Source organism: Pseudomonas sp. S2_E01 (genome assembly GCF_054668365.1).
In genome coordinates this window covers 5540883-5597213 of record NZ_CP162762.1, presented here as the reverse complement: position 1 = coordinate 5597213, position 56331 = coordinate 5540883, and the positions used below count along the sequence as shown (strand labels likewise).

Here is a 56331-nt window from a genome sequence, read left to right as displayed (position 1 = left end):
TGCGCCTGGTGCCGGGAGTGGACCGCGCTCGCGCGTTGGCGGCGCTCAAGGAGGTCGGCGCCGAACACGTCATCGACAGCCCGGTGCAAAGCGTCTCTGGGGGCGAAATGCAGCGCGTGTTGCTGGCCCGGGCGCTGTTGCGCGAACCCGAGTTGCTGGTGCTCGACGAGCCGGTGCAAGGCGTCGATGTAGCGGGGCAGGCGGAGTTGTACAGCCTGATTACCCGTCTGCGCGATCGTCACGGTTGCGGTGTGCTGATGGTGTCCCACGATCTGCATCTGGTCATGAGCACCACCGACCAGGTGGTGTGCCTCAATCGCCATGTCTGCTGCTCTGGCCATCCTGAGCACGTCAGCGGTGACCCGGCGTTCGTCGAGTTGTTTGGCAAGAACGCCGCGAGCCTGGCGATTTATCACCACCACCACGATCACGCCCACGACCTGCATGGCTCGGTGGTCAAACCCCACGTTCACGGAGATCACTGCAAGCATGGCTGATTTTCTGCTCTATGCCCTGCTCGCAGGTTTGGCCCTGGCGCTGGTGGCGGGGCCACTGGGATCGTTCGTCGTGTGGCGGCGCATGGCTTATTTTGGCGACACCTTGTCCCACGCGGCATTGCTCGGCGTGGCATTGGGCTTTTTGCTGGATGTCAGCCCGACGGTCGCGGTCACTGTCGGCTGCCTGCTGTTAGCGGTGTTACTGGTAACGTTGCAACAGCGCCAGCCACTGGCTTCTGACACGCTGTTGGGAATTCTCGCACCGAGCACTCTCTCTCTCGGTTTGGTCGTACTAAGCTTCATGCACGAAGTGCGGATCGACCTGATGGCTTATCTGTTCGGCGATCTTCTGGCGATCAGTCCCAGCGATCTGGCGTGGATTCTTGGCGGCAGCGCGGCGGTGCTGGTGTTGCTGGTGACGATGTGGCGGCCATTGTTGGCGATCACGGTGCACGAAGAACTGGCGCGAGTGGAAGGATTGCCGGTGCCGGCGCTGCGCATGACCCTGATGCTGCTGATCGCCGTGGTGATCGCAGTGGCGATGAAAATCGTCGGTGTGTTGCTGATTACGTCATTGCTGATCATCCCCGCAGCTGCGGCACAACGTCACGCCCGCTCGCCCGAGCAGATGGCGTTGGGCGCAAGCCTGCTGGGCATGCTCGCGGTGTGTGGCGGGTTGGCGTTGTCCTGGTTCAAGGACACCCCGGCGGGCCCTTCCATCGTGGTGACGGCGGCCGCACTGTTTCTGCTGAGTTTTGTCCTGCCCCGTCGAGGGGTGTAGACTTGCTCGTTTTTTGCGCAAATAGAGAGTCGCAGGAATGAAGCCGTTCGCCTCCCGTTATCTGCTCCTTGTCGCGTTTTCGCTGCTACTGGGCGCATGCCAAAGCACCCCGCCGGCGGCCACCCAGGCCACTGATGCGCGGGCTACGGCCATCGCACAGCTCGAGCAAAGCCTTGCCAGCAGCGAACTGGCGACCGCCGAAGGCCAACTGGCGGCCTTGCAGGCCGAGACGCCCAATGATCAATCCCTGGAACAGTACCAGCGGCAGTTGGCTGAAGCCTACCTGCGTCGCAGTCAGATCGTGCTGCAAAAAGGTGACGTGAACGCCGCCGCCACGGCACTCAGCCGGGCTCGGGCGCTGATGCCCAAGGCGCCAGCGCTGACCGGTGGGGTCAACAATGCCATCGTCAATGCGCGCAAGGCTGAGTTGGATAAAGCAGAAGCGGCGCTCAGGGCTGCTGAAGCCAAGCCCGCCGCCAAGGTGATCGATCCAACGGCAGAGAGCACGACCGTGGCGCTGAACCTCAGCGATATGGGCAAGCTTCGTCGCCAACTGGACGCGATCGCCGCTGATGTGGTGAATTATGACTGCGATGTGAGCATTCAGGCGCCCCGCACCGATGACTACCCGTGGCTGGCCACCTTGCTGACCAAGCGGGTGAAGAAGCTTGACGCGGATTTTGACCTGAACCTGCAAAAGCAAATTTTACGCAGCGTACCGGCGCAGGTTGTCCTGAGTCCGCGTAAACCCTGACAGCATCGCGAGCAAGCTCGCTCCTACAGGGTTTGTGATCAACCTGTAGGAGCGGGCTCGCCCGCGATCGCATCAGCCCGGTTGATACAAATCCTAAGCCGGAACCCCCTTGGCCTTCGGCTCCCGCTCCCAGACCCGGTGCTGCCCAATCGCCGCAATGAACGCTTTGGCCAGCGTGGCAGCCGTCCCTACGATCAACCCAACATCCGCCTCCAGCTTCAACACATCCAGCAACTGCTTCGCCTCGCCGTGCAGGGCAATCGCTTTCAAGTGTTTGTAAGCCTCAAGTACGTAATGCAATGCCACCCCATCCCCGCTCAACGCCTTGATCGATGCCGCGCCTCCGGGCACGAAGACGGCGTCGAAGGCAATGGACGGCATCCCTTCCATGGAAGCATCCACCGGCAACGTTGTGCCATCGGCGGTCTTCACGGGAGCGGAGGTCGGCCCAAGCAGTTTGGCGTGCGCACCTTCGGCTTTCAGTGCTGCCTTCATCGCATCGATTGCAGCCCCATCGACACCATTGGCCGCCAGGATCGCGATTTTGCGGCTTTTGATATTCTCGGGCAGCAAATTCGCCTGGCTGAGTGCTGGCGAGCGCTCCAGGGATGATTTCGGCACGTCGACGGTCCCGGCGGTGGGCGCTGGTAAACCGAGGTTCTGCGCAACCCGTTTAGCCAGTTCCAGGTCGATGTTGGCCAGAATCTCATTAACCTCCCGAGCCCGGATGAACTCACGCTCCACTTTGCCCAGCTCGAAGCTGTACGCGGCAATGATGTGTTCTTGCTCGTGCTTGCTCATGCTGTGGAAGAACAGGCGCGCCTGGGAGAAGTGGTCGCCAAACGACTCGCTGCGTTGACGGATCTTGTTGGCATCGATGCGCTCCGGATAGGACTCGAATCCACCGTCCTGTGCGGCTGGAGGCGTTTCTTTTGGCCAGCCGCCATCAATGGAGTTCGGTTCGTACGCCGCACGTCCCTTGTCGATGGTGCTGCGGTGCTGGGCATCGCGCTGGCCGTTATGGACGGGCGCTACCGGGCGGTTGATCGGGATTTCGTGAAAGTTCGGCCCGCCGAGGCGGCTGATCTGCGTGTCGGTGTAGGAAAACAACCGGCCTTGCAGCAGTGGGTCGTTGGAAAAGTCGATGCCCGGAACGATATGCCCTGGGCAGAACGCCACCTGCTCGACTTCAGCGAAAAAATTGTCCGGGTTACGGTTGAGCACCATCTTGCCCAACGGTGTGATCGGGACCACTTCCTCGGGAATGATCTTGGTCGGGTCGAGAATGTCGAACTCGAAAGCGTGTTCGTTTTCTTCTTCGACCACTTGGACACCCAGTTCCCACTCGGGATAGTCGCCCATCTCGATGGCTTCCCAAAGATCGCGACGATGGTAGTCAGTGTCCTTGCCGGCGAGCTTCTGCGCCTCATCCCACACCAGCGAGCAGGTGCCAGCCGTTGGACGCCAGTGGAACTTGACGAAACGTGACTTGCCCTCGGCGTTGATCAGGCGAAAGGTGTGTACGCCGAAGCCCTGCATGCTGCGCAGGCTTTTGGGAATGGCCCGGTCGGACATGGCCCAGATCACCATGTGGGCCGACTCGGGCACCAGGGAAACGAAATCCCAGAAAGTGTCGTGTGCTGAGCCGCCAGTCGGTATCTCGTTGTGGGGTTCGGGTTTTACCGCATGCACGAAGTCGGGAAACTTGATCGCATCCTGAATGAAAAACACCGGCATGTTGTTGCCCACCAGGTCGAAGTTGCCCTCGTCGGTGAAGAACTTTACGGCGAAACCGCGCACGTCGCGCACGGTGTCGCCTGACCCGCGGGGACCTTGTACCGTGGAAAAACGCACGAATACCGGAGTTTTTTTGCCCGGGTCCTGCAGAAATCCGGCTTTGGTCAGCGCCGCATGGTTTTCGTAGGTCTGAAAATAACCGTGGGCGCCGGTGCCTCGGGCATGGACGATACGCTCCGGGATGCGTTCATGGTCAAAGTGCGTGATTTTCTCACGCATGATGAAGTCTTCCAGCAATGACGGTCCGCGAGCGCCTGCCTTCAAGGTGTTTTGGTTGTCCGAAATCTTCACGCCCTGGTTGGTTCGCAGCGCCTGATCGGTGGCATCGCTGCGGAAGGTTTCCAGGCTGTCGAGCTTGGCATTGGTATTACTGCGATCCGGGGTGTCGGTCCCGGCCATCGCGCTATTCGGGGCGGCAGGCTTCTTGGTACTCATCAGTCGAAACTCCTCGTCGAACGTGGAAATATCCCTTCCAGGCACGGCACCTGGTGGTTGTCGAGTTGCTTTAAACAGTGACTGATGAAGGTTTGAGGCGTTCCTTTTATATGACTCTCGGTGGTGTTATTGCCAAATCAAAGGTTGCATGCGCAATAAATGCTAATAACCTCTATACGGACAGGCTAAAATGCGCGCCCGGCTAACCGCTGACCCCATTCCAACGCGCCCCACAAGGTTCGCTACGTGATCGAGTTTCAAAACGTCCATAAAACCTACCGCGTCGCCGGTAAGGATATCCCCGCCCTGCACCCGACCAATCTGACGATTGAGAACGGTCAGGTATTCGGCTTGATCGGTCATTCCGGAGCGGGAAAAAGTACCCTGCTGCGTCTGATCAATCGCCTGGAGAATTCCTCTGGCGGCAAGATCATCGTCGACGGCGAAGAAATCACCGCGCTTGATGCCAATGGCTTGCGCCGTTTCCGCCAGCAGGTCGGCATGATTTTTCAGCACTTCAACCTGCTGGCCTCCAAGACGGTTGCCGATAACGTCGCGCTGCCGCTGACCCTGGCCGGTGAGCTGTCACGTGGCGAGATCGACCAGCGGGTCGCCGAGCTACTGGCGCGGGTGGGGTTGTCCGACCATGCGAAAAAATACCCGGCGCAGTTGTCCGGTGGCCAGAAGCAGCGCGTTGGCATCGCGCGCGCCCTGGCGACCAAGCCGAAAATCCTCCTGTGCGATGAAGCCACCAGCGCCCTGGACCCGCAGACCACGGCCTCGGTCCTGCAATTGCTTGCCGAAATCAACCGTGAGCTGAAACTGACCATCGTGTTGATCACCCACGAGATGGATGTGATCCGTCGCGTTTGCGATCAGGTGGGAGTAATGGATGACGGCGTCATCGTCGAACAGGGTTCGGTGGCAGACGTGTTCCTGCACCCCAAGCACCCGACCACCCGGCGCTTCGTGCAGGAAGACGAGCAGGTCGACGAAGGCGAGCAGCGCGACGACTTCGCCCATGTACCGGGCCGTATCGTGCGTCTGACCTTCCAGGGCGAAGCAACCTACGCGCCATTGCTGGGCACCGTCGCTCGCGAAACTGGCGTGGACTACAGCATCCTGGCCGGTCGTATCGACCGCATCAAGGACATTCCCTACGGGCAACTCACCCTGGCCGTCACCGGCGGCGACATGGAGGCGGCGTTTGCCCGCTTCACGGCGGCTGACGTTCACATGGAGGTGCTGCGCTAATGGAAGCCCTGACAAATTTCTTCGCCAATATCGACTGGTTCGAAATCTGGTTGGCCACCGGCGACACCCTGCTGATGCTTGGCGGTTCGCTGCTGTTTACCGTGTTGCTGGGGTTGCCGTTGGGCGTTCTGCTGTTCCTGTGCAGCCCGCGCCAGTTGCTCGAGGCCAAAGGCGTTTACGCGATGTTGTCGCTGGTGGTGAACATCCTGCGTTCGTTGCCCTTCATCATCCTGTTGATCGTGATGATTCCGTTCACGGTGTTGATCACCGGCACGTCGCTGGGTGTCGCCGGTGCTATTCCGCCACTGGTGGTGGGCGCCACGCCGTTCTTCGCGCGTTTGGTAGAAACCGCCCTGCGTGAAGTGGATCGCGGCATCATCGAGGCAACCCAGTCCATGGGCGCGACGACGCGCCAGATCATCACCAATGCCCTGCTGCCCGAAGCTCGACCTGGCATCTTCGCGGCAATTACGGTGACAGCGATTACACTGGTTTCCTACACCGCGATGGCGGGTGTGGTGGGCGCTGGCGGCCTTGGCGACCTGGCGATCCGTTTCGGTTACCAGCGCTTCCAGACCGACGTGATGGTGGTCACCGTGGTGTTGCTGTTGGTTCTGGTTCAAGTGTTGCAAACGGTTGGCGATAAGTTGGTTGTGCATTTTTCCCGCAAGTAAGCGGGTCTCAAGGAGTTAGCTGAATGAAAAATCTACTCGTCGCGTTCGCTGCCGTTGCAGCCTTTTCCGCTCACGCGGACACCCTGACGGTGGCGGCCACTCCGGTTCCGCACGCGGAAATCCTCGAGTTCGTGAAGCCAGCCCTGGCCAAGGAAGGCGTGGACCTGAAGGTCAAGGTCTTCACCGATTACATCCAGCCGAACGTGCAGGTCGCGGAGAAGCGCCTGGACGCCAACTTCTTCCAACACCAGCCGTACCTCGATGAGTTCAACAAGGCCAAGGGCACTCACCTGGTGTCCGTGGCGGGCGTGCACCTGGAGCCGTTGGGCGCGTACTCCAGCAAATACAAGAAACTCGATGAGCTGCCAAGCACCGCCACCGTGGTCATTCCCAACGACGCCACCAACGGTGGCCGCGCATTGCTGCTGCTGGCCAAGGCAGGCGTGATCACCTTGAAGGACTCGAACAACATCCTGTCGACCGTCAAGGACATCACTGCCAACCCGAAGAACCTCAAGTTCCGTGAGCTGGAAGCCGCGACGATCCCACGCGTGTTGACCCAAGTTGACCTGGCGCTGATCAACACCAACTACGCGCTGGAAGCCAAACTCGACCCATCCAAGGATGCGCTGTTCATCGAAGGCAGCGACTCGCCGTACGTGAATATCCTGGTCGCCCGCCCGGACGACAAGGACAGCGAAGACATGAAGAAGCTGGTCGCCGCGCTGCACAGCCCGGAAGTGAAAGCCTTCATTCTCGAGAAGTACAAGGGCGCCGTGGTGCCTGCGTTCTGATTCGCGAGTCATGACAAAAAAGGGGCGCATTGAATGCGCCCCTTTTTTTGCCTGCAATTTCGCCCCCTGTAGGAGCGAGCATGCTCGCGATGGAGGACCAGACAACGCGGGGCGTCAGGCCGTCAGCGTTATCGTTGAAGCCCATCGCGAGCAAGCTCGCTCCTACAGGGAGAGATGTTGACTATTTACGTTGAAGCATCACCGGCAACTGCGCCACCAGCTTCTGGTTGTTCAACGGCGCACGGATGAAGCCGCGTTGCTTGCCGTCCGGGCCGATCACCGCGAGGTTGCCGCTGTGGTCCACGGTGTAGTTGGGCTTGCTGGTGTCGGCCGGGATGAACGGGATGCTCACGGCATTGGCCAGCTTCTGGATGTCGTCCACCGAGGCGGGCGTCAGGCCCTGGAATTGCGGGTCGAAGTAGCCCAGGTACTGCTTGAGCTGCTTGGGCGTGTCGCGGTTCGGGTCGACGCTCACCAGGATAATCTGCAGGTTATTCACGGCCTCTGGGGGCAGCTCGCTCTTGATCTGACGCAGTTGGGCGAGAGTGGTTGGGCAGATGTCCGGGCAGAAGGTGTAGCCCAGAAACAGCAGTGACCACTTGCCTTGCAGTTGATTGACCGCGACCGGTTTACCGTCCTGGTCTGTCATCGTCACGTCCGGCAGCGTGCGGCTTTGGGGCAACAGGATGATCCCGGCGTCGATCAACGCGGTGGGGTCACCCTGGCCTTTACCGGACAGCACTTTGTTGATGGTCAGGCCCAGGACCAGCGCGATCAGGGCGACAAGGATAAAGACGGTTTTCTGAGTTCGAGTCATAAGTTCAACAATAGGTAGTGGTCTACGAGCAGCGCGATAAACAGCAGGAATAAGTAGTAGATAGAGTACTTGAACGTGTTGATCGCCGCGTGTGGTCGAGTGCCACGGTACAACACCACGGCCCATTGCAGGAACCTCGCGCCCAGGCCCAGCGCGCAAATCAGGTACAGCGTGCCGCTCATGTGGATCACATAGGGCAACAGGCTGACGGCCAGCAGCGCGAAGGTGTAGAGAAGGATGTGGACCTTGGTGTAGTGCTCGCCGTGGGTGACCGGCAGCATCGGGATGTCGGCCTTGGCGTATTCCTCCTTGCGGTGAATGGCCAGGGCCCAGAAGTGCGGCGGGGTCCAGGCGAAGATGATCAGCACCAGCAACAAGGGTTCAGCGCTGACGTGACCGGTGGCAGCGGTCCAGCCCAGCAGCGGTGGGGCGGCACCTGCCAGGCCACCGATGACGATGTTCTGCGGCGTCGCGCGTTTGAGGAAACCGGTGTAGACCACGGCGTACCCCAGCAAGGACGCAAGGGTCAGCCAAGCGGTCAGCGGGTTGGTGAAGGCCAGCAGCAGTGCTTGGCCCAGCAAAGCCAGAATCAAGGCGAAGGTCAGCGCCGCCGTGGGGGAGACGCGGCCTTCGGCCAATGGTCGCTTGTGGGTGCGGGCCATTACCGCATCGATCCGCCGATCCACCACGTGGTTGACCGCCGCCGCCCCGCCGGCACACAAGGCGATGCCCAGGTTGCCAAATACCAGCACGGTCCATGGCACCCCGGCACGGGTCGCGAGAAACATGCCGACCAGCGAGGTGATAAGCATCAGCACCACCACCTTGGGCTTGGTCAGTTCCAGATAGTCACGCCAGATCGCCTGGCCGTGACGCGCGCTGGTCAGAGTCGCCATGGCATCTCTCCTTTTATTGTGATGGGCCTGGCCGAGGGCTTGCGGGGGCTGAACCGCCAACGTCCCAGGGAGGGTTGCCGGACGCGAACCAGGCTGGTTCGTGCGTGGTAATTAACCAACACCAGAGTCAACAGCAACGCTGCACCTCCGGCGTTATGGGCGACGGCCACCGGCAGCGGCAGGTGAAATAGCACGTTGCTGATGCCGAGGGTGATTTGCGTGGCGAGCGCGATCAGGACCAGGCCGGCCAGGCGCGTCATGCCGACGACTTTCAACTGCCACGCCAGCCCCAGCAGCACCAGCGTGACCAACAATGCACCGATTCGGTGAGTCAGGTGAATGGCGGTACGGGCGTCGCTGTCCAGTTGCCCGCCAAGATAATTCGGGCCGATGTGCTGGGTCAGGTGAAAGCCGTTGGCGAAGTCCGCAGGTGGCAACCATTGCCCGTGGCAGGTCGGGAAATCGATACAGGCCACGGCGGCGTAGTTGGAGCTGACCCAGCCACCCAGGGCAATTTGCAGGATCACCAGCAGCAACCCGGCGGTCGCCCAATATTGCAGACGCCGGGGCACCGTTAATGCCGGCAGCACGCCGGACAATCGCAGGGTCAGCAGGAACAGCAGGCTCAATGTCGCGAAACCGCCGAGCAAGTGCCCGGTGACCACTTGCGGCCACAACTTGAGCGTCACCGTCCACATGCCGAACGCGGCCTGCGCAAGCACCACGGCCAACAGAAACAACGGCAGCTTCACCGGCTGCCCCGGATGACGCCGATGTACCCAGGCTCGACCGGCCAGCACCGAAATCAACAGCCCCAATGTGCCAGCGAAATAGCGGTGGACCATTTCATTCCAGCCCTTGTGGGCTTCGACAGGTGAGTCAGGAAAATGCAGCTCCGCATGGGCCAGTTGGGCTTCGCTTTTGGGCACGCTGATAAAGCCATAGCAGCCAGGCCAGTCCGGGCAGCCGAGGCCGGCGTGGGTCAGGCGGGTGTAGGCGCCGAGCAGCACCACGATCAACGCCAGCAGGGTGGCAAACAGCGCGAGGCGAAATCCAGGTTTGGCCATGACGATGCCCTTATCCGATGTTCGACAGTTTCAGCAGATGCCGCAGGTCGTTGAGCAGGTCTTTGCCCTTCACCGTCGGGTCGTAGCGCAGCACCAGATTGCCATGCGGGTCGATGATCCACAGCTGGGGCATGGTCTGCTCGTGGGTGGATTTGCTGAATGTGGTCAGGTCCATGGGGTAGCGTTGAAGTTGCGGGTATTCGCGGGTCAGCTTGGCGTCGTAATCGCTGTTCAACGGTTGCGCAACCGCCAGTGCGTGGCTGGCACGCGAGGCATCACGGCCAAGGCCGATCTGGATCTGCCGCGCCAGATACACCAGTTGCTGGCAATCCACGGAGCAATCCTTGGGCGCCGTTACCAGCAACTGCCAACGCTCGTCCTGCACCTGCACCCCAAGGTCGGCGCGTGTCTGGCCGTTTCCGATCAATTCGCCGTGATAGCTGCGGCCCTCGGGCACCCAGAACTGTAATTTGTACATGCCGGTGGCGAGGATCATCGGACCGATCACCCCCAACAGGATCAGCAACAACTGCAAGCGACCCTTGCGCCGGTTAACCGGTCTTTTTGCCTCAGACATGCTGGGTGGATTCATGGCCGCTCCCATGGTGTTTCTCCTTTGCGTTGTGCCAGCCGAGGTAAATGAACAGGCCGAGCAGGGCGATCGCCATGGCAAACCACTGCACGGCGTAGGCGATATGTTTTTCCGGGCCAAGAGCGACCACCGGCCAATCGACCCGGTAGGCCGCTGGGCCGCCTTCTTCGCGTAGTTCGTAGGCAAAGCCTTCACGATCCAGGGCAGTCCAGAGTTTGGCGGGATCGACAACGGTTACCAGCTCTGGCCAGGTGGTGCTGGTCGGATCGGCGTGTAACTGAAACGTCGCGCCGGGCGGAACATAGACCCAGGCATCAAGCGTCAGCGACTGGGTCGGCGTGGTGAATTGCGGCGGCGTGCGCCGGTCCGGCCAGGGTAACCAGCCACGATTGACCAGCAGCCACAATCCGGTGGCCTGGTCCCGGAACGGTTGCAGCAATTCCACGCCAACCTTGCCATCGCGTTGGCGGTTATCCAGCAGCAGGCTATGGGCGGCATCGAATTGGCCTTGCAGGCGCACGCGACGAAAGGCCGGGTCTTGCGTATGTTGCAGCTCAGTGCTGGCCATGGGCTGCGCGGCACGACGCTCGGCATAGGTGCTCAGCAGCGCGGTTTTTTCCGCGCCACGGCCCAATTGCCAGAAGCCGAGCGACACCAGTAGCGGCAGCAGCAATGCAACCACCAGTGTCGGTACGACGCCTGGCCGGAAGCGCTTCATGGCGTCGCCAGAAAGTAGCTGGTCACGAAAGCTATACTCAAATGCATCGCCTTCCCCCGGAGTTTCCCCATGCTCAAGGCAGCTATCGTCCTGATGCTGATTGCCACGGTTGTCAGCCTGTTCAGCGGCCTGTTTTTTCTGGTCAAGGACGACAGCAGCTCAAAGCGCCTCGTCATTGCCTTGAGTGTTCGTGTGGCCCTGGCCGCCATCACCGTCGGCTTGATCGCCTGGGGCTTTTTCAGCGGCCAGTTGGTGTCCCACGTTTCGTGGTAGCTACGATCTGCAAGCTGCAAGCGCTTCAACCTTGAGGCTTGCAGCTCGAAGCCTGCAGCTGCTGTCAGAGCACATAAACGAAAACGAACAGACCGATCCACACCACGTCCACAAAGTGCCAATACCAGCTCGCCGCCTCGAAGCCGAACTGATGTTCGTTATCGAAGTGCCCGCGCAGGATGCGCATCAGCATCACGAACAGGATGATGGTGCCAATGGTCACGTGGGCGCCGTGGAAACCGGTGAGCATGAAAAAGGTCGCGCCGTAGATGCCCGAACCCAGGGTCAGGCCCAGCTCGTTGTAAGCGTGCATGTATTCTTCGGCCTGGAAACCGAGGAACGCGCAGCCCAGTAGCACGGTGATCGCCAGCCAAAGTTTCAGCGCGCCGCGATGGCCCTTTTTCAAGGCATGGTGGGCGATGGTCACGGTGACGCTGGAGCTGACCAGAAGCACGGTATTGAGCAGCGGCAGGCCCCAGGGGCTGATGACTTCCTTGGGCGGTGGAAAAAGTTTGGAGTCCGGGTTGTTCAGCAGTGGCCAGGTGAACTCGAAGCCTGGCCACAGCATATGGGCGAGGCCTTTGGTGCCTTCGCCGCCCAGGGCAGGGCCAGACACGTGGCGCACGTAGAAAAGCGCGCCAAAGAAGGCGATGAAGAACATGACCTCGGAGAATATGAACCAACTCATGCCCCAGCGAAACGAACGGTCCATCTGCGCGCTGTACAAGCCCGCGCGACCTTCCTTGATCACCGCTCCGAACCAGCCGAACAACATGTAGGCCAGCAGCAGGCCGCCGACGAAAAAGATCAGCGGGCCGTGGGACTCCGGACGCGCAGCCTTCAGGTCGTTGAACCAGGTCGCCAGGCCGAACACGGTGACGAACATGCCCACCGTGGCAATGATCGGCCATTTGCTCTGGGCCGGTACGTAATAGTGCTCATGAGTTGCCATTTATTGTTCTCCTTATCGGGCACGCTCAACCGCCAGTGTTTACGGCAACCGGTGGATGTCGGGCGGTGATATCGAACAGCGTGTAGGACAGCGTCAGGTGCTTCACATCCTTGGGCATGTCACGGTCAACGATGAAACGTACCGGCATCTCGATCCGTTGACCGGGCTGCAGCACTTGCTGGGTAAAGCAGAAACATTCGGTCTTGTGGAAATACGCTGCCGCCGTACTGGGCGCAATGCTCGGCACGGCCTGGGCGCTCATCGGGCGGTCGGTCGGGTTGTGCGCGATGAAGATCATTTCATTCACCGTGCCCGGGTTGGTCGTCAGCTCATCCTGTTTGGGGTAGAAATCCCAGGACATGTCGGCGGAATTGGTCGACAGGAACTGCACACGCACCTGCCGCGAGGCGTCGACTATCTGCTCACCCTCGTACTGCCCCGCAGTTTTGCCGTTGATGCCGAACACTTTGCACATCACGTCGTAGATCGGCACCAGGGCAAACCCGAAGACGAACATCGCCACCACTACCAACAACAGGCGGGTGACCAGTTTTTTCATCGAAATCGAGTCAGCCATGGTCAGAAATCCCTGTAGGAGCGGGCTTGCCCGCGATGGCGGCGTATCTGGCACACCGCGTCAGCTTCATCGCAGGCAAGCCAGCTCCCACAGGGGTTAGTGTCAGGCAGTCAATGTTCATTTCACTTCCGGCGGCGTGGTGAAGGTGTGATACGGCGCCGGTGACGGAATGTTCCACTCCAGCCCCTCGGCGCCATCCCACGGTTTGGCCGGTGCTGGCGGGCCGCCGCGAATGGTCTTGATCACGATGAAGAGGAAGAACAGTTGTGTGGTGCCGAACATGAACGCGCCGATCGATGACACCATGTTGAAGTCGGCGAACTGCAGGTTGTAGTCCGGAATCCGTCGCGGCATGCCGGCGAGCCCGACGAAGTGCATCGGGAAGAACGCCATGTTCATGCCGATGAACGAGAGCCAGAAATGCAGCTTGCCGAGGGTTTCGTCGTACATGTGGCCGGTCCACTTCGGCATCCAGTAATAGGCGGAGGCGAAGATCCCGAAGATCGCCCCCGGCACCAGCACATAGTGGAAGTGCGCAACCACGAAGTAGGTGTCCTGGTACTGGAAGTCCGCCGGTGCGATCGCCAGCATCAACCCGGAGAAGCCTCCGATGGAGAACAGGATCACGAACGCCACCGCGAACAGCATCGGCGTCTCGAAAGTCAGCGAGCCTTGCCACATGGTGCTGGCCCAGTTGAACACCTTCACCCCGGTCGGCACTGCAATCAGCAGCGTGGCGTACATGAAGAACAATTCGCCCACCAACGGGATGCCGACCACGAACATGTGGTGCGCCCAAACGATGAAGGACAGGAAGGCGATGCTCGCCGTTGCGTAGACCATCGAGGTGTAGCCAAACAGCGGTTTGCGCGAGAAGGTCGGGATGATCGAGCTGACGGCGCCGAACGCCGGCAGGATCATGATGTACACCTCGGGGTGACCGAAGAACCAGAACACATGCTGGAACAACACCGGGTCACCGCCACCGGCGGCACTGAAGAAGCTGGTGCCGAAGTGGATGTCCATCAGCATCATGGTCACGCACCCGGCAAGCACCGGCATCACCGCGATCAGCAAGAACGCGGTGATCAGCCAGGTCCAGACGAACAGCGGCATTTTCATCAGCGTCATGCCGGGGGCGCGCAGGTTGAGGATGGTGGCGATCACGTTGATCGCGCCCATGATCGAACTGATCCCCATCAAGTGGATGGCGAAGATGAAGAAGGTCACGCTTTGCGGCGCATAGGTCGTCGACAGCGGAGCGTAGAACGTCCAGCCAAAGTTCGGTCCGCCGCCAGGCATGAACAATGTCGACACCAGCAGCAGGAACGCCGCTGGCAACAGCCAGAAGCTGAAGTTGTTCATCCGTGGCAGGGCCATGTCCGGAGCGCCGATCATCAGCGGCACCATCCAGTTGGCGAGGCCGACGAAGGCCGGCATCACCGCACCGAAGACCATCACCAGACCGTGCATGGTCGTCATCTGGTTGAAGAATTCCGGCTGGACGATTTGTAACCCTGGCTGGAACAGCTCGGCGCGAATCACCATCGCGAACGAGCCGCCCAGCAGGAACATGGAAAACGCGAACCACAGGTACAAGGTGCCAATGTCTTTGTGGTTGGTGGTCAGTACCCAGCGCATCAGGCCTTTGGCGGGGCCGTGGGCGTGGTCGGCATGACCATGGTCATCGATGACGGCGCTCATGGTTTGGCTCCTGCAAACAGTTGGGCTGGGCAGGTCGGGGCGCGTTGCCCCGACCGGTTGCTTACATGCGCAATGGACCGTGTCATTTGCTTTCCGCCTGTTTCAGCTCCAGCACTTCTTTAGGAGTGACCATGTCGCCCTTGTTGTTACCCCAGACGTTACGTTCATAGGTCACGACCGCCGCGATATCGACTTCCGAGAGCTGCTTGCCAAACGCCGCCATCGCGGTGCCAGGCTTGCCGTGGTAGACGATGCTCAAGTGGCCGTCTTTCGGTCCGGTGGCGATTTTCGACCCCTTGAGTGGCGGGAACATCGGCGGCAGGCCCTGGCCCTCGGCCTGGTGACAGGCCACGCAAGTGGTGTGATAGACCTTGTCGCCACGCTCCTTGAGCTCTTCGAGGGTCCATTCCTTGGAGGTCAGCTCTTTGAGTTGCGCCGCTTCTGCCTTGCGCTCGCCCAGCCATTTCTCGTAATCGGCCTTTTCCTTGACCTCGACCACAATTGGCATGAAACCGTGATCCTTGCCGCACAGCTCGGCGCACTGCCCGCGATAGATGCCAGGCTTGTCGATGCGGGTCCAGGCCTCGTTGACGAACCCGGGAATCGCATCGCGCTTGACCGCGAAGGCCGGCACCCACCAGGAGTGGATGACGTCGGCAGAGGTCACCAGGAAGCGCACCTTGGCACCGATCGGCAACACCAGCGGCTTGTCGACCTCCAGCAGGTAGTGTTCGCCCTTGGCTTCCTTGTTGTGGATCTGGTCGGCGGGCGTGGCCAGGTTGCTGAAGAACTCGACATCCTGGCCCAGGTATTTGTAGTGCCACTTCCACTGATAGCCGGTGACCTGGATATCGATATCCGGCTCACTGGCGTCGTACATCTTGATCAGGGTGGCCGTCGCGGGGATCGCCATCGCCACCAGGATCAGGAACGGCACGATGGTCCAGAGAATTTCGACGGTGGTGCTTTCATGAAATTTTGCGGCCACCTGCCCGGTCGAGCGGCGGTGGAGGATCATCGACCAGAACATGGCGCCGAAGACGATGATGCCGATCGCTACACAGATCCAGAAAATGGTCATGTGCAGGTCAAACACAGCGTGACTGATTTCAGTCGCTCCAGGCGCCATATTCACAGTCCATGCGGCGTGTGCCGGACTGAAAATCGACCACAACAGGAGGCCCATCCAGACTTGTGGATGTCGCATCATTGCGGGTTCCCCTTATCGTTCTTGTTATCCCGCCGGCTTTCACCTGCGGCAAGGGAGCGGCTGCATCAGACTACGAACTTGAATCGCCGGGCCTTGCTGCGTGGGCAGTCGGGCGTCATCAGCTAACTCCATTCAAACCCGAGTATAGACAGCGAGTGGGACCTCGCAATGTCAGGGCGTAAATCATCTGAAACAGCTGGGACTTGCGTTGAAGGTCCCGAATGGAGAAGGATGCAGACGAGTGGTGGCAAATGGTTATAACTTTGCTGTCTCAACGATGAAACAATTATGACAAATGCGTCTTAAGCGTTTCGGTCACCCAGCTAAGTTATGTCTTCCCTATTTCATTGCCTTCGTTTCCTGGAGTATTCATGAACACCGCCGCATTGCGCGAGCAGATCCAAAAAGCCCAACAACACGAAGCCGATACCGGTCTGCTGATGCGTCAGCTGGAAAGCAAACTGCCTCAACTGCATCCTTCGATCCAATTGCCGGAAGCGGATGCCCACGGCGTGCTGACGCGTTTTGTCGCTGCCTACATCGATGAAGTGCCGGATCTGTTGGATGCAGCCAATGAAGTCGCCAGGGAAGCCGGTATCGAGTCACAGATCAAACCGGTACTGAAAATTGCCGAGCAGTACTTCCTCCAACCTCCCAATATCATGGCGGGGCATGTCGGGCTGGACAGTCTGCTGGATGAAGCCTATCTGGCGCATCGGTTCGTCGAAGAGGTCAACGACCTGTACATCAAGCATTTTGGCCAGCCATTGATCCCCTTGGACATGACGGTTGCCAATCTCATTGCCCACCAATTGATCGGTGAGGCCTTTGCCAACCAGTTGGACGAAGTGGTGCACCACGCGGTCGTGAGCATGCTCGACGACGAGAGCTTCGCGCTGGAGTCGGTAGAGGTCTACCGAGAAAAACTCAGCAGCCCGGACACCGGCGCTGCCTGGAAGCGCTGGCCGTGCATGTCGCGCCGACTGGGTGTGGGGCTTGAGTTGGAGGCGTGAGCCTTTACCCCTAACCCCTGTAGGAGCGAGCATGCTCGCTCCTACAGGTTATTTATACGGCCGAACCTATTCCGGTATTCGTCCGCACACGCCCTTCCAGCCTGCGCTTCAACCCCCGCGACTCAATCACCAACTTCGAACCCTTGGCCGCATTGGCCCGTCCCCATTCTTCCAGCAGTTCCAGGCACGAGTGATCGATGTAGCTCAGGTTGTTGAGCGGAACATGCACTCTCGAGCCATCGGGGATGGTCCCTAGCACCTGCGTGAGGGCCGGTACCTTGAGAAAGGTCGCGGCGCCGACCAGGCGCAATTCCATCTCTCCATCCCTGGGCAGGTCGATCAGGCTAATCTTCAACCGCGAAGCCTTCAGCGCCAGCTTCACCAGGGTCAGGCCAAAACCGATCAGCACGCCGGTCAACAAGTCAGTAAAGATGATCGCCAAGGCAGTGGCCGCGTAGGTGAACATCGGCATCCGGCCATAGCGTCCCAAACCCTTGAAGACCTTCAAGTCCACCAACTTGAAGCCAGTGTAGACCAGCACACCTGCCAGGCTCGCCACCGGAATGCTCTGAAGCACGCTGGACAACAGCAACACGAACGCGAGCAACCAAAGGCCATGGAAGATCGTTGAAAAACGGGTTGAGGCGCCTGCCTGGACGTTGGCCGAACTGCGCACGATTACACCCGTCATCGGTAATGCGCCCAACAGGCCGCAGAGCATATTGCCGACGCCCTGGGCACTGAGTTCGCGGTCGAAGTCCGAGCGCTGGCCGCTGTGCATGCGGTCCACCGCCGCGGCGGACAGCAGGGTCTCGGCGCTGGCGATGAACGCGACGGCAAGGGCTGCGATCAGCAGCGTCGGGTCCGCAAGGTTGAGCAAGTCCGCCGGTTTCAGCCAGTCGATGGCCTCTGCCAGATTGGCTGGGACCTCCACCCGTTTGACATGCAACGCCAGCAGCAGGCTGGCGCCCGTGGCCAAGCCGACGCCGAGCAAGGCGCCGGGAATGAAGCGCAGGGAATGCGGACGGAATTTTTCCCACAACCACATCACGGCAATGGTCGAAAGACCCAGCAATCCCGCTTGCCAGCCAACCGACGGCAACGCTTGAATCAGCGCTGCTGGAAAAGCTGCCAGGTTATCCAGCCCAGAGGCTTTGGGCGCTGCGTCGAGCATCACGTGCACCTGTGACAACACGATCAGCACGCCAATCCCGGCGAGCATGCCGTACACCACCGCTGGGGCCGTGACTCGAAACCAGCACCCCAGCTTCAGTCGGCCGGCCACCAGTTGCAGCAAACCGGCCAGCAACAGAATGGGTCCGAGCATGGCGATGCCATGCTGGCGCACCAACTCAAACACCAGCACGGCCAAACCTGCGGCCGGCCCACTGACTTGCAACGGCGAGCCTGCGAGCCAGCCCACGACCAGTCCGCCGATGATGCCAGTGATAAGGCCTTTGGCCGGCGGTAATCCCGAGGCGATGGCGATGCCCATGCACAAGGGCAGGGCGACCAGAAACACAACCACCGAAGCCAATAGCTCCCGTGGCAGAACAGCTTTGAGTTGCGCTGCACGCATGGTGATTCTCCCGAAGTTTTCTTCAGGCATGGCGAGGCCGGACCGCTGAAACAGCGGCCGGCATCAAACCACACAGATTTTTAGGAGGATTTAGAAGCGCGCTTTGGGCGTCGCCACCGGAATCGGTCGGCTGCCGTCGAGCGGCAGGAAGTCGCCCTGGTCCGCATCGTAGGCTTTGATCTTGCTGGTTTCGATGTCGTAGACCCAGCCATGAATGAACAGCTGACCGTTCGCCATGCGCGAGGCTACCGAGGGGTGGGTACGCAAGTGCTGCAATTGGGCGATGACGTTTTCCTCGGTGAGGACATGCATCGTCTCGTTTTCATCGGCGCAGTTACAGTTGTCGTGCACCATGGTTTTCGCCACTTCGGCATGTTGCAGCCAGGCTTTTACCGTGGGCATCTTTTCCAGGCTGGCGGGGTTTAGTACTGCGCGCATGGCGCCGCAATCGGAATGGCCGCAAATGATGATGTGCTGCACACCCAGCGCCAGTACCGCGTATTCGATGGCGGTGGAAACACCGCCATTCATCTGGCCGTAAGGCGGGACGACGTTACCGACGTTGCGGGTGACGAACAGATCACCCGGCGAACTGTGGGTGATCAGTTCAGGCACGATGCGCGAGTCGGCGCAGGTAATGAACATCGCCCGGGGTTTTTGCGCCGTGGCGAGTTTTTTGAACAGTTCTTCCTGCTGCGGAAAAACCTCGTGATGAAAATGCAAAAAACCGTCAATGATGTGTTGCAGCGCTGCATCGGCGCTTTCTGCCTCGGGTGAGGCCGAAACCGACGCAGCCAACGGCTGTTTATCCTTGTCACTCATGAAGTCTTCCTCATTGGCGGAGTCAGGGGGATTTTCCCGTTTTGTCCGGCGTGAAGCCAGTGGCTGTTTAAAAAACGTCCAGGTGAGAAATCTCGACCCGTCAGTCACTCGATGAACAAGGTAGTCGTTGAAACTTAACTCAAACTGAATCAAAGGCTCTGGGACGCGTGTTCCAGATCACGCCAAGCGTGACCGGACTGAATCTTTCATACATTCCCACTCATGAACCATAGGCCTATTGTCCTTAAATCAGCGACATCTGGCGACCCGGCGGACAAAAGGCATCGCAGTCCAGATTGAAACCATCACGACGGTTGAGCCCCAGACGTTTGATCGTCTTGGCAAAACGTTGCGCCAGCAGGTCGGCAAACGGGCCCTCCCCCCGCATCCGACTGCCAAATCGACTGTCGTAGAGCTCTCCGCCCCGGCTCTGGCGGATCAGACTCAACACATGGGCAGCCCGCTGGGGGTAATGGGCCGCCAGCCACTCCTCGAACAATGGCGCCACTTCCAGAGGCAGGCGCAACATCATGTACGCCGCACTTTGCGCTCCCGCCGCGTCTGCGTCGGTCAGCAGGTTTTCAAGCTCGCTGTCGTTGATCATCGGAATCATCGGCGAGCACAGTACGCCCACTGGAATCCCGGCCTCGCGCATCACGCGAATAGCCCGAAGGCGAGCCTTGGGAGCGGCGGCACGGGGTTCGAGGATGCGTTTGAGCTCATCGTCCAGGGTCGTGAGGCTGATCATCACCGCCACCAATCGCTGCTCGGCGAGTTCAGCCAACAAATCGAGGTCGCGCAGGATCAACGAGCCCTTGGTGATGATGGTCACCGGGTGCCTGTACCGCAGCAGTACCTCCAGGGTTTTGCGGGTGATCTTGTGCTCGCGTTCGATCGGCTGATAAGGATCGGTGTTGGAGCCCAGGTTAATCGGAGCGCACTGGTAGCCGCGCTTGCTCAACTGTTCTTCGAGCACCTCGGCCGCGTTGGTCTTGGCAATCAACCGGGTTTCGAAATCCAGCCCGGGCGACATATCCCAATAGGCATGACTGGGCCGCGCATAGCAGTAAATGCATCCGTGCTCGCAGCCACGGTAGGGATTGATGGAGCGGTCGAAGGGCAGGTCAGGCGAGTTGTTACGGGTGATGATGGTTTTCGCTTTCTCGATTTGCACCTCGGTGCCCTGAGTGACCGGTGCTTCTTGAAACCAGCCGTCGTCGTGCGTCACCGAGCGGTTCGGGGCGAATCGGTTGTGCGGGTTGGTGGCGGTGCCGCGACCGCGGGGTGGTAAAGGCGTGTTCATCGGGCAGCACTCAAAAACTGTATGTCTATACAGTATCGAAGGTCGTGCGAATCAGCCAGTGCCGTTTGGCACTTCACATTGCCGATGTGTGTTGTCCTCTTGGTTATGGAGAGATCGTTGCAACTCTGGGAAACATAAAGCGAATAGCTCGAAAGTTACCTTGATCAGTAATATCCAGCTCGCACGAGGTGTCGTGTATTCACTTATTAAATGGAACTTAAAGAATGTCGTTTTTTAATCAACGCGGTATCTTTTTACAACTATTGGCCCCCAGTGCGACCAATCCTCGGGAAGCACAAGTCTCTATGCAACTTGCTCGCAAGGAGTCGATTTGGAATCCAGAAATAGAGCAGGTGAAGGAGACCCTTGAAGATAACGTCTACGTGACGGCGGTCTCCGACGATGGCGGCCGCTCCTTCGATATCAAGAATTTGAAGAGCGATATCGACGGTGACGGCGATATCGATAATGACGACAGGCAAAAATTGTTGGCCCTGGCCGCTGCTTATTCGGCAATCGTCAACCCTTGATAGTTTTATCGAACGAGCCTGCATGAAATTCATGTAGGCTCGTTTTTGAAGTAAGCACGCCAAAGTTTTACTGTTCACAATCTTTTGACAGGACGCTCACGGTCCTTTGACCGTTTACGGCTCAACATCGGCGCCATCATCCTTTCATGGTCGTCAAGTATGTCTTCACGTTCAATTTGCGCGATGTGCCTGTCGCTGGTTGCCTTGTTCAACCTGACGTTCGCGGTCGCTGACGACTCGGTCGTGTCCCACCCCTCGGATTGGGCCCAACCGGTCGAGGCCCGGTACAACCTTTTCCAGATGTCCCCGACTCTTTATCGCAGCGCGCTACCCGACAGTACTGCGGTGCCGCTATTGGAAAAGCTCGGCATTGCGACTGTGATCAACTTCCTGCCGGAGTCCGATTCCAGTTGGCTGGCCAAGCCCGGTATCGAACGTGTTCAGTTGCCTTATCGTACCAATCATGTGGACGATGCCGATGTCATCAAGGCTCTGCGCACGATCCAGACGGCCGAAGCCAAAGGGCCAGTGCTGATGCACTGCAAACATGGTTCCGATCGCACTGGCCTGATGGCCGCCATGTATCGGGTGGTCGTGCAAGGTTGGAGCAAGGAAGATGCCCTGAGCGAAATGACCGAGGGCGGCTTTGGTGACAACAAGCACTTCAAGGACAGTATCCGTTACATGATGCAGGCCGACGTGGAAAAACTGCGCACGGCGCTGGCCAACGGGGATTGCAGCACCAGTCCGTTTGCCGCGTGCTCCATGAAAAACTGGTTCAAGTCAGCCCACGTCGAATGAGTGGCGCCCGCCACCGCAATGCGCGGTGGCGGCGATGCCGGGCATCAGTGCTGCTCGTCAGGCTTTTTCTTCAGTTTCGGGTTCGGGAAAAACTGCACCGCCTGAACCTTGGCGTCTGGCACCTTCAGCGCTGAAACGTTGACCCGCGTCCCTAACTCCTTCGGCACCGACAGCCCTTGTTCATTTAGGGTATCGGTATAACCGCAGGCCACACACTCGCGATGCGGGACGCTGTCCTCGCTCCACATCATGAGCTTATCCGGCTCGCTGCACGCCGGGCAGACCGCCCCGGCGATGAAGCGTTTTTTTGTCTTCACAGGCACCTCACTCATGCTGCCGCTTCCTCACTGAGGCCGCTGTGGCGCAACAGTGCGTCAATCGAAGGCGCGCGGCCACGGAAGTCGACGAACAGCACCATCGGCTCCTGGGAACCACCGCGTGCCAGGATCGCCTCACGGAACGCGCGACCGGTTTCGGCGTTGAGTACGCCGTCTTCTTCAAATTTGGAGAAGGCGTCGGCTGACAGCACTTCAGCCCATTTGTAGCTGTAGTAGCCGGCTGCGTAACCGCCGGCGAAAATGTGCGCGAAGCTGTTGGGGAAGCGGTTGTACGCGGGTGGGCGCATGACCGACACCTCGTCTCGCACGCCTTCGAGCACCTGCAATACACTGCGGCCATCGCCGTGGGTCGCGTGCAGTTCGAAGTCGAACAACGAGAATTCCAGCTGGCGCACCATCATCAGACCGGATTGGAAATTCTTCGCGGCGAGCATCTTGCCCAGCAGGTCTTGTGGCAGGGGCTCGCCGGTTTCGAAGTGACCGGAAATCAGCGCCAGGCCTTCCGGCTCCCAGCACCAGTTTTCCATGAACTGACTCGGCAGTTCGACCGCATCCCACGCCACGCCATTGATGCCGGACACACCGGCGTGTTCTACGCGGGTCAGCAGGTGGTGAAGGCCGTGACCGAACTCGTGGAACAGCGTGGTGACTTCATCATGGGTCAACAGCGCTGGCTTGCCGCTGTCGGCCGGGGTGAAGTTGCACACCAGGTTGGCTACGGGGCTTTGCAGTGCACCTTGTGCCGTGCGGCGACGGTCGCGGGCGCCGTCCATCCAGGCACCACCACGCTTGTTGGCGCGCGCGTAGAGATCAAAGAAGAAGCGACCGACATGCTGGCCGTTTTCCTTGATTTCAAACAGGCGCACATCCGGGTGCCAGGTGTCGAAACCTTTTTGCTCCGTGATCTCGATGCCGTACAGGCGCTGGACGATGGCAAACAGGCCGCTCAGCACTTTGTCGATCGGGAAGTAGGCGCGCAGAGCTTCCTGGGCCACGCTGTAGCGCTGTTCGCGCAGTTTTTCACCGTAGAAACCGCTGTCCCAGCTTCGCAGGTCCGGGCAACCCTGCTCGGCGGCGTAGGCCTTGAGCTGTTGCAGGTCCTGTGAGGCAAAGGGTTTGCTGCGCTTGGCCAGGTCGCGCAGGAAACTCAGCACCTGATCACTGGACTCGGCCATTTTGGTGGCCAGGCTCAACTCGGAGAAGCTGGCGAACCCGAGCAGTTTGGCCAGCTCCTGTCGCAGATCGAGGATCTCTTCCATGACAGGGCCATTGTCGTTCTGGCCGGCATTCGGGCCTTGGTCCGACGCGCGGGTGCAGTACGCCGCGTAGACTTCTTCACGCAGGGCACGGTCTTGGGCGTACGTCATCACGGCGTAGTAGCTGGGGAATTCCAGGGTGATCAGGAAACCTTCCAGTCCTTTTGCCTGGGCGGCTGCGGCCATCTGTGCCTTGGCCGAATCGGTCAGGCCGGCGAGGGCGGCTTCGTCGATCACGTGTTTGGTCCAGGCTTGCGTGGCGTCGAGCAACTGGTTGGAGAAGCGGCTGCCCAGTTCCGAGAGCTTGCTCTGCACTTCGGCATAACGCTTCTGCTCGGCTTCCGGCAGGTCGATACCCGACAGGCGGAAGTCACGCAGGGAATGTTCCAGGATAGTTTTTTGCGCCACGTCGAAACCGGCGGCCTCGGGACTGTTGGCCAGGGCCTGGAAGGCTTCGAACAATTCGCGGTTCTGGCCCAGCTCAGTGGAGTAGGCACTCAGGGCCGGCAGGCACGATTCATACGCTTCACGCAGTTCGGCGCTGTTACACACGGCATTGAGGTGGCTGACCGGGCTCCACGCTGCGCCCAGGCGATCGTTGAGTTCATCCATCGCCAGTACCAGGCCGGCCCAGGTCGGTTGTTTGCCCTGGGTCTTGAGGATCTCGATAATAGCGGCGCGGTTGTCAGCCAGGATCTGTTCAATGGCCGGTTGCACGTGTTCGGCACGGATGGCGGAAAACGGCGGCAGGTCGTAGGACTGCAAAAGAGGGTTGTTCACGCTCACGGTTGACACCTTGGCTGGAAGAAACATGCAGCCATCTTAATTACAATCGACGCTCACCGCAGCTATCAGCGACAGAGAGAAACACTATCGTGAACCTTCGCAAGTACCAGAACCACACGCCGTTGCTCGGCAGGGGCGCTTTTGTCGACCGTTCAGCGGTGGTGATCGGCGACGTCGAAATCGGCGATGACAGCTCGGTTTGGCCGCTCACGGTGATTCGTGGCGACATGCACCGCATCCGCATCGGTGCACGCACCAGCGTGCAGGACGGCTGTGTGCTGCACATCACCCACGCAGGGCCTTTCAACCCGGAGGGTTTCCCGTGCCTGATCGGCGATGACGTGACCATCGCCCACAAGGTCATGCTGCATGGCTGCACCGTCGGCAGTCGCGTGTTGATCGGCATGGGCAGTATTGTCATGGACGGTGCGGTGGTCGCCGATGATGTGATCATCGGCGCCGGCAGCCTGGTGCCGCCGGGCAAGCGCCTGGAAAGTGGTTTCCTCTATGTTGGCAGCCCGGTGAAGCAGGTACGGCCGTTGACGGACAAGGAGCGGGCCTTTTTCACCTACAGCGCGGCGAACTACGTGAAACTCAAGGACCTGCATCTGGCCGAAGGCTACGACCAGGCCTGACCCCCGACGCTCCAATTCAGGATTCGAAATGCATTACCAAACCGTTTTGTTCGACCTCGATGGCACCCTGACCGATCCGCGTGAGGGGATCACCCGGTCGATCCAGTTCGCATTGGGCAAACTGGGGATCGACGAGCCCGACCTGAGCAAGCTCGAGCACTTCATCGGTCCGCCTTTGTTGCAGGCGTTCATGCAGTTCTATGACTTCGACGAAGCCAAGGCCTGGGAGGCGGTGAATTTTTATCGCGAGCGTTTCAAGGTTACCGGGCTTTACGAGAATCGCGTCTTCGAGGGCGTCACATCGTTGCTGGAAACCCTGAGCGGGCAAGGGCGGCAGTTGTACATCGCCACGTCCAAGCCGTGGATCTTTGCTCGGGAAATTGCCCGTCATTTCGATTTTGCCCGGCACTTCAAGGTGATCTACGGCAGCGAACTGGACGGCACCCGCACCAATAAAGTCGAGCTCATCGCCCACCTGATGGCGGAAGAAGACCTGGACCCGGCCAACACCCTGATGATTGGCGACCGCAAGCACGACCTGATGGGTGCGAACAGCAACGGCCTGGATGCGGCAGCGGTGGGGTATGGGTTTGGCAGTCGCGAAGAGCTGAGCGCCGAGGCGCCGGCTTATCATTTCCAAACGCTGGACGAGATGCACCAGGCGTTTTTGCGGCGTTAGCAAGAAAGCTATCGCGGGCAAGCGCGCTCCCACAATGTATTTTGTAAACAATGCAAATCCCTGTGGGAGCGCGCTTGCCCGCGATAGGGCCCTACAAGCCGCCAGATTTGTCTGCCTCCGCCAAAGCCCTCAATGCCGCCTTCCGCTCCTCGATCGGCAACACCGCCAACTTCTCCACCGCGGCATAGAAAGCCACCCAATCGCCATTTTGTTGCCTGAACAACTCCGCAAACGCCGGCACCCACTGGTCATACAAACCAAACGGCAATAACCGTGCATTGTTCATCGGCGCGTTTATCCACGCGTCATAACGTTTATCCCCGGCCCACTGACTATCCCGCAACGTACGGTACTGGCTGCGCAGCCGTTCGAATTCCGCGGCCTTGCGCTGGCGCATCTCCCCGGCGGCCAACGTCTGCGCGTACAACCGTTCAAGCCTTGAGCGCGTCTGCAGGACCAGTTCGATGAATTGATCCCGTTGCTGCCCCTGATGCCCCTTGTCCGGCGGCAAACCGCGATAGGCGCGCCACTGCCGCGTGCCTTGCTGTTCCACAAATGTGGCGAAGGACTCGTTGAACTCCGTGTCGTCCTTCACATAAACACGCTGGTGCGCCAGCTCATGGAAGATCAGCGTCGCCAGCCGCTCGTCACCCCAACCCGTCATCGAGCTGACGATCGGATCGTTGAACCAACCGAGCGTCGAATAAGCCTCGACGCCGCCGATCGACACGTCCATACCTTGCTCTCGCAGCAAAGCCGCCTGGCCTCGGGCCGCACTCTGGGTGTAGTAACCGCGGTAGGCGACGCAGCCGGCGATGGGGAAACAATGGTTTTGCGGCGACAGAGAAAACTCCGCCGTGGCGAACACGTTCCAGACGACGAACGGTCGACCAATATCGGCGTACAGGCGGTAGCTCTGGTTATCCGGCAGATGCAGTTGCTGGCTGGCGAATGTTCGTGCCCTCTGCGACTCGGCCAGTCGCGCGCGCAAAATCGGGTCGCGGGACGGGTCGGCAATGACCTGCGAAACCGGCTCCCGGGCGCGCAGCAATTGCAGCTGACCATTGGCCAGTTGGCCGTAGTAACTGACGCTGGTGCAGCCATTGATTAATAAAAGCAGCGTACCTGGAAACAAAACGCGCAAAACGCGATCAAGTAACCCAAGGCTTGGAAGCGGCCTGATCAAAATAAAATCATCCCTGGAAAGTCTGCCCGCAAGACTATCCCGCCTGACTGGAGCTCCGCTATGCGCAAGATGATGCTGACGGGAAGCCTGTTGATGCTGACAGGTTGTGCAGGTTTCGGTTTACCCCACCATGACCCCTCGCAAGCGTGGATCGATCTTGATTCGCCACAGCAAGACACCGCGCTCCAGGCGCTGGAGGTCGATGCCAAGGCTTCCACGGACAAACGCTATTTCGAGGTTCAGCCTGGCAGCCATGAGCTGACGGTGCGTTATCAGTTTGCGGTGGAGCCGAGCAACATTGGGCCGGGCGCCGAAACACTTTGGCGCGATTGCCAGATGAACGTGAAATTCAACGGCTTCAATGCCGGTGAGAAATATCAGTTGCAAGCCGGCAATATCGGCTTCCGGCCGTGGGCCAAACTCTATGATCAACAGCGAAACGTGATTGGCCAGGGCACACCGGCAGGCTGCCAGCGGACCTGATCGGCGCTATGCTGAATGTCTAATCCTCGGGACATTCATCATGCGCAGGTTGTTGCTATTGCTCGTGGCTGGCGCCATCGCTGGCTGCCAGAGCCCTTTACCGGCGGTCAATCCGCAGATGGCCTGGGTGGATTTTGCGACGCCCACTCCCGGTGGCAAGCTGATGATGGCTGAACGCCTGGATCACCAGCGCTTGCGCGACGGGCGTTTTTTCCAGGTCACCCCCGGCAGCCATGAACTGCGTGTGCGCTTCGATTTCGAGGTCTTTGGCGGTGGTGGCAGCCTGATGACCGGCCCCGTGGAGCGGTTGTGCTACCTGACCATCCGCTACGACCATTTCGAAGCGGGCCAACGCTACGTGTTGGAAGGCCGCTCCCTGGCGTTCACGCCCAGCGCCCGGCTGTACAACGCCAAGCGTGAGATCGTGGCCGAAGACCGCGAAGTCAACTGCATCATCTAAGCGAATCAGCGGTCGTTCTTCTGGTAGATGATGGCTTTGGTGCCGTTATCGCAAGTGCCGACGACCATGGCGACGTCATGCTTTTCGGCTTCTTCCTTCGACACGATTTCCAGCGTGTAGGAGGGCACGGCATTCGCCTGGATTTTCACCTCGATTTCGTTCTTCAATTCTTCGCAGTCCTTGGGCGCGGCCAATGCCGAAGTTGCCAGCGCAGTGCAAATAACCGCCAGGGCAAAACGTTTCATCGATGAAGCTCCTTTAAGGCAGCACGCAGGGGTTTGCGTTTTCGTTGCTGTCATTTATTCGACCACAAACGCGCCGTTCGGGTTTTGTTTCTGCGTAAAAAAATCGCAGCCGGGGCAGGCTGCGATTCGTCTGTCGCGGCGAGGTGAAATCAGCTGACCAGCGTGGCCTCCAGCGTGATCTTTGCATTCAGCACTTTGGACACTGGGCAACCTTCCTTGGCTTTGTTGCTTAGCTCTTCGAATTGCGCCTGGGTGGCACCGGGGATTTTGGCTTTCATGATCAACTTCACGGCGGTGATCGCAAAGCCACCCTCCACCTGGTCAAGCACCACTTCGGCGTTGGTGTCGATGCTGTCGGCCTTGAGGCCGGCGTCGCCGAGAATCATTGAAAAAGCCATGGAGAAGCAGCCTGCGTGGGCCGCGCCAATCAGTTCTTCCGGGTTAGTGCCCTTGCCGCCCTCAAAACGCGCCTTGAAGCCGTATGGCGCTTCTCTCAAAACGCCGGTTTCCGTGGAAATGGAGCCGATGCCGGTTTTCAGATCACCTTCCCAATGCGCCGATGCCTTCTTGGTAATAGCCATGTCTGCCTCCTCAGAATCCGGCGCGAAGTGCCGCGCCTTGGTGGTTTTACTTGCCAAGGTTCTGAGGATAGACGGTGATGCAAAGTTCACCCTATCTGTTAAATCCGACTAAATTCGTAGGAAATTTCCACGCGCCTCTTGAAACTCGGGTATATGCCCTCATTGCATGAAGCACGCTATGCATTCGGCAGGTTTTCGTTCGTCATAAAAAACCTGCGCCAATTGGAGAAGCAGGATTATGAAACGACTGTCCGATATCAAGTTTTCGACCCTGGATCTGGTGCCTGTGCGCGAGAACGGCAGCGCGGCTCAATCGCTGCGCAATTCCCTGGACTTGGCGCAGCATGTCGAGAAATTTGGCTACACCCGGTTCTGGGTCGCCGAACACCACAACATGGACGGGATCGCCAGTTCAGCGACTTCGGTGTTGCTCGGTTACCTGGCCGGTGGTACTTCAACGATTCGGGTGGGCTCGGGTGGGGTGATGTTACCCAACCATGCGCCGCTGGTGATTGCGGAGCAGTTCGGCACCCTCGAAAGCCTGTATCCAGGTCGCATTGACCTGGGCCTGGGTCGTGCCCCCGGTTCCGATCAGATGACCGCCCGCGCTCTGCGCCGTGAACGTTCCGGCAGCGCTGACGATTTTCCGGAAGATGTCGCAGAACTGATGCGCTACCTCGGTCCGCGTACACCGGATCAACGCGTCATCGCGATGCCGGGCACCGGCACTCAGGTGCCGATCTGGTTGTTGGGTTCCAGCTTGTTCAGCGCCCAGTTGGCGGGGGAGCGCGGTTTGCCCTATGCATTTGCTTCCCATTTTGCTCCGCGCTTCATGCACGAAGCGATTCGTGTCTACCGCAATCACTTCAAACCATCAGCCGTCCTGGAAAAGCCCTACGTGATGCTGGGTGTTCCGTTGGTGGCGGCTGACACCGATGAACAAGCCGATTACCTGGCGACCTCTGTCTACCAGCGTATTCTCGCGTTGATGCGTGGGCAGAGTCTGGTGCAGCGCCCACCGGTGAAAACCATGGACGGTTTGTGGTTGCCCCATGAGAAAGAAGCGGTCGGTGATTTCCTTGGTCTGGCAATGGTCGGCAGCCCGCAGAAGATTCGCGCCAAACTGGAGGTGCTGGTTGAGCAAACCCAGGCCGATGAGTTGATCTTCACTTGTGACCTGTATGAGCACGCCGACCGCGTGCATTCCTATGAGCTGCTGGCGCAGTTGATGAAGGGCTAAGCCACTCCTACAGGGGTAAGCAGAAAAAAACCGACGCCAATGGCGTCGGTTTTTTTGAGCGCACTCAACCGCGCTTGTAGACGATTTCCTTGGTGCCTTTTTCACAGGTGCCGACCACTTTTCCGTCAGCCGCAGTGCCTTTATCGACAATCTCCAGCGAATAGTTCGACGCACCCTTGGCGTCGATCTTGGCCGCAATTTCGGCCTTCAACTCTTCGCATGGTTTGCCATTAGCCAGCGCTGTACCTGCGAGACTCAACAATCCTACCGCCAACATAAACTTCTTCATCGGTCGCACTCCCTGGTCGGATCAAAGGGAGCATCCAGCCATGTGCCGGATGCACACATATAGCGCTTTGCCATTCCCTATGGCACTCGGCCAGCGCGCAAGTTCAGAAGACTCGCTCAAACTCAGCTGCTGGCAATCTTGAATCCTACTTTGAGTGTCACCTGGAAGTGAGCGGCCTTGCCGTCCCGGATGTGCCCGCGAGTTTCGGTCACTTCAAACCATTCCAGATGCTTGATGCTCTTGTTGGCTTCGGCCAGCGCGTTGTTGATGGCGTCTTCGATGCTGCTGGTAGATGAGCCGACAAGCTCGATTTTCTTGTAGGTGTGATGGTCAGTCATGGGCGTTCTCCTTGGGTGTGAATACAGCCTAGCAGTGATTTTCGTATTACTTCTGGCGGCCAATCCCACGCAGAAGTTCAGATTTACTGCACTTTCTCGAACCCCTGAAGTCCCAATCAACACACGCCACTCATCACCAACGCAGGAGAGCCACCATGGCCAACACCTCTTTACGTAAAGCCTCATTGCAAAGCATGGAAGCCGAGATCGAGAGTCTGCTGAAGTCTTTGGAAAGTCTGAAGGATGACGCCTCGGACGAGTCGCGTAAAACGCTCAAGGCGCTGAAAACCAATGCCGAGAGCGCGCTGAAACATTCGCGTCACCTGCTCAGCGATGCGTATGAGGAAGTCAAAGTCAAAACCCGCGAAACCGGGATCGCCACCCGAGACTATGCACAGGAACACCCGTGGACGACTGCCGGTGTGGCGGTGGGCGCCTTGGGTCTGTTGGCCGCTTATTTGCTGTGCAAACGCGACTGATCTGTCTGGCGCAGCTCGGTTTTCAGCCACTGCGCCAATTGCCGGGCGCGCCCGTCAGCGGCGCGCTTGGGTAGCCACAACGCCAGTTGCGCCGGGGTTTCACTGAAACCCCATGGCGCAATGAGGCGACCGGCCCTCAAGTCCTCGGCCACCAAAGGTTGCGGGGCAATCGCCACGCCCAGCCCGGCCACGGCGGCCTCCAGCAAATAATACAAATGCTCGAAACCCTGCCCGTACTTCAACGCTTTAGCGTCGAGGCCATTTTGCTGTGCCCAGCTTGGCCAGGCTTGCGGTCGTGAGGTGGTGTGCAGCAAAGGTTCGTTCAACAAGGCACTGGCCGGCGCAGTTTCGAGGCGTTGGTAGCCAGTGAAGCGAGGGCTCATCACCGGACCGATGCGTTCGCTGATCAGCTCATGGACCTGCATGTCCGCGGGCCATGGCGGTTCGGCAAACAGCAGCAAGGCATCCAGTCCGGGGCGGCGGGGGTCGAGGTCGCCTTCACCGGCCGAAAGGTGCAGGCGCAGGTCCGGGAGGTCGGCATTCAACCGGCCCAGGCGCGGAATGAACCAGCGCGCCAGCAGACTCCCCGAGCACCCGAGCACGAAGGGGGCGTCGGCGGTGCTCTGGGTCAGATCGGCGCAGACGGTGCGCAAACGTTCGAAGGCTTCGCCACTGGCATCGCGCAGCCGCACGCCGGCATCTGTGAGTTTAAGGCCGCGACCATCCTTGACGAACAGGCTCACGCCCAAGTGTTCTTCCAGGACTTTCAATTGCCGGCTCACCGCGCCGTGGGTCACGTGCAACTGCTCGGCAGCCTGACTGACACTGTTCAAGCGGGCAGTGGCTTCGAAGGCGCGCAGGGCGTTGAGCGGGGGAAGGTCGTGGCTCATGAGATCTGTGAGTTTTCCTGACAGGTTGCGGCGATCTTATCGGTTTTCAGGCCGGGGCGTCAGGGGTAGAGTTAAGCCCACTTGCTGTTCACCAGCCTCCCACGCATTCAAACGGAGCGACCCATGACCCAGACTAATCTGCGCAACGGCCCCGACACCAACGGCCTGTTTGGCACGTTCGGTGGCCGCTACGTTGCCGAAACCCTGATGCCGTTGATCCTCGACCTGGCCCGTGAATACGAAGCAGCCAAGGAAGATCCGGCGTTCAAGGAAGAACTCGCCTACTTCCAGCGTGACTACGTCGGTCGTCCAAGTCCGCTGTATTTCGCAGAGCGCCTGACCGAGGCCTGTGGCGGCGCGAAGATTTACCTTAAGCGCGAAGAGCTGAATCACACCGGCGCGCACAAGATCAACAACTGCATCGGCCAGATCCTGCTGGCACGTCGCATGGGCAAAAAACGCATCATCGCCGAGACCGGCGCCGGCATGCACGGCGTGGCAACCGCCACCGTGGCCGCACGGTTCGGTCTGGAGTGCGTGATCTACATGGGCACCACCGATATTGAACGCCAGCAGGCCAACGTGTTCCGTATGAAGCTGCTGGGCGCCACGGTGATTCCGGTAGTGGCCGGCACCGGCACCTTGAAGGATGCAATGAACGAAGCCCTGCGTGACTGGGTGACCAACGTCGACAGCACCTTCTACCTGATCGGCACAGTCGCGGGCCCGCATCCTTATCCGGCGATGGTTCGCGACTTCCAGGCGGTCATCGGCAAGGAAACCCGCGACCAATTGCAAGCCCAGGAAGGTCGACTGCCTGACAGTCTGGTGGCTTGCATCGGGGGTGGCTCCAACGCCATGGGCCTGTTCCATCCATTCCTCGATGACACGGGTGTCCAGATCATCGGTGTTGAAGCGGCCGGCTACGGTATTGAAACCGGCAAGCACGCGGCCAGCCTCAATGGCGGTGTTCCGGGTGTGTTGCACGGCAACCGCACCTTCCTGCTACAGGACGACGACGGCCAGATCATCGATGCCCACTCGATTTCCGCCGGCCTCGATTATCCGGGTATCGGTCCGGAACATGCCTGGTTGCATGACATCGGTCGTGTCCAGTACACCTCGGTGACTGACGACGAAGCCCTCGATGCTTTCCACAAATGCTGCCGCCTGGAAGGGATTATTCCAGCACTGGAAAGTGCCCATGCCCTGGCTGAAGTGTTCAAACGCGCGCCCACCCTGCCCAAGGACCACTTGATGGTGGTGAACCTGTCCGGTCGTGGCGACAAAGACATGCAGACCGTGATGCACCACATGGAAAACTCTCAAGCCAAGCAGGAGAAACACTGATGAGCCGCCTGCAAACGCGTTTTGCCGAACTCAAGCAACAGAATCGTGCCGCGCTGGTGACTTTCGTCACCGCTGGCGACCCGAGCTATGACACCTCCCTGGCGATCCTCAAGGGTTTGCCTGCCGCTGGCGCGGATGTGATCGAGCTGGGCATGCCGTTCACCGATCCAATGGCCGACGGTCCGGCGATCCAATTGGCGAATATCCGCGCCCTGGGTGCCAAGCAGAACCTCAAGAAAACCTTGCAGATGGTTCGCGAGTTCCGCCAGGACAACAGCGAAACGCCGCTGGTGCTGATGGGCTATTTCAACCCGATTCACATGTACGGCGTGCCGCGTTTCATTGCCGATGCCAAGGAAGCGGGTGTCGATGGCCTGATCGTGGTCGACATGCCGCCCGAGCACAATGGCGAGCTGTGCGATCCGGCCCAGGCGGCCGGCATCGATTTCATCCGCCTTACCACGCCAACAACGGATGATGCGCGCCTGCCCACCGTGTTGAACGGCAGCTCCGGCTTCGTCTACTACGTATCGGTTGCCGGTGTGACCGGTGCGGGCGCGGCCACACTGGAACACGTTGAGGAGGCCGTAGCACGCCTGCGTCGCCACACCGATTTGCCGATCAGCATCGGTTTCGGCATCCGGACGCCGGAGCAGGCGGCGTCCATCGCGCGTCTGGCTGATGGCGTGGTCGTGGGGTCGGCACTGATCGATCACATCGCCAACGCATCGACGCCCGATCAAGCAGTCGATGGCGTATTGAGCCTGTGCGCGGCGTTGGCCGATGGCGTGCGAAAGGCCCGCATCGATTAAGGCGAGCTACAGTATTTCGTGACACCGGCTCATCGAGGGTCCCAGAACACTGTTCTGGGACCCTTTTTTCATGGCAGTTCCAATCCACCGGCCGCTTTGTGCAACTTGCGCAAATGTTCGCCCACCTGTTTCAGGTTGGCTTCGTTGGCGGCCATCTCGGCGGCACGGCTCGGATCCAGGAGGGCCCGAACTTCTTTGTCGAGATCACCGGTCAGCAGTTGAAGCTGTTTCTGGCGCAGGCTGCTTTCCGATTCCAGGCGCTGCCATTCGTTGGGTTGCGGCAAGCCATAACCGCCGGCGGCCAGCAATTCAGCCGGACGACTGAGGAAGCCGCTGTTGGCGAGGATCTCCTGCAAGGTCGCGTTGGCCTTTTCCATGCCGCCGTTCTTCAGCTCCCGGGCACCGAGGTAGCGTTGCTTCACTTCGTCCTGGGCCAGTACCAACTGCTGGCGGAATGCGGCCTGTTCCAGCAGCAGCAACGCCGCGCTGGTGCGCAAGTCAGCCTGCTCGATCCATGGGCGACGCTCTTCAGCCTTCAGGGACAGCCAGTCCTCGACCTTTTCCTGCTTGATCGGCAGGTGTTTTTTCAGCACGTCGAACATGGCTTGATAGCGATCGCGGAACGAGTCGAAGCGATAGCCCAGGCGCAACGCTTCGCGGGGATCGTCCAGCACGCTGGTGTCTGCCAGCCCTCGGCCCTTGAGCACTTCCAGCAAGCCGTTGGGCATGATGTTGTCGAGTCCGACCAGTTTGGCGTTATTGCTGCCACTGCGCAGCAGTTTCAAGCCTTCCACCGCGCAGTTGTTGGACAGGAAGAAGTAATTGCCGTCGTAGCTCCAGTGCATTTCAGCGGCGTGTTCCACCACGCCCTCGATCTCGTCGCGGGACAGGTTCAGTGGCACCGAGGCGAGGCTGCGCAGTTCGGTTTTGGTGTATTCGTCGATCACCTGGGCCAGCGGCAGGACGAACAGGCGCGACGGATACTTGCCGACCAGCCCGTCCCAGCTCGAGAGTTGCACGTCGCCGACAAAGGCGCGGTAAGACAATACCAGGTGCTGATCCAGATCGAGCCGGCAATCCGGGCCACGGGGGCGCCCCGGTGCACAAATCACCAGGCGCAGCATGCTGTGCCCCCACCGGCTGACCCAGTTCTGGTTGGCCTCGGCCAGCAGATAGTCAACGGCGTACACCCGCTCGGGGTCGACCTGCCCCAGAGGCTGCTTGGCAAAGTCGTTGCCGGCATTGAGGAACGCGAAGGAGCGACTGCAAGTGTCCTTGGCGGCGGGTGCCCAGCCGAAGTGGTCCTTGTAATAGCGATAGAGCGAAGGGCGGCGACAGGCGTAGCTCGGATCGAGCAGGAAATACTCCATGTTGACCGCGACGAATTCCTTGGGGCTGCTCGTTTCGTAGATGTCCGGACTGCGGGCGACCTGGCGGTTGTGTTGTTCACGCTCGCCGCGACGGCCGACGTATTGCGGCCACCCCGCGAGGTCGAGCAGGCGCGGGTCGTCGCTGAGGGTAAAACGTCGGGCGGATTGGCCCCGGCATTCATCGGGGATGCCGATCAGCCCGGCGCTGTTGCTGCGTCGGGTGCAGCGCTGGATCAGCGTACGCTCCGTGGCCGGCCATAGACGCGAGCGATCATAAATGTGGGTGAGTTCGTGCAGCACCGTCGCCAGCATCTCGCGGCGCACCGTGCCGTGGGGGCGATAGGTTTTTTTGCTGGCTGCGCTGCCGTCGGTGAGACTGGCGAGCAGATTGCGATTGAGATCGAGCTCGGACACCAGCGACGCCTGGCCATAGGCATTGCTTGGCATATCGTCGGTCCAGCCGACGTCGATGCGCCGGTCAAGTTGCTCGATGAAACGCGGCGGTAACGCCTGCATCGCTTCATCCAGCAGTGCCTGGCTGGCCTGTTGTTGAGCAGGGCTCAGGCCATCGGTCTTGAGCCGCAGTTGAAGGTCGGCATGGACCGTATTGCTCAGCAGCAATACGGCCCCGGCCAGTAGCCAGGCATTCAATCGCCTCACAATGCGAGGATGGCTTCGGCGAGTGCGTGATCGCTGGCGTCCCGGGCTTCAGGCACACGGGCGCGCAATACATTGATGGCGGCTTCCAGGTTCGCGCCGCGAATGTCACCGTCGGTGGCGACAAAACTCGCTGCATCGTCATGGGCTTCGCGAACGATTTTCGAGTCACGTATGGACGTGGTCGTGTCGGAGGTGAAGTCCAGGGAGCGCCGGGTGGCGTTGAGGAGCATGTTACTGGTGCCAACCAGGGTGTGCGCCTGGGTGACGTCGGCCAGCAACAACAGGCCGAGGGTGGCAATAATCAGCGGGCTACGCATGGAACGACTCCGGAGGAACAAGATTAACTATTGGACGAGAATCGCCTGCGCCAGTTCAAGGTCGCTTGCATGAAGTTTCGGCTGGGTCCGATGCAGATAATTCAGGGCGGACTCCAGTTGTGCTCCGCGCAATTGGCCGTCACTGGCAATGAATGACGCAGCGTCATCCCGGGCGGCCAGCAGCTTACGATCGAAAGGCGCGGAGGTCACCATACTTGTGGCGTAGCCCGAGGCGACGACACCTTGGGTGGTCAGGTCAAAGGCCTGAGCCGAGCCTGCCCAACAGGCGAAAAGAAACGGTGTGATCAGTAGGTGTTTAGGAAAGATCATGGGACTCGACTGTCGAAAGTGAGTCCAAAGGCTAGCGTAACGCCCGGTCTAGAGCCAGTGCTGAGGTGTGGGGACACCGCATCGGTGTCCCGGGGCGGGTGACGCTCAGATCGTCAGGATGGCTTGGGCCAGCTGTGCATCTGTCGCGTCCAGGCCTGGTGCCTGATGGCGGATGTGGTCCAGTGCGCTTTCCAGCTTCACGCCACGGATGGCGCCTTCGCTGGCGACAAAGCTGGCGGCGTCGTCACGTGCGGCGCGCACGATCTTGTCATCGCGGAACGACGAGGTGACGTCCGAAGTGGCATCGGACGTAGCCTTGAGCGCGCCGACGACAGCATCGGTGGTCACAATGAAGCTGGTGGCATGGGCATTGGCAGCCATGGCAAGCAGGGCGGCCGCACTAAGCAGGCGTAGACGGGGCATGGGGATGACTCCTTTGATTGAGCGGATGGAGAGGTGGCGCAGTATCTGGTGAGTCAGACGCCTGTCACACACTCATCGCCACGTTCTGGCTTGATATTAGGCCTGCCTGCGTCGATTCGCACAGCCCTTGTGTTAAACGCCATCATGGATTGCCAGTGCCGCACGTCAATACGAGTGAAGGCGATGGCCGTTGTCAGACGCGCCAAGCTGCAATTGTACTGGTTCAGTGGATGATCTTCACAAACTGTACCTGTTTCACGCTTATCCGCTATTTTGGGTTTTCACAGCACCCGAAACGACAAAACCCGTCGTGGTTTCCCACGACGGGTTTTGCTTGTTCAATTCGGGGGCCGGCGGGTGACCCTTGGGTCAGAGCCAGCGACGCTAAATTAGCGCCAGAACGGCTTGGCCAGTTCTTCGTAGCGTTGTGCTTCGCTAATCCCGGCATCGGCCAGCAGACGCGAATCCAAACGAGCCAGTTGATGGCGGCTGGCGATACGACGCTGCCACAACATCAGGTTGGCGATAACACGAAGAGGCAGGGAAGCCTGGGTCTTTGCAGCAGTATCTTCGAAGAACAGCTCGGAACTGAGTGTACGTTCCATGATTGACATCCTTCCGCTTGTGGCGGGATTAGGTAGTGGTTTAACTGATGCCAATGATCCTCTTGTTTGGCCAGTCCCTCTAGATACAGTTCACCTGTAATGTGAGAGACCAGTTAACTGTTTAAAGGTGGTGTACTGGTCCAATTTGAGGCAACTGTACCTGTCTGCACTTAATTAGTGCGTTTTTGCGCTTTTAGGCAAGCATGGTAGGAAAATAGGGTAGGAAATCGCCGGTACAGTAGTACAGTTTTAAGCAGATTGGTGCCGTGCAATAGACAGCTGACGAAACTGTGTTTGCGTCAGCTGCTGTCTGTACACGTTACTGGGCGAGCATCTTCCCGGTTTCTTCCAGGTTGATGTGCCAGCTCAGGGCATCGCGCAGGATGTGCGGGGTGTGGCCCCCGAGTGCGCAAGCCGCGGTGAAGTAGTCGTTCAAGGCGGGGCGGTAGTCCGGGTGCACGCAATTATCAATGATCACTCGCGCCCGCTCCCGCGGCGCCAGGCCACGCAAGTCAGCCAGGCCGATTTCGGTGACGAGGATGTCGACATCGTGTTCTGTATGGTCGACGTGGCTGACCATCGGCACCACGCTGGAAATGGCGCCGCCCTTGGCAATCGATTTGGTCACGAAGATCGCGAGGTGAGCGTTACGGGCGAAGTCACCTGAACCGCCAATGCCGTTCATCATCCGCGTACCACACACGTGGGTGGAGTTGACGTTGCCGTAAATATCGAACTCCAGCGCCGTGTTGATGCCGATGATGCCGAGACGGCGCACCACTTCCGGGTGGTTGGAGATTTCTTGCGGGCGCAGGACCAGTTTGTCCTTGTAACGCTCGAGGTTACCGAACACGTCACTGTTGCGACGGCTGGACAAGGTGATCGAGCTGCCCGAGGCAAAACTCAGCTTCCCGGCGTCGATCAGATCGAAGGTCGAGTCCTGCAGCACTTCGGAGTACATGGTCAGGTCTTCGAACGGCGAGTCGATCAGGCCGCACATCACCGCGTTGGCAATGTTACCAATGCCGGCCTGCAACGGGCCGAGCTTGTTGCTCATGCGCCCGGCCGCCACTTCCTGTTTGAGGAAGCCGATCAGGTGGTCGGCAATGGATTGGGTGTCGGCGTCGGGGGGCGTTACGGTCGAAGGCGAATCCGCCTGGTCGGTGATGACGATGGCGACGATTTTTTCCGGCGGGATTGGAATGGCGGTGCTGCCAATGCGATCGTCGACCTTGGTCAGCGGAATCGGCGTGCGCGTCGGGCGGTAGGTCGGGATGTAGATATCGTGCAAACCTTCCAGATTCGGGTTGTGCGCGAGGTTGATCTCGACGATCACCTGTTTGGCGAAAATCGCGAAGCTAGCCGAGTTACCCACGGAGGTGGTCGGCACGATGTGGCCTTGCTCGGTAATCGCTACGGCCTCAATCACGGCGATATCTGGCAGTTTGAGCTGCTGGTTGCGCAGTTGCTCGACGGTTTCCGACAGGTGCTGGTCGATGAACATGACTTGGCCAGCGTTGATTGCCTTGCGCAGTGTGCTGTCGACTTGAAACGGCATGCGTCGCGAAAGGACGCCGGCTTCGGTGAGCTGCTTGTCGAGGTCGTTGCCCAAGCTCGCGCCGGTCATCAGCGTGATCTTGAGGGGTGAGACTTTGGCGCGCTCGGCCAATGCATGAGGCACGGCCTTGGCTTCGCCGGCTCGAGTGAAGCCACTCATGCCGACGGTCATGCCGTCCTCAATCAGAGCAGCAGCGTTTTCTGCGCTCATTACCTTTTCCAACAACGAAGGCAAGCGAATACGTTCACGGTACATGGATTGTTATCTCGGGCAACGAAAGCAAGGTGTGCAGTCTAGTGATTTGGAAAAAAATCCTCGCGCGACCATGGTCGAATGCAGACTTGCGATTTAGAGCCTTTGGTCGGTTTTTGACGGCTAATAAAAAACCCCAGCCTACTAAAGGCTGAGGTTTTTGGTATTGCGCTGGAACAAGTTTTAGTCCACGGCTTTGACCATGTCCTCGATGACTTTCTTGGCGTCGCCAAATACCATCATGGTCTTGTCGAGGTAGAACAGTTCGTTGTCCAGGCCGGCGTAACCGCTGGCCATCGAACGCTTGTTGACGATGACGGTCTTGGCCTTGAACGCTTCGAGGATCGGCATGCCGGCAATCGGCGATTTTGGATCGTTCTTGGCCGCCGGGTTGACCACGTCGTTGGCACCCAGCACCAGCACCACGTCGGCCTGACCGAACTCGGAGTTGATGTCTTCCATCTCGAACACCTGGTCGTAAGGCACTTCAGCCTCAGCCAGCAGCACGTTCATGTGGCCGGGCATCCGACCGGCGACCGGGTGGATCGCGTACTTCACGGTCACGCCGTGGTGGGTCAGCTTCTCGGTCAGTTCCTTCAATGCGTGCTGGGCACGTGCCACCGCCAGGCCGTAGCCAGGGACGATGATAACGGTGTCGGCGTTGGTCAGCAGGAAGGTTGCATCGTCTGCCGAGCCAGATTTCACCGGCCGTTCTTCCTTGGCGCCGGCAGGACCTGCGTCGGCGGTATTGCCGAAACCACCCAGCAACACATTGAAGAAGGAGCGGTTCATTGCCTTGCACATGATGTACGAAAGAATCGCACCGCTGGAGCCTACCAGCGAGCCGGCGATGATCAGCATCGAGTTGTTCAGCGAGAAACCGATCCCTGCCGCTGCCCAGCCCGAGTAGCTGTTGAGCATCGACACCACCACTGGCATGTCGGCGCCGCCAATCGGGATGATGATCAACACGCCCATCACGAAGGCCAGGACAAGCATCAGGGCGAAGGCACCGAGGTTGCCAGTCAACATGAAGGTGATGCCCAGGGCCAGTGTTGCAAGACCCAGCAGCAGGTTCAGCTTGTGCTGGCCGCCGAACTGTACCGGTGCGCCCTGAAACAGACGGAACTTGTACTTGCCCGACAACTTGCCGAAGGCGATCACGGAGCCCGAGAAGGTGATTGCACCGATCGCCGCGCCCAGGAACAGCTCCAGACGGTTACCGGCCGGAATCGAGTCGCCCAGTTGCTTGACGATGCCCAGCGATTGCGGCTCGACGACGGCGGCAATGGCGATGAACACCGCTGCCAGGCCAATCATGCTGTGCATGAACGCCACCAGCTCCGGCATCTTGGTCATTTCAACGCGCTTGGCCATGATCGAGCCGGCAGTGCCGCCGATCAGCAGGCCGACGATGACGTATCCGATGCCGGCCGTAGCCAGCTCTGCGCCCAGCTTATAGATGAGGCCGACCGTGGTCAGGATGGCCAACGCCATGCCGAGCATGCCGAACAGGTTGCCGCGCCGCGACGTGGTCGGATGCGACAGGCCTTTGAGGGCTTGGATGAAGCAGATCGACGCGATCAAGTAGAGCGTCGTTACGAGGTTCATGCTCATTACTTCGGCGCCTCTTCTTTCGGGGCTTTCGGGGCTTTTTTCTTGAACATCTCAAGCATTCTGCGGGTGACCAGAAAGCCACCAAACACGTTCACTGCTGCCAGGGCCACCGCCAGGGTGCCCATGGTCTTGCCCAATGGCGTAACGGTCAGTGCTGCGGCGAGCATGGCGCCGACGATCACAATCGCCGAGATTGCGTTGGTGACAGCCATCAGCGGCGTGTGCAGCGCAGGCGTAACGTTCCAGACCACGTGATAACCGACATAAATCGCCAGCACGAAGATGATCAGGTTGTAGATACCGGGGGAGATAAGCTCTTCCATCGTCTGAATCCCTGCTTAGGCGTTTTTGCGGATGACTTGGCCGTCGCGGCACATCAGGCACGCGGCGACGATGTCGTCTTCGAGGTTGATCTCGAACTGGCCTTCCTTGGTGAAGACCAGTTTGAGGAAGTCCAGCAGGTTGCGGGCATACAGGGCCGAAGCGTCTGCCGCGACTTCACCGGCGAGGTTGGTCGGACCGCAAATGGTCACGCCATGCGCCACTACGACCTGGTCGGCCACGGTCAGCGGACAGTTACCACCCTGGGCGGCCGCGAGGTCGATGACGACCGACCCCGGTTTCATCTGCGCCACGGTGTCCGCGCTGAGCAGCGTCGGCGCCTTACGGCCCGGGATCAACGCGGTGGTAATGACAATGTCGGCCTGCTTGGCGCGCTCGTGCACGGCTTGGGCCTGGCGCTGCATCCAGCTCGCCGGCATCGGGCGTGCGTAACCACCGACACCCACGGCGCACTCACGCTCTTCATCGGTTTCGTAAGGCACGTCGACGAACTTGGCGCCGAGGGATTCGATCTGTTCCTTGACCGCCGGGCGTACGTCGGATGCTTCGATCACCGCACCCAGGCGTTTCGCCGTCGCGATGGCCTGCAGGCCTGCCACGCCGGCGCCGAGAATCAGCACACGCGCCGCTTTCACGGTACCCGCGGCCGTCATCAGCATCGGCATGAAGCGTGGGTAATGGTGAGCCGCCAGCAATACAGCTTTATAGCCGGCAATGTTGGCTTGGGAGGACAGCACATCCAGGCTCTGGGCGCGGGAGGTGCGCGGAGCGGCTTCGAGTGCGAAGGCGGTAATGCCGCACCCAGCCAGTTTGGCGATGGTTTCATTGCTGAACGGGTTGAGCATGCCCACCACGACTGAGCCGCTCTTGATAAGGGCGAGTTCGCTATCGCTGGGGGCGACGACCTTGAGAATCAGCTCGGCACCGAAAGCATCGTTGGCATCGCCGATGGTTGCGCCTGCGGCTTCATAAGCACTGTCGACAACGCTGGCGTTCACGCCGGCGCCGCTTTGAACCGTGACCTTGTGGCCCTGGCTGATCAGCTTCTTGATGGTTTCCGGGGTTGCAGCAACCCGTGTTTCACCCGTCTGGGTTTCGAGAGGAACACCAATGTGCACGTCAAATCTCCTGCGTGATCTTATTGAGTAAACCCAGGCACTTCGGATGGTGCGGCTGGGGCGGCCGATCAGCACGATCCCGCCAAATCAGGGCGGGGCGCGGCATTTTGCAGGCGAACTATGTGCCCTTCAAGGGATTATGACGCGTGACGGAAAATTAACTACAAGTCACCCTGTGACCGAATGTCGCAACACGCCGGCTCTATCCCTTACAGGCCATGCCTTGTAAGGATTCTGGCCCATAATGAGAAATTTACTCATTGGCTAGGTGAATGAGCCGACATTGACTGGTGATAGAGGCTCAAGGCCACGTTTTATGGTGCTTGTGGGACGTTTGTACTGATTGCGATACAGTCTGCGCATATGCGACAAATACTTATATCTGTAGGGCTTTTAGATTCCTGACTACGAAGTCAATTGCGTGTGAGGCCCTTTATCCTACTAGGTTGTAGCTTTGTGCCTGGTGTACCAGCCAGTCGCGAAATGCCCTCAATGACGCAGATTCGACTTTTCGATCAGGAATCATCAAGTAATACGCCTTGATGCTGGGCAGCGACTGTCCATTGGCAATCACCAACCGTTTCTCCGCCAGCTCGCGTTGAATCAGGAACGGCGGGATCAAGGCTATTCCCATGTCATGCATGGCGGCCTGGGCCAGCATGGAGAATAGCTCGTAGCGTGGCCCTGTCATGTCGCGCGGGACATTGACGTTCTGCGAGTTGAACCATTGGCGCCAGGCGTATGGTCGAGTGGTCTGTTGCAGCAGGGGCAGCTCGGCTATTTCAGCGACAGTCAGGCCAGCTCTGTTTCCCAGCAGGCGGGGGCTGCAGACCGGCATCGGGTTTTCACCCATGAGTCTGTGGGATTCGGTACCCGACCAGTCGGCATCGCCAAAGTAGATCGCTGCATCGAACTCGGTGTCGGCAAACAGGAATGGGCGGGTGCGGTTAGTGAGATTGACCGTTACTTCCGGATGCTTTTGCTGGAAGTCCTTGAGCCTTGGCAGCAACCATTGGGTGCCGAAGGTTGGCACGACGGCCAGCTCAATCACGTTGGTGCCTTGCTGCCCCATCACGGACAGGGTGTCGCGCTCGACGGCATCCAATTGGGTTGCGACCCTGCGGCTGTAGGAAAGACCGGCCTCCGTCAGTTTGACTCCGCGCCGGGAGCGTCGGAACAGTTCCACGCCAAGGAAGTCCTCCAGACTGGCGACCTGTCGGCAAATTGCTCCCTGAGTGAGTGAAAGCTCCTGTGCCGCTTTGGTAAAGCTCTCATGGCGTGCCGCTGCTTCGAAGCTTATCAGCGCTGCGGTGCTGGGGATTTTTCTGCGCATGTACGTCTATCTCACTAATACGTCGCATAAAGGCGGTTATACGATATTTCGGAGTGAGAAATTAGCACAACAGTATGCAAAATCCTCGTTTGCGAACGGGCTGAACCGCGCCTAGGATCAGTCCACGTTATTTGACCTGATTCGAGAGGACACACTCATGGGCAGTAAAGTCAGCTTCAACTGGATCGATCCGCTGCTGCTGGATCAACAGCTCACTGAAGAAGAGCGCATGATTCGCGACACCGCTGAGCAGTTCGCGCAGCAGAAGCTCGCGCCGCGTGTTCTCGAGGCTTTCCGTCATGAGAAGACTGACCCGGCGATTTTTCGCGAGATGGGCGAGGTGGGTCTCCTGGGAGCAACCATCCCCGAGCAGTACGGCGGCAGTGGCCTGAACTATGTCAGCTACGGACTGATTGCCCGTGAAGTCGAACGCGTTGATTCGGGTTACCGCTCGATGATGAGTGTGCAGTCGTCGCTGGTAATGGTGCCGATCAATGAGTTTGGCACTGAAGCGCAAAAGCAGAAGTACCTGCCGAAACTGGCGTCGGGTGAATGGATCGGTTGCTTTGGTCTTACCGAGCCCAACTACGGTTCCGACCCGGGTGCGATGATTACCCGTGCACGCAAAGTGGACGGCGGCTACAGCCTGACCGGCAGCAAGATGTGGATCACCAACAGCCCGATCGCCGATGTGTTTGTGGTCTGGGCCAAGGACGATGCAGGTGATATCCGTGGTTTTGTCCTGGAAAAGGGCTGGAAAGGCCTGAGTGCTCCGGCGATTCACGGCAAGGTTGGCCTGCGCGCATCCATCACCGGCGAGATCGTCATGGACAACGTATTCGTCCCTGAAGAGAACATCTTCCCTGACGTCCGCGGCTTGAAGGGGCCTTTTACCTGCCTCAACTCCGCACGCTACGGTATTTCCTGGGGCGCACTGGGGGCTGCCGAGTTCTGCTGGCACACCGCTCGCCAATACACATTGGACCGTCAGCAGTTCGGTCGCCCATTGGCCGCTACTCAGCTGATTCAGAAGAAGCTGGCTGACATGCAGACCGAAATCACCATGGCGCTGCAGGGTTGCCTGCGTTTGGGGCGTATGAAGGATGAAGGTACGGCCGCGGTCGAAATCACTTCGATGATGAAGCGCAACTCCTGCGGCAAGTCCCTGGACATCGCCCGGATGGCGCGTGACATGCTGGGTGGCAACGGTATCTCGGATGAGTTCGGCGTGGCCCGTCACCTGGTGAACCTGGAGGTGGTGAACACTTATGAAGGTACGCATGACGTCCATGCGCTGATCCTCGGTCGTGCGCAAACCGGCCTTCAAGCGTTCTATTAAATAGGAGAAGGCCATGGGCGCGCTTTCGCATCTGCGGGTACTGGATTTATCGCGAGTGCTGGCCGGGCCTTGGTCTGGTCAGATATTGGCGGACCTTGGCGCCGAGGTGATCAAGGTCGAGCGCCCTGGCAGTGGTGACGATACGCGTGCCTGGGGGCCCCCTTTCCTCAAGGATGCCTACGGCGAGAACACCAGCGAGGCGGCCTATTACCTGTCGGCCAATCGCAACAAGCAATCGGTGACCATCGACTTCACCCGTCCTGAAGGGCAGAAGCTGGTGCGCGAGCTGGCGGCCAAGTCGGACATTTTGATTGAGAATTTCAAGGTCGGTGGTTTGGCGGCTTATGGGCTCGATTATGAATCGCTCAGGGTGCTCAATCCGAATCTGATCTATTGCTCAATCACCGGATTCGGTCAGACGGGTCCTTACGCAAAGCGCGCCGGTTATGACTTCATGATCCAGGGGCTGGGCGGTTTGATGAGCCTGACGGGGCTGCCTGAGGGGGAGGAGGGGGCTGGGCCCGTGAAGGTGGGCGTGGCACTCACCGACATCCTGACGGGACTCTATTCGAGCGTCGCGATTCTGGCCGCCCTTGCGCATCGCGATCAGGGGGGCGGCGGCCAGCATATCGACATGGCATTGCTGGATGTTCAGGTGGCGTGCCTGGCCAACCAGGCAATGAACTATCTGGCGACAGGTAACGCGCCCAAGCGCTTGGGGAATGCGCATCCGAACATCGTGCCTTATCAGGATTTTCCTACGGCGGATGGTGATTTCATCCTGACGGTGGGTAACGATGGGCAGTTCCGCAAATTTGCTGAAGTGGCCGGCCAGCCGCAATGGGCGGATGACCCGCGTTTTGCCAGCAACAAGCAGCGGGTGGCCAATCGGGCGGTGCTGATTCCGTTGATACGCCAGGCTACGGTCTTCAAAACCACCGCTGAATGGGTGGCACAGTTGGAGGAGGCGGGCGTGCCTTGTGGTCCGATCAATGATCTGGTTCAGGTGTTTGCCGACCCCCAGGTGAAGTCGCGTGGGTTGGCGATCGAGCTGCCTCATGCGTTGGCTGGGAAAGTGCCACAGGTGGCGAGCCCGATCCGCTTGTCCGAGACCCCGGTGGAGTATCGTCGTGCGCCTCCGCTGCTGGGGGAGCACACCCTTGAAGTGCTGCAGCGAGTGTTGGGATTGGACGCTGATGCGGTCGCGTCCTTTAAGGAGGCCGGGGTGCTTTGAGTTGTTCTTCTATATAGAGGGACAGGTGGTTTTCCGGCTTTGTGCAAGTTATTGATAGAAATGTAAAAAAAGGTGTTGACGGCAGATTCTGGACGTCTATAATTCGCCCCACTTCCGGCGCAGTCGAAACGGAAAACTCCTTGGTAAACAACGAGTTACGCAGTTTTCGACGGTGTTCAGCTTCAGATCATCGAAGCCTGGAAGGAGTCGGTCAGGCAGGAAGTTGTCGCTTGATAGGCGGTTCGATCTTCTCGGTCGAAAGCGGTGAAAAAGAGGTGTTGACAGCAGCGTGTAACGCTGTAGAATTCGCCTCCCGCTGACGAGAGATCGGAAGCGCAAGTGGTTGAAGTTGCAGAGGAAACTTTGAAAACTTCTTAAAATAACCGCTTGACAGATGCACCAGGCGCTGTAGAATGCGCGCCTCGGTTGAGACGAAAGCTCTTAACCAACCGCTCTTTAACAACTGAATCAAGCAATTCGTGTGGGTGCTTGTGGAGTCAGACTGCTAGTCAACAGATTATCAGCATCACAAGTTACTCCGCGAGAAATCAAAGATGTAACCAACGATTGCTGAGCCAAGTTTAGGGTTTTCTCAAAACCCAAAGATGTTTGAACTGAAGAGTTTGATCATGGCTCAGATTGAACGCTGGCGGCAGGCCTAACACATGCAAGTCGAGCGGTAGAGAGAAGCTTGCTTCTCTTGAGAGCGGCGGACGGGTGAGTAATGCCTAGGAATCTGCCTGGTAGTGGGGGATAACGTCCGGAAACGGACGCTAATACCGCATACGTCCTACGGGAGAAAGCAGGGGACCTTCGGGCCTTGCGCTATCAGATGAGCCTAGGTCGGATTAGCTAGTTGGTGAGGTAATGGCTCACCAAGGCGACGATCCGTAACTGGTCTGAGAGGATGATCAGTCACACTGGAACTGAGACACGGTCCAGACTCCTACGGGAGGCAGCAGTGGGGAATATTGGACAATGGGCGAAAGCCTGATCCAGCCATGCCGCGTGTGTGAAGAAGGTCTTCGGATTGTAAAGCACTTTAAGTTGGGAGGAAGGGTTGTAGATTAATACTCTGCAATTTTGACGTTACCGACAGAATAAGCACCGGCTAACTCTGTGCCAGCAGCCGCGGTAATACAGAGGGTGCAAGCGTTAATCGGAATTACTGGGCGTAAAGCGCGCGTAGGTGGTTTGTTAAGTTGGATGTGAAAGCCCCGGGCTCAACCTGGGAACTGCATTCAAAACTGACAAGCTAGAGTATGGTAGAGGGTGGTGGAATTTCCTGTGTAGCGGTGAAATGCGTAGATATAGGAAGGAACACCAGTGGCGAAGGCGACCACCTGGACTGATACTGACACTGAGGTGCGAAAGCGTGGGGAGCAAACAGGATTAGATACCCTGGTAGTCCACGCCGTAAACGATGTCAACTAGCCGTTGGGGACCTTGAGTCTTTAGTGGCGCAGCTAACGCATTAAGTTGACCGCCTGGGGAGTACGGCCGCAAGGTTAAAACTCAAATGAATTGACGGGGGCCCGCACAAGCGGTGGAGCATGTGGTTTAATTCGAAGCAACGCGAAGAACCTTACCAGGCCTTGACATCCAATGAACTTTCCAGAGATGGATTGGTGCCTTCGGGAGCATTGAGACAGGTGCTGCATGGCTGTCGTCAGCTCGTGTCGTGAGATGTTGGGTTAAGTCCCGTAACGAGCGCAACCCTTGTCCTTAGTTACCAGCACGTTATGGTGGGCACTCTAAGGAGACTGCCGGTGACAAACCGGAGGAAGGTGGGGATGACGTCAAGTCATCATGGCCCTTACGGCCTGGGCTACACACGTGCTACAATGGTCGGTACAGAGGGTTGCCAAGCCGCGAGGTGGAGCTAATCCCACAAAACCGATCGTAGTCCGGATCGCAGTCTGCAACTCGACTGCGTGAAGTCGGAATCGCTAGTAATCGCGAATCAGAATGTCGCGGTGAATACGTTCCCGGGCCTTGTACACACCGCCCGTCACACCATGGGAGTGGGTTGCACCAGAAGTAGCTAGTCTAACCTTCGGGAGGACGGTTACCACGGTGTGATTCATGACTGGGGTGAAGTCGTAACAAGGTAGCCGTAGGGGAACCTGCGGCTGGATCACCTCCTTAATCGACGACTCAGCTGCTCCATGAGCTCCCACACGAATTGCTTGATTCATTGAAGAAGACGAAAGAAGCAGCCCGAAATTGGGTCTGTAGCTCAGTTGGTTAGAGCGCACCCCTGATAAGGGTGAGGTCGGCAGTTCGAATCTGCCCAGACCCACCAATTTTGTGTGGGAAACGCCTGTAGAAATACGGGGCCATAGCTCAGCTGGGAGAGCGCCTGCCTTGCACGCAGGAGGTCAACGGTTCGATCCCGTTTGGCTCCACCACTACTGCTTCTGTTTGTAAAAGCTTAGAAATGAGCATTCCATCGAACTGATGATGAATGTTGATTTCTAGTCTTTGACTAGTTCGTTCTTTAAAAATTTGGGTATGTGATAGAAAGATAGACTGAACGTTACTTTCACTGGTAACGGATCAGGCTAAGGTAAAATTTGTGAGTGACTCTTAAGAGTTTTGCGAATTTTCGGCGAATGTCGTCTTCACAGTATAACCAGATTGCTTGGGGTTATATGGTCAAGTGAAGAAGCGCATACGGTGGATGCCTTGGCAGTCAGAGGCGATGAAAGACGTGGTAGCCTGCGAAAAGCTTCGGGGAGTCGGCAAACAGACTTTGATCCGGAGATGTCTGAATGGGGGAACCCAGCCATCATAAGATGGTTATCTTAAGCTGAATACATAGGCTTAAGAGGCGAACCAGGGGAACTGAAACATCTAAGTACCCTGAGGAAAAGAAATCAACCGAGATTCCCTTAGTAGTGGCGAGCGAACGGGGACTAGCCCTTAAGTGGCTTTGAGATTAGCGGAACGCTCTGGAAAGTGCGGCCATAGTGGGTGATAGCCCTGTACGCGAAAGTCTCTTAGTCATGAAATCGAGTAGGACGGAGCACGAGAAACTTTGTCTGAATATGGGGGGACCATCCTCCAAGGCTAAATACTACTGACTGACCGATAGTGAACTAGTACCGTGAGGGAAAGGCGAAAAGAACCCCGGAGAGGGGAGTGAAATAGATCCTGAAACCGTATGCGTACAAGCAGTGGGAGCAGACTTTGTTCTGTGACTGCGTACCTTTTGTATAATGGGTCAGCGACTTATATTCAGTGGCGAGCTTAACCGAATAGGGGAGGCGTAGCGAAAGCGAGTCTTAATAGGGCGTTTAGTCGCTGGGTATAGACCCGAAACCGGGCGATCTATCCATGGGCAGGTTGAAGGTTAGGTAACACTGACTGGAGGACCGAACCGACTACCGTTGAAAAGTTAGCGGATGACCTGTGGATCGGAGTGAAAGGCTAATCAAGCTCGGAGATAGCTGGTTCTCCTCGAAAGCTATTTAGGTAGCGCCTCATGTATCACTGTAGGGGGTAGAGCACTGTTTCGGCTAGGGGGTCATCCCGACTTACCAAACCGATGCAAACTCCGAATACCTACAAGTGCCGAGCATGGGAGACACACGGCGGGTGCTAACGTCCGTCGTGAAAAGGGAAACAACCCAGACCGTCAGCTAAGGTCCCAAAGTTATGGTTAAGTGGGAAACGATGTGGGAAGGCTTAGACAGCTAGGAGGTTGGCTTAGAAGCAGCCACCCTTTAAAGAAAGCGTAATAGCTCACTAGTCGAGTCGGCCTGCGCGGAAGATGTAACGGGGCTCAAACCATACACCGAAGCTACGGGTATCATCTTCGGATGATGCGGTAGAGGAGCGTTCTGTAAGCCTGTGAAGGTGAGTTGAGAAGCTTGCTGGAGGTATCAGAAGTGCGAATGCTGACATGAGTAACGACAATGGGTGTGAAAAACACCCACGCCGAAAGACCAAGGTTTCCTGCGCAACGTTAATCGACGCAGGGTTAGTCGGTCCCTAAGGCGAGGCTGAAAAGCGTAGTCGATGGAAAACAGGTTAATATTCCTGTACTTCTGGTTATTGCGATGGAGGGACGGAGAAGGCTAGGCCAGCTTGGCGTTGGTTGTCCAAGTTTAAGGTGGTAGGCTGGAATCTTAGGTAAATCCGGGATTCTAAGGCCGAGAGCTGATGACGAGTGTTCTTTTAGAACACGAAGTGGTTGATGCCATGCTTCCAAGAAAAGCTTCTAAGCTTCAGGTAACCAGGAACCGTACCCCAAACCGACACAGGTGGTTGGGTAGAGAATACCAAGGCGCTTGAGAGAACTCGGGTGAAGGAACTAGGCAAAATGGCACCGTAACTTCGGGAGAAGGTGCGCCGGTGAGGGTGAAGGACTTGCTCCGTAAGCCCATGCCGGTCGAAGATACCAGGCCGCTGCGACTGTTTATTAAAAACACAGCACTCTGCAAACACGAAAGTGGACGTATAGGGTGTGACGCCTGCCCGGTGCCGGAAGGTTAATTGATGGGGTTAGCTAACGCGAAGCTCTTGATCGAAGCCCCGGTAAACGGCGGCCGTAACTATAACGGTCCTAAGGTAGCGAAATTCCTTGTCGGGTAAGTTCCGACCTGCACGAATGGCGTAACGATGGCGGCGCTGTCTCCACCCGAGACTCAGTGAAATTGAAATCGCTGTGAAGATGCAGTGTATCCGCGGCTAGACGGAAAGACCCCGTGAACCTTTACTATAGCTTTGCACTGGACTTTGAATTTGCTTGTGTAGGATAGGTGGGAGGCTTTGAAGCGTGGACGCCAGTTCGCGTGGAGCCATCCTTGAAATACCACCCTGGCAACTTTGAGGTTCTAACTCAGGTCCGTTATCCGGATCGAGGACAGTGTATGGTGGGTAGTTTGACTGGGGCGGTCTCCTCCTAAAGAGTAACGGAGGAGTACGAAGGTGCGCTCAGACCGGTCGGAAATCGGTCGTAGAGTATAAAGGCAAAAGCGCGCTTGACTGCGAGACAGACACGTCGAGCAGGTACGAAAGTAGGTCTTAGTGATCCGGTGGTTCTGTATGGAAGGGCCATCGCTCAACGGATAAAAGGTACTCCGGGGATAACAGGCTGATACCGCCCAAGAGTTCATATCGACGGCGGTGTTTGGCACCTCGATGTCGGCTCATCACATCCTGGGGCTGAAGCCGGTCCCAAGGGTATGGCTGTTCGCCATTTAAAGTGGTACGCGAGCTGGGTTTAGAACGTCGTGAGACAGTTCGGTCCCTATCTGCCGTGGACGTTTGAGATTTGAGAGGGGCTGCTCCTAGTACGAGAGGACCGGAGTGGACGAACCTCTGGTGTTCCGGTTGTCACGCCAGTGGCATTGCCGGGTAGCTATGTTCGGGAAAGATAACCGCTGAAAGCATCTAAGCGGGAAACTTGCCTCAAGATGAGATCTCACTGGAACCTTGAGTTCCCTGAAGGGCCGTCGAAGACTACGACGTTGATAGGTTGGGTGTGTAAGCGCTGTGAGGCGTTGAGCTAACCAATACTAATTGCCCGTGAGGCTTGACCATATAACACCCAAGCAATTTGATGCTCGAAAGAGTGCAGATTGCGGTGTTGTGAAGACGAAACGAACCGAAAGTTTGCGACTCACAAAGCCGAAAGACATCACATACCCGATTCGCTGGAATGTCGAAAGACACGTCAGCTCAAGAATTTCTTGACGACCATAGAGCATTGGAACCACCTGATCCCATCCCGAACTCAGCAGTGAAACGATGCATCGCCGATGGTAGTGTGGGGTTTCCCCATGTGAGAGTAGGTCATCGTCAAGATTAAATTCCGAAACCCCAATTGCGAAAGCAGTTGGGGTTTTGTTTTAGTAGAAGTCACCCATTTTACTGGTACGCTACATTCGTAACGGACCGGTCACAGAATTTCTTGACGACCATAGAGCATTGGAACCACCTGATCCCATCCCGAACTCAGCAGTGAAACGATGCATCGCCGATGGTAGTGTGGGGTTTCCCCATGTGAGAGTAGGTCATCGTCAAGATTAAATTCCAAAACCCCTGTTTGCTAACGCAAACAGGGGTTTTGTTTTTTCGGGGTCTGTAAACAGCGAAGGAAGCAGTAGTGCTGAAGCAGTGCCCTACACGAACCGCTTCAACACATTGCCCATCGCGTCATCGGCAAATCCCTGCACGAAATCCTTGAACCCAGGTAAAGCCTCCGCACCACCTTGTGCAGGTTCGGCCATGATGGTCCACGTGGCTCGGCACTGGTTTTCATCGAGCATCTCAACTGCCATTGCAGCCCATAACTTGCCCACGCCCAGCGTGTTGTAGATCGTAGTCCAGGTCATGTACCGCTCCTGGTCATTGCGCGAGTTGAGTTGTTCGACCACCAGGTTGCCATCCTTGAAGAACTTCTTGCGCAGGGAAGAGACACCTTCTCCGGTCATTTCGATGTGGGACAGCGCCGGGATGAATCGGTCGAAGCCGGCAAAGTCGCCGACCAGCGCCCAGACAGATTCGGCCTGCGCCGGGACGTCCACAGACGACACAACGTGGCAGCCTTGAGGATTTTGGATCAGGGTATCGGGTTGCAGGGTTTTCATGGTTTCGCTCCGTTTGGATGAATCAGATGAAATTGATTTCCTTGAGGTAGTCACAGCCTCGACGCAGCAGCGCCGGAGACTTTTCCGGGTAGTGAGTGCCCATCAGCCGTACGCCGTTCTGAGCGTTGTCATGGCTGATCATGGAGATGTCGCCAATGTCTTCTTCGAAGCCGTTGAGGTAGAAACCCAAGACGCCAAACAACGCGTTGTCGCTGTCGACCCGACCCAACTGCTGCTGCCAGTCGGGGATGCTGACCATGGAGAACTTCTGGCCGGCTTCACGAAAGGACGCGACGTAATCGTCCCATCTCAGCGGTTCCGGGTTATGGAGGTTGAATACGGCTTTGTCCGCGCAATAGCGGGTGGCATGGAAGGCAATGAACCCGGCGAGAAAATCCACGGGCATCAGGTCGAAGTTCAGCGCTAGGTCCGGCACCTTGCCGAGCTGTATCGAGCCCTTGAGCATCAACATCAAACGATTCTTATGCGGTTGGCATACACCGGTGAGGCTGTTGAAGCTGATGTTGCCGGGCCGATACACATTCACCTGGACCCCACGCTCCCGCGCGCGCTCAAGAATGCGCTCGCCGACCCATTTCGACAGGTTGTAACCGTTCTTGATGTAGATCGGCGGCGTGCGCGCGGCAGGCAGTTCCAACACCCGGCCATCGTCAGTCATGGTGCTGGACGCCGAAAGGGTCGAGACAAAATTGAAGATCTTTTTACTGCGGCCCTCGCACAAGCGCAGACACTCGAAGATCGGTTCGACGTTGTCCCGCGCCAGAGAGCTGTAATCCAGTACGTGATTGACGTTGGCGGCGTTGTGGACCAGCACGCCGAACTCGCGGTCCAGGCGCTCGTAATCCTGCGGTGTCAGCCCCAGCGAGGGCTGCGTGATGTCTGCGGGGTACACCCGTACTCGGCTCACGTCCAGATGCGTCAGACGGTTTTCCCGCAACGACTGAATGAAGCGCTCCTGGGCAGATTGACCGTTGCCCTCGCGCACCAGACAAGCCACCTCGATGACGCCACAGGCCAGCAATGCCTCGACGATGTGCGCGCCTACAAAACTGTTGGCACCCGTTACGATCACCTTGCGCACATCGCCCATGCGGCTGGCAGGTAGGGGCTGAACTTGAAGTGGGCGAAAGGCATCGTCAAGCGCCTGTTCGCTCAGCACCTCTTCCGTGCCGGCACCGCGGACCAATGTCGCCAGTTTTGCGATAGTCGGCAGCTCGATGAACCGGTTGATCGAAATACTGCGTCCGAACGTCTCCCGCAGTCGCAGGAGCATGCGCGACAGCAGGATCGAGTGCCCCCCCAGATTGAAAAAGCTTTCATCGGTGCCGATGTCGCTGGCAGGCAACTGCAGCAACTCGGCCCAGATATCGAGCAGCACCGCTTCATCCGAGTTGGCCGGCAACCGTCGTGAGATGTTATCGCTCAGGCTGACAGGCACTTGCAGAAGTGCCTTGCGATCCACCTTTCCATTGCTCGCAAACGGCATGCTGGGCAATTCGGTCCAGGCACAAGGTTGCATGTAATCCGGCAATAACTGGCAAGCGTGGGCCATCAATGCTGTGCGGGCGATTCCGGGTAGCGTCTCCCGAGGTTGCGCGAGGAACGCGAGAATGCGCCGCTGGCTGTCGATCACCACTGCGACTTGGCGATACAGCTGACTGTCGCGCAGACAGCGTTCGATTTCTTCCGGTTCGACCCGAAAGCCGCGGATCTTCACCTGGTTGTCCAGGCGCCCGCACAGCTCGATGCCGGCTTCGGTCCACTTCGCCATGTCGCCCGTGCGGTAGGCGCGCAGGGTCTGCCCGTCTGGCAGGTTGAGGTTCAAATATCGTTCGGCGGTCTGCTGTGGATTGTTGAGGTAGCCGAGGCAAACGCCGGGTCCGACGATGTACAGTTCGCCAACGGTGTGCTCGGCCACCGGTTGCAAATCTTCATCGAGAATCAGTACCTGGCTGTTGGCGATCGGCGCGCCAAGGGTGCGATTGCTGTCGCCGCTGCGTAATTGCCGTGCGGTGATCAAGACCGTCGCTTCAGTCGGGCCATAGAGGTTATAGAGGCTGCCCTGACGCGTGAGCTGTTCGATGACACAGGGTTCGCACACGTCGCCCCCGGTCATCACGTGTTCGAGGCCCAAAAGTTGCTCCAGTGGCAGAATGCTCAGCAGCGCCGGAGGCAAAAAGGCATGGCTCAGTCGCTCGCGACGGATCAGCTCCACCAGTTGCAAAGGGTCGCGGCGTTGGTCATCCCCGGGGACTACCAGTCGGGCACCTTGCAGCAGGGTCGGGAAAATATCGATCAGCGAGGAGTCGAACCCCAACGATGAGAATTGCAGCACATGACAGTCTTCGGTCAGGTGCACATAGTCGGCGTACCACGCCGTGAAGTGCGCCAGGTTAGCCTGGCTGAGCGATACACCCTTGGGGTGACCGGTAGTGCCCGAAGTGTAGAGCGCCATGCAGGGTGCTTCGAGCGCGGGACGCCTGCCCATCAGCGGCTGATGGAGGACCACGTCGTCGAAGTCGATCGCACAGATGTCCATACTGGACATCTCATCGGCGAGTGGGTGATTGCCGTCATGCAACAGCAACACAGCACCGGCGTTTTCCAGGATGTATTGCTGACGTTGCAGCGGATGGCTCGGCTCCAACGGCAGATACACCGCACCGCTGCCCAGGATCGCCAGAATGCCCGCATACAGCGCGCTGCATTTCGGCAGGCAGATACCGACGACCCATGGCCCCTCATGCGCTGCGAGCAACGGCTCCAATTTCTGAGCGATGGCCCGGCTGTAAGCATGCAACTGACCATAAGTGAGCGTGGCGCCGGCGATGCACAGCGCCGGCCGGTGGGCTGACTCGATAAAACGCTGCTCCAGGCGTTCGATCATTGGGACTTGGGCGAGTTGCTGCAACCGCTTATCCGCAGTGGCATTGAGCCGATGGACGAAGGCGAGGCGCTCAAGAAACAGCAGGCCTTCCACTTGCTTGAACGGCGAGAGAGGAGCGGGTTCGGCATTGAGAAAAGAGTCCGCGTCTCGTGAGAAACGGCTGACCAACACTGCGACGTGTTCGACGATATTTGCCATGGCTCGCAGACGTAGCGCCTGGCCGTTGCCAGAAGGCTCTTCGGCTATCGGCATTCGTGTGAGCAGCGTCGACCCCAGCGTGCACAGCAGGTCCAGCGGTGGCAGCCCTGATGCACCCGCGGCGCCGACCCCCAGGCTCAGTGTCAACCGCAGTGCATCCACTGGGTGCGTGAATGTCAGGCTGGCATCATCGATGACCAGATCGACCGAGACCGGTGTTGGCTGATTCAGAACTTCAAGA

Annotated in this window: 53 protein-coding genes, 2 tRNA genes and 4 rRNA genes (2 of these 59 running past the window's edge); 26 read left to right on the top strand and 33 right to left on the bottom strand. The window is 58.5% G+C overall.

The genetic code is table 11. The features are described from left to right. The 3 genes in view from znuC to AB4O36_RS25795 are tightly spaced (at most 37 nt apart) and all read left to right on the top strand, a layout consistent with a single transcriptional unit that may run on beyond the window. Positions 1–497, top strand: the 3' portion of a protein-coding gene (gene znuC / locus AB4O36_RS25805) for a zinc ABC transporter ATP-binding protein ZnuC (RefSeq protein ID WP_460119329.1). Its footprint begins 271 nt before the window's first position; 497 of the gene's 768 nt are visible here — the last part of the coding sequence; the start codon falls outside the window, past its left edge; it ends in the stop codon at positions 495–497. Then, on the top strand, positions 490–1278 hold the full coding sequence (gene znuB / locus AB4O36_RS25800; RefSeq protein ID WP_460119326.1) for a zinc ABC transporter permease subunit ZnuB: 789 nt from the start codon (positions 490–492) through the stop codon (positions 1276–1278). The genes znuC and znuB overlap by 8 nt, the downstream gene beginning before the upstream one ends. A gap of 37 nt (positions 1279–1315) precedes the next feature. Then, complete coding sequence (locus tag AB4O36_RS25795) at positions 1316–2032, top strand: PA5502 family lipoprotein (RefSeq protein WP_460119324.1); 717 nt, start codon at positions 1316–1318, stop codon at positions 2030–2032. 93 nt (positions 2033–2125) lie between these two features. Here the strand turns inward: AB4O36_RS25795 and katE are convergent, their stop codons facing one another. Then, the gene (gene katE, locus AB4O36_RS25790; protein ID WP_460140584.1) at positions 2126–4309 is read right to left on the bottom strand and encodes a catalase HPII; all 2184 of its coding nucleotides are present in this window, start codon (positions 4307–4309) and stop codon (positions 2126–2128) included. A gap of 201 nt (positions 4310–4510) precedes the next feature. On the opposite strand from katE, the gene AB4O36_RS25785 reads away from it, so the two are divergent. From AB4O36_RS25785 to AB4O36_RS25775, 3 genes are read left to right on the top strand one after another with little or no spacing between them, the layout of a single operon-like run. After that, on the top strand, positions 4511–5518 hold the full coding sequence (locus AB4O36_RS25785; protein ID WP_460119319.1) for a methionine ABC transporter ATP-binding protein: 1008 nt from the start codon (positions 4511–4513) through the stop codon (positions 5516–5518). Further along, positions 5518–6192, top strand: coding sequence for a methionine ABC transporter permease (locus tag AB4O36_RS25780; protein WP_460119317.1), 675 nt, complete (start codon positions 5518–5520; stop codon positions 6190–6192). Before AB4O36_RS25785 ends, AB4O36_RS25780 begins: the two co-directional genes overlap by 1 nt. A gap of 23 nt (positions 6193–6215) precedes the next feature. Beyond that, the gene (locus AB4O36_RS25775; RefSeq protein WP_460119315.1) at positions 6216–6986 is read left to right on the top strand and encodes a MetQ/NlpA family ABC transporter substrate-binding protein; all 771 of its coding nucleotides are present in this window, start codon (positions 6216–6218) and stop codon (positions 6984–6986) included. Positions 6987–7167: 181 nt separating this feature from the next. Here the strand turns inward: AB4O36_RS25775 and AB4O36_RS25770 are convergent, their stop codons facing one another. Genes AB4O36_RS25770 through AB4O36_RS25750 form a run of 5 tightly spaced genes read right to left on the bottom strand, consistent with a single transcriptional unit; the run spans position 7168 to position 11076 of the window. Beyond that, entirely contained in the window at positions 7168–7803 is a 636-nt protein-coding gene (locus AB4O36_RS25770; protein ID WP_460119313.1) for an SCO family protein, read from the bottom strand. Further along, complete coding sequence (gene cyoE, locus AB4O36_RS25765) at positions 7800–8699, bottom strand: heme o synthase (protein ID WP_460119311.1); 900 nt, start codon at positions 8697–8699, stop codon at positions 7800–7802. The genes AB4O36_RS25770 and cyoE overlap by 4 nt, the downstream gene beginning before the upstream one ends. Then, positions 8687–9766, bottom strand: a complete 1080-nt coding sequence (locus AB4O36_RS25760; RefSeq protein ID WP_460140583.1) for a COX15/CtaA family protein — start codon at positions 9764–9766, stop codon at positions 8687–8689. Before AB4O36_RS25760 ends, cyoE begins: the two co-directional genes overlap by 13 nt. A 10-nt stretch (positions 9767–9776) precedes the next feature. Next, positions 9777–10370, bottom strand: coding sequence for a hypothetical protein (locus tag AB4O36_RS25755; protein ID WP_460119307.1), 594 nt, complete (start codon positions 10368–10370; stop codon positions 9777–9779). Then, positions 10336–11076, bottom strand: coding sequence for an SURF1 family protein (locus AB4O36_RS25750; protein WP_460140582.1), 741 nt, complete (start codon positions 11074–11076; stop codon positions 10336–10338). The genes AB4O36_RS25755 and AB4O36_RS25750 overlap by 35 nt, the downstream gene beginning before the upstream one ends. A 69-nt stretch (positions 11077–11145) precedes the next feature. On the opposite strand from AB4O36_RS25750, the gene AB4O36_RS25745 reads away from it, so the two are divergent. Then, the gene (locus AB4O36_RS25745) at positions 11146–11349 is read left to right on the top strand and encodes a twin transmembrane helix small protein (protein ID WP_460140581.1); all 204 of its coding nucleotides are present in this window, start codon (positions 11146–11148) and stop codon (positions 11347–11349) included. A gap of 64 nt (positions 11350–11413) precedes the next feature. Here the strand turns inward: AB4O36_RS25745 and AB4O36_RS25740 are convergent, their stop codons facing one another. From AB4O36_RS25740 to coxB, 4 genes are all read right to left on the bottom strand, one after another. Further along, complete coding sequence (locus tag AB4O36_RS25740) at positions 11414–12301, bottom strand: cytochrome c oxidase subunit 3 (protein ID WP_460119303.1); 888 nt, start codon at positions 12299–12301, stop codon at positions 11414–11416. Between the two features lie 25 nt (positions 12302–12326). Beyond that, entirely contained in the window at positions 12327–12878 is a 552-nt protein-coding gene (locus AB4O36_RS25735; protein WP_460140580.1) for a cytochrome c oxidase assembly protein, read from the bottom strand. 117 nt (positions 12879–12995) lie between these two features. After that, complete coding sequence (gene ctaD / locus AB4O36_RS25730; RefSeq protein WP_460119299.1) at positions 12996–14582, bottom strand: cytochrome c oxidase subunit I; 1587 nt, start codon at positions 14580–14582, stop codon at positions 12996–12998. Between the two features lie 82 nt (positions 14583–14664). Then, entirely contained in the window at positions 14665–15792 is a 1128-nt protein-coding gene (coxB, locus tag AB4O36_RS25725) for a cytochrome c oxidase subunit II (RefSeq protein ID WP_460140579.1), read from the bottom strand. 371 nt (positions 15793–16163) lie between these two features. On the opposite strand from coxB, the gene AB4O36_RS25720 reads away from it, so the two are divergent. Beyond that, on the top strand, positions 16164–16805 hold the full coding sequence (locus tag AB4O36_RS25720) for a hypothetical protein (protein ID WP_460119295.1): 642 nt from the start codon (positions 16164–16166) through the stop codon (positions 16803–16805). Positions 16806–16857: 52 nt separating this feature from the next. Here AB4O36_RS25720 and AB4O36_RS25715 read toward each other — a convergent pair whose 3' ends face one another. The 3 genes from AB4O36_RS25715 to AB4O36_RS25705 form a co-directional block, all read right to left on the bottom strand. After that, positions 16858–18384: a SulP family inorganic anion transporter gene (locus AB4O36_RS25715; protein ID WP_460140578.1), complete on the bottom strand. Its 1527-nt coding sequence runs from the start codon at positions 18382–18384 to the stop codon at positions 16858–16860. Positions 18385–18474: 90 nt separating this feature from the next. Beyond that, positions 18475–19206, bottom strand: coding sequence for a carbonic anhydrase (locus AB4O36_RS25710; RefSeq protein WP_460140577.1), 732 nt, complete (start codon positions 19204–19206; stop codon positions 18475–18477). Positions 19207–19450: 244 nt separating this feature from the next. Further along, positions 19451–20509, bottom strand: coding sequence for a PA0069 family radical SAM protein (locus AB4O36_RS25705; RefSeq protein ID WP_460140576.1), 1059 nt, complete (start codon positions 20507–20509; stop codon positions 19451–19453). A 224-nt stretch (positions 20510–20733) separates the two neighbouring features. Here AB4O36_RS25705 and AB4O36_RS25700 point away from each other — a divergent pair, with 224 nt between their 5' ends. Then, positions 20734–21039: a hypothetical protein gene (locus AB4O36_RS25700; RefSeq protein WP_460140575.1), complete on the top strand. Its 306-nt coding sequence runs from the start codon at positions 20734–20736 to the stop codon at positions 21037–21039. A 159-nt stretch (positions 21040–21198) separates the two neighbouring features. Beyond that, positions 21199–21840 (top strand): dual specificity protein phosphatase family protein, encoded by a 642-nt coding sequence (locus AB4O36_RS25695; protein WP_460119286.1) that lies wholly within the window; start codon positions 21199–21201, stop codon positions 21838–21840. 44 nt (positions 21841–21884) lie between these two features. On the opposite strand, the gene AB4O36_RS25690 is transcribed toward AB4O36_RS25695, so the two are convergent. Together AB4O36_RS25690 and prlC are read right to left on the bottom strand one after the other, a co-directional pair. After that, on the bottom strand, positions 21885–22172 hold the full coding sequence (locus AB4O36_RS25690; protein ID WP_460119284.1) for a YheV family putative zinc ribbon protein: 288 nt from the start codon (positions 22170–22172) through the stop codon (positions 21885–21887). Then, positions 22169–24247 carry an oligopeptidase A gene (prlC, locus tag AB4O36_RS25685; RefSeq protein ID WP_460140574.1) on the bottom strand — a complete coding sequence of 693 codons (2079 nt, stop codon included), beginning with the start codon at positions 24245–24247 and terminating at the stop codon, positions 22169–22171. The genes AB4O36_RS25690 and prlC overlap by 4 nt, the downstream gene beginning before the upstream one ends. Before the next feature lie 62 nt (positions 24248–24309). Here prlC and AB4O36_RS25680 point away from each other — a divergent pair, with 62 nt between their 5' ends. Together AB4O36_RS25680 and AB4O36_RS25675 are read left to right on the top strand one after the other, a co-directional pair. Then, positions 24310–24855 carry a gamma carbonic anhydrase family protein gene (locus AB4O36_RS25680; protein WP_460140573.1) on the top strand — a complete coding sequence of 182 codons (546 nt, stop codon included), beginning with the start codon at positions 24310–24312 and terminating at the stop codon, positions 24853–24855. A gap of 28 nt (positions 24856–24883) precedes the next feature. After that, positions 24884–25534, top strand: coding sequence for an HAD family hydrolase (locus AB4O36_RS25675; protein WP_460140572.1), 651 nt, complete (start codon positions 24884–24886; stop codon positions 25532–25534). A 91-nt stretch (positions 25535–25625) separates the two neighbouring features. Here AB4O36_RS25675 and AB4O36_RS25670 read toward each other — a convergent pair whose 3' ends face one another. After that, positions 25626–26720, bottom strand: a complete 1095-nt coding sequence (locus AB4O36_RS25670; RefSeq protein WP_460140571.1) for an aminopeptidase — start codon at positions 26718–26720, stop codon at positions 25626–25628. 60 nt (positions 26721–26780) lie between these two features. Here AB4O36_RS25670 and AB4O36_RS25665 point away from each other — a divergent pair, with 60 nt between their 5' ends. Together AB4O36_RS25665 and AB4O36_RS25660 are read left to right on the top strand one after the other, a co-directional pair. Continuing rightward, positions 26781–27203, top strand: coding sequence for a PA0061/PA0062 family lipoprotein (locus tag AB4O36_RS25665; RefSeq protein ID WP_460119274.1), 423 nt, complete (start codon positions 26781–26783; stop codon positions 27201–27203). A 40-nt stretch (positions 27204–27243) separates the two neighbouring features. Continuing rightward, entirely contained in the window at positions 27244–27663 is a 420-nt protein-coding gene (locus AB4O36_RS25660; RefSeq protein WP_460119272.1) for a PA0061/PA0062 family lipoprotein, read from the top strand. Between the two features lie 5 nt (positions 27664–27668). On the opposite strand, the gene AB4O36_RS25655 is transcribed toward AB4O36_RS25660, so the two are convergent. Together AB4O36_RS25655 and AB4O36_RS25650 are read right to left on the bottom strand one after the other, a co-directional pair. After that, positions 27669–27908, bottom strand: a complete 240-nt coding sequence (locus tag AB4O36_RS25655) for a DUF1161 domain-containing protein (protein WP_460119270.1) — start codon at positions 27906–27908, stop codon at positions 27669–27671. Between the two features lie 149 nt (positions 27909–28057). Beyond that, on the bottom strand, positions 28058–28489 hold the full coding sequence (locus AB4O36_RS25650; protein ID WP_460119268.1) for an OsmC family protein: 432 nt from the start codon (positions 28487–28489) through the stop codon (positions 28058–28060). A 238-nt stretch (positions 28490–28727) separates the two neighbouring features. Between AB4O36_RS25650 and AB4O36_RS25645 the strand changes: the two genes are divergently transcribed. Continuing rightward, positions 28728–29729 carry an LLM class flavin-dependent oxidoreductase gene (locus tag AB4O36_RS25645; RefSeq protein WP_460119266.1) on the top strand — a complete coding sequence of 334 codons (1002 nt, stop codon included), beginning with the start codon at positions 28728–28730 and terminating at the stop codon, positions 29727–29729. A 64-nt stretch (positions 29730–29793) separates the two neighbouring features. On the opposite strand, the gene AB4O36_RS25640 is transcribed toward AB4O36_RS25645, so the two are convergent. Both AB4O36_RS25640 and AB4O36_RS25635 read right to left on the bottom strand, forming a co-directional pair. Next, a complete protein-coding gene (locus tag AB4O36_RS25640) occupies positions 29794–30018 on the bottom strand; it encodes a DUF1161 domain-containing protein (protein WP_460140570.1) in 225 nt (74 codons plus the stop codon). A gap of 122 nt (positions 30019–30140) precedes the next feature. Next, on the bottom strand, positions 30141–30356 hold the full coding sequence (locus AB4O36_RS25635; RefSeq protein WP_460119262.1) for a dodecin: 216 nt from the start codon (positions 30354–30356) through the stop codon (positions 30141–30143). Between the two features lie 155 nt (positions 30357–30511). Here AB4O36_RS25635 and AB4O36_RS25630 point away from each other — a divergent pair, with 155 nt between their 5' ends. Then, a complete protein-coding gene (locus AB4O36_RS25630; protein WP_460119260.1) occupies positions 30512–30835 on the top strand; it encodes an ElaB/YgaM/YqjD family protein in 324 nt (107 codons plus the stop codon). Here the strand turns inward: AB4O36_RS25630 and AB4O36_RS25625 are convergent. Next, positions 30811–31725, bottom strand: a complete 915-nt coding sequence (locus tag AB4O36_RS25625) for a LysR family transcriptional regulator (RefSeq protein ID WP_460119258.1) — start codon at positions 31723–31725, stop codon at positions 30811–30813. The two genes, AB4O36_RS25630 and AB4O36_RS25625, sit on opposite strands and share 25 nt — an antisense overlap. Before the next feature lie 123 nt (positions 31726–31848). Here AB4O36_RS25625 and trpB point away from each other — a divergent pair, with 123 nt between their 5' ends. Both trpB and trpA read left to right on the top strand, forming a co-directional pair. Beyond that, entirely contained in the window at positions 31849–33075 is a 1227-nt protein-coding gene (gene trpB / locus AB4O36_RS25620; protein WP_460119256.1) for a tryptophan synthase subunit beta, read from the top strand. Further along, positions 33075–33887 carry a tryptophan synthase subunit alpha gene (gene trpA, locus AB4O36_RS25615; protein WP_460119254.1) on the top strand — a complete coding sequence of 271 codons (813 nt, stop codon included), beginning with the start codon at positions 33075–33077 and terminating at the stop codon, positions 33885–33887. Before trpB ends, trpA begins: the two co-directional genes overlap by 1 nt. Before the next feature lie 68 nt (positions 33888–33955). Here trpA and AB4O36_RS25610 read toward each other — a convergent pair whose 3' ends face one another. The 10 genes from AB4O36_RS25610 to AB4O36_RS25565 form a co-directional block, all read right to left on the bottom strand. Further along, complete coding sequence (locus tag AB4O36_RS25610) at positions 33956–35917, bottom strand: DUF7844 domain-containing protein (RefSeq protein WP_460140569.1); 1962 nt, start codon at positions 35915–35917, stop codon at positions 33956–33958. Next, entirely contained in the window at positions 35914–36234 is a 321-nt protein-coding gene (locus AB4O36_RS25605) for a DUF2388 domain-containing protein (protein WP_460119250.1), read from the bottom strand. The genes AB4O36_RS25610 and AB4O36_RS25605 overlap by 4 nt, the downstream gene beginning before the upstream one ends. A 27-nt stretch (positions 36235–36261) precedes the next feature. Next, entirely contained in the window at positions 36262–36564 is a 303-nt protein-coding gene (locus AB4O36_RS25600) for a DUF2388 domain-containing protein (RefSeq protein WP_460140568.1), read from the bottom strand. Between the two features lie 105 nt (positions 36565–36669). Beyond that, entirely contained in the window at positions 36670–36987 is a 318-nt protein-coding gene (locus AB4O36_RS25595; RefSeq protein WP_460119246.1) for a DUF2388 domain-containing protein, read from the bottom strand. 389 nt (positions 36988–37376) lie between these two features. Further along, positions 37377–37592 (bottom strand): DUF1127 domain-containing protein, encoded by a 216-nt coding sequence (locus tag AB4O36_RS25590; RefSeq protein WP_368556419.1) that lies wholly within the window; start codon positions 37590–37592, stop codon positions 37377–37379. Between the two features lie 319 nt (positions 37593–37911). Further along, positions 37912–39405, bottom strand: coding sequence for an acetyl-CoA hydrolase/transferase family protein (locus AB4O36_RS25585; protein WP_460140567.1), 1494 nt, complete (start codon positions 39403–39405; stop codon positions 37912–37914). A 180-nt stretch (positions 39406–39585) separates the two neighbouring features. Next, positions 39586–41019, bottom strand: a complete 1434-nt coding sequence (locus AB4O36_RS25580) for an NAD(P)(+) transhydrogenase (Re/Si-specific) subunit beta (RefSeq protein WP_460119244.1) — start codon at positions 41017–41019, stop codon at positions 39586–39588. Continuing rightward, entirely contained in the window at positions 41019–41342 is a 324-nt protein-coding gene (locus tag AB4O36_RS25575) for an NAD(P) transhydrogenase subunit alpha part 2 (protein WP_460119242.1), read from the bottom strand. Before AB4O36_RS25575 ends, AB4O36_RS25580 begins: the two co-directional genes overlap by 1 nt. Positions 41343–41357: 15 nt before the next feature. Continuing rightward, entirely contained in the window at positions 41358–42479 is a 1122-nt protein-coding gene (locus tag AB4O36_RS25570) for a Re/Si-specific NAD(P)(+) transhydrogenase subunit alpha (RefSeq protein WP_460140566.1), read from the bottom strand. A gap of 433 nt (positions 42480–42912) precedes the next feature. Beyond that, positions 42913–43812: a LysR family transcriptional regulator gene (locus tag AB4O36_RS25565; protein ID WP_460119238.1), complete on the bottom strand. Its 900-nt coding sequence runs from the start codon at positions 43810–43812 to the stop codon at positions 42913–42915. 157 nt (positions 43813–43969) lie between these two features. Between AB4O36_RS25565 and AB4O36_RS25560 the strand changes: the two genes are divergently transcribed. The 8 genes from AB4O36_RS25560 (at position 43970) to rrf (AB4O36_RS25525) (ending at position 52420) form a co-directional block, all read left to right on the top strand. After that, positions 43970–45151 carry an acyl-CoA dehydrogenase gene (locus tag AB4O36_RS25560; protein WP_460119236.1) on the top strand — a complete coding sequence of 394 codons (1182 nt, stop codon included), beginning with the start codon at positions 43970–43972 and terminating at the stop codon, positions 45149–45151. Between the two features lie 13 nt (positions 45152–45164). Continuing rightward, complete coding sequence (locus AB4O36_RS25555) at positions 45165–46385, top strand: CaiB/BaiF CoA transferase family protein (RefSeq protein WP_460140565.1); 1221 nt, start codon at positions 45165–45167, stop codon at positions 46383–46385. Positions 46386–46996: 611 nt separating this feature from the next. Next, positions 46997–48533, top strand: a 16S ribosomal RNA gene (locus AB4O36_RS25550). 80 nt (positions 48534–48613) lie between these two features. After that, positions 48614–48690 (top strand) — tRNA-Ile (locus tag AB4O36_RS25545). 30 nt (positions 48691–48720) lie between these two features. Next, a tRNA-Ala gene (locus AB4O36_RS25540) sits at positions 48721–48796 on the top strand. A gap of 245 nt (positions 48797–49041) precedes the next feature. Further along, positions 49042–51935 (top strand): 23S ribosomal RNA (locus AB4O36_RS25535). Positions 51936–52083: 148 nt separating this feature from the next. Next, a 5S ribosomal RNA gene (gene rrf / locus AB4O36_RS25530) occupies positions 52084–52199 on the top strand. 105 nt (positions 52200–52304) lie between these two features. Then, positions 52305–52420, top strand: a 5S ribosomal RNA gene (gene rrf, locus AB4O36_RS25525). Together the 16S, 23S and 5S rRNA genes with 2 tRNA genes alongside form the textbook arrangement of a ribosomal RNA operon. A gap of 96 nt (positions 52421–52516) precedes the next feature. On the opposite strand, the gene AB4O36_RS25520 is transcribed toward rrf (AB4O36_RS25525), so the two are convergent. Both AB4O36_RS25520 and AB4O36_RS25515 read right to left on the bottom strand, forming a co-directional pair. Beyond that, complete coding sequence (locus AB4O36_RS25520) at positions 52517–52984, bottom strand: SRPBCC family protein (protein ID WP_460140564.1); 468 nt, start codon at positions 52982–52984, stop codon at positions 52517–52519. Between the two features lie 22 nt (positions 52985–53006). After that, positions 53007–56331, bottom strand: the 3' portion of a protein-coding gene (locus tag AB4O36_RS25515; protein WP_460140563.1) for an amino acid adenylation domain-containing protein. The gene runs 92 nt beyond the window's last position; the window shows 3325 of its 3417 coding nt (coding positions 93–3417); its start codon lies beyond the right edge, outside the window; it ends in the stop codon at positions 53007–53009.

Coding starts and splice junctions, on each gene's coding strand:
- AB4O36_RS25625 (WP_460119258.1), bottom strand. CDS start 31,725: ATGAGCCACGACCTTCCCCCGCTCAACGCCCTGCGCGCCTTCGAAGCC.
- AB4O36_RS25770 (WP_460119313.1), bottom strand. CDS start 7,803: ATGACTCGAACTCAGAAAACCGTCTTTATCCTTGTCGCCCTGATCGCG.
- trpA (WP_460119254.1), top strand. CDS start 33,075: ATGAGCCGCCTGCAAACGCGTTTTGCCGAACTCAAGCAACAGAATCGT.
- AB4O36_RS25645 (WP_460119266.1), top strand. CDS start 28,728: ATGAAACGACTGTCCGATATCAAGTTTTCGACCCTGGATCTGGTGCCT.
- AB4O36_RS25720 (WP_460119295.1), top strand. CDS start 16,164: ATGAACACCGCCGCATTGCGCGAGCAGATCCAAAAAGCCCAACAACAC.
- AB4O36_RS25655 (WP_460119270.1), bottom strand. CDS start 27,908: ATGAAACGTTTTGCCCTGGCGGTTATTTGCACTGCGCTGGCAACTTCG.
- AB4O36_RS25585 (WP_460140567.1), bottom strand. CDS start 39,405: ATGTACCGTGAACGTATTCGCTTGCCTTCGTTGTTGGAAAAGGTAATG.
- AB4O36_RS25750 (WP_460140582.1), bottom strand. CDS start 11,076: ATGAAGCGCTTCCGGCCAGGCGTCGTACCGACACTGGTGGTTGCATTG.
- AB4O36_RS25630 (WP_460119260.1), top strand. CDS start 30,512: ATGGCCAACACCTCTTTACGTAAAGCCTCATTGCAAAGCATGGAAGCC.
- ctaD (WP_460119299.1), bottom strand. CDS start 14,582: ATGAGCGCCGTCATCGATGACCATGGTCATGCCGACCACGCCCACGGC.
- prlC (WP_460140574.1), bottom strand. CDS start 24,247: ATGTTTCTTCCAGCCAAGGTGTCAACCGTGAGCGTGAACAACCCTCTT.
- AB4O36_RS25560 (WP_460119236.1), top strand. CDS start 43,970: ATGGGCAGTAAAGTCAGCTTCAACTGGATCGATCCGCTGCTGCTGGAT.
- znuB (WP_460119326.1), top strand. CDS start 490: ATGGCTGATTTTCTGCTCTATGCCCTGCTCGCAGGTTTGGCCCTGGCG.
- AB4O36_RS25795 (WP_460119324.1), top strand. CDS start 1,316: ATGAAGCCGTTCGCCTCCCGTTATCTGCTCCTTGTCGCGTTTTCGCTG.
- AB4O36_RS25600 (WP_460140568.1), bottom strand. CDS start 36,564: ATGATCTTTCCTAAACACCTACTGATCACACCGTTTCTTTTCGCCTGT.
- AB4O36_RS25735 (WP_460140580.1), bottom strand. CDS start 12,878: ATGGCTGACTCGATTTCGATGAAAAAACTGGTCACCCGCCTGTTGTTG.
- cyoE (WP_460119311.1), bottom strand. CDS start 8,699: ATGGCGACTCTGACCAGCGCGCGTCACGGCCAGGCGATCTGGCGTGAC.
- AB4O36_RS25590 (WP_368556419.1), bottom strand. CDS start 37,592: ATGGAACGTACACTCAGTTCCGAGCTGTTCTTCGAAGATACTGCTGCA.
- AB4O36_RS25755 (WP_460119307.1), bottom strand. CDS start 10,370: ATGGGAGCGGCCATGAATCCACCCAGCATGTCTGAGGCAAAAAGACCG.
- AB4O36_RS25580 (WP_460119244.1), bottom strand. CDS start 41,019: ATGAGCATGAACCTCGTAACGACGCTCTACTTGATCGCGTCGATCTGC.
- AB4O36_RS25775 (WP_460119315.1), top strand. CDS start 6,216: ATGAAAAATCTACTCGTCGCGTTCGCTGCCGTTGCAGCCTTTTCCGCT.
- AB4O36_RS25650 (WP_460119268.1), bottom strand. CDS start 28,489: ATGGCTATTACCAAGAAGGCATCGGCGCATTGGGAAGGTGATCTGAAA.
- AB4O36_RS25595 (WP_460119246.1), bottom strand. CDS start 36,987: ATGCCCCGTCTACGCCTGCTTAGTGCGGCCGCCCTGCTTGCCATGGCT.
- AB4O36_RS25695 (WP_460119286.1), top strand. CDS start 21,199: ATGTCTTCACGTTCAATTTGCGCGATGTGCCTGTCGCTGGTTGCCTTG.
- AB4O36_RS25640 (WP_460140570.1), bottom strand. CDS start 30,018: ATGAAGAAGTTTATGTTGGCGGTAGGATTGTTGAGTCTCGCAGGTACA.
- AB4O36_RS25605 (WP_460119250.1), bottom strand. CDS start 36,234: ATGCGTAGCCCGCTGATTATTGCCACCCTCGGCCTGTTGTTGCTGGCC.
- AB4O36_RS25660 (WP_460119272.1), top strand. CDS start 27,244: ATGCGCAGGTTGTTGCTATTGCTCGTGGCTGGCGCCATCGCTGGCTGC.
- coxB (WP_460140579.1), bottom strand. CDS start 15,792: ATGATGCGACATCCACAAGTCTGGATGGGCCTCCTGTTGTGGTCGATT.
- AB4O36_RS25780 (WP_460119317.1), top strand. CDS start 5,518: ATGGAAGCCCTGACAAATTTCTTCGCCAATATCGACTGGTTCGAAATC.
- trpB (WP_460119256.1), top strand. CDS start 31,849: ATGACCCAGACTAATCTGCGCAACGGCCCCGACACCAACGGCCTGTTT.
- AB4O36_RS25520 (WP_460140564.1), bottom strand. CDS start 52,984: ATGAAAACCCTGCAACCCGATACCCTGATCCAAAATCCTCAAGGCTGC.
- AB4O36_RS25745 (WP_460140581.1), top strand. CDS start 11,146: ATGCTCAAGGCAGCTATCGTCCTGATGCTGATTGCCACGGTTGTCAGC.
- AB4O36_RS25565 (WP_460119238.1), bottom strand. CDS start 43,812: ATGCGCAGAAAAATCCCCAGCACCGCAGCGCTGATAAGCTTCGAAGCA.
- AB4O36_RS25760 (WP_460140583.1), bottom strand. CDS start 9,766: ATGGCCAAACCTGGATTTCGCCTCGCGCTGTTTGCCACCCTGCTGGCG.
- AB4O36_RS25705 (WP_460140576.1), bottom strand. CDS start 20,509: ATGAACACGCCTTTACCACCCCGCGGTCGCGGCACCGCCACCAACCCG.
- AB4O36_RS25665 (WP_460119274.1), top strand. CDS start 26,781: ATGCGCAAGATGATGCTGACGGGAAGCCTGTTGATGCTGACAGGTTGT.
- AB4O36_RS25715 (WP_460140578.1), bottom strand. CDS start 18,384: ATGCGTGCAGCGCAACTCAAAGCTGTTCTGCCACGGGAGCTATTGGCT.
- AB4O36_RS25700 (WP_460140575.1), top strand. CDS start 20,734: ATGTCGTTTTTTAATCAACGCGGTATCTTTTTACAACTATTGGCCCCC.
- AB4O36_RS25635 (WP_460119262.1), bottom strand. CDS start 30,356: ATGACTGACCATCACACCTACAAGAAAATCGAGCTTGTCGGCTCATCT.
- AB4O36_RS25575 (WP_460119242.1), bottom strand. CDS start 41,342: ATGGAAGAGCTTATCTCCCCCGGTATCTACAACCTGATCATCTTCGTG.
- AB4O36_RS25710 (WP_460140577.1), bottom strand. CDS start 19,206: ATGAGTGACAAGGATAAACAGCCGTTGGCTGCGTCGGTTTCGGCCTCA.
- AB4O36_RS25555 (WP_460140565.1), top strand. CDS start 45,165: ATGGGCGCGCTTTCGCATCTGCGGGTACTGGATTTATCGCGAGTGCTG.
- AB4O36_RS25690 (WP_460119284.1), bottom strand. CDS start 22,172: ATGAGTGAGGTGCCTGTGAAGACAAAAAAACGCTTCATCGCCGGGGCG.
- AB4O36_RS25675 (WP_460140572.1), top strand. CDS start 24,884: ATGCATTACCAAACCGTTTTGTTCGACCTCGATGGCACCCTGACCGAT.
- AB4O36_RS25740 (WP_460119303.1), bottom strand. CDS start 12,301: ATGGCAACTCATGAGCACTATTACGTACCGGCCCAGAGCAAATGGCCG.